The sequence below is a fragment of the Flavobacterium sp. AED genome, assembly GCF_000812945.1.
Lineage (GTDB): Bacteria > Bacteroidota > Bacteroidia > Flavobacteriales > Flavobacteriaceae > Flavobacterium.
Genome location: NZ_JSYM01000005.1, coordinates 57672 through 115342 on the forward strand (window position 1 = coordinate 57672; position 57671 = coordinate 115342).

Annotated in this window: 53 protein-coding genes (1 of these 53 only partly in view); 29 read left to right on the top strand and 24 right to left on the bottom strand. The window is 33.1% G+C overall.

The window, feature by feature from the left end; translation table 11 throughout:
* Window positions 1-35 precede the first annotated feature (35 nt).
* From OA85_RS14595 to OA85_RS14630, 8 genes are all read right to left on the bottom strand, one after another.
* Window positions 36-383 carry a nuclear transport factor 2 family protein gene (locus OA85_RS14595; RefSeq protein ID WP_039110543.1) on the bottom strand — a complete coding sequence of 116 codons (348 nt, stop codon included), beginning with the start codon at window positions 381-383 and terminating at the stop codon, window positions 36-38.
* A 35-nt stretch (window positions 384-418) separates the two neighbouring features.
* Window positions 419-856 carry a thioesterase family protein gene (locus tag OA85_RS14600; RefSeq protein ID WP_039110545.1) on the bottom strand — a complete coding sequence of 146 codons (438 nt, stop codon included), beginning with the start codon at window positions 854-856 and terminating at the stop codon, window positions 419-421.
* Window positions 857-977: 121 nt separating this feature from the next.
* Window positions 978-1667: a 2'-5' RNA ligase family protein gene (locus OA85_RS14605; RefSeq protein ID WP_039110546.1), complete on the bottom strand. Its 690-nt coding sequence runs from the start codon at window positions 1665-1667 to the stop codon at window positions 978-980.
* A 14-nt stretch (window positions 1668-1681) separates the two neighbouring features.
* Window positions 1682-2242 carry a TetR/AcrR family transcriptional regulator gene (locus OA85_RS14610; protein ID WP_039110547.1) on the bottom strand — a complete coding sequence of 187 codons (561 nt, stop codon included), beginning with the start codon at window positions 2240-2242 and terminating at the stop codon, window positions 1682-1684.
* Between the two features lie 67 nt (window positions 2243-2309).
* Complete coding sequence (locus tag OA85_RS14615) at window positions 2310-3371, bottom strand: MBL fold metallo-hydrolase (protein ID WP_052257277.1); 1062 nt, start codon at window positions 3369-3371, stop codon at window positions 2310-2312.
* Between the two features lie 208 nt (window positions 3372-3579).
* On the bottom strand, window positions 3580-5052 hold the full coding sequence (locus tag OA85_RS14620) for a serine hydrolase (protein WP_039110550.1): 1473 nt from the start codon (window positions 5050-5052) through the stop codon (window positions 3580-3582).
* 65 nt (window positions 5053-5117) lie between these two features.
* Window positions 5118-5807: a DUF2461 domain-containing protein gene (locus OA85_RS14625; protein WP_039110551.1), complete on the bottom strand. Its 690-nt coding sequence runs from the start codon at window positions 5805-5807 to the stop codon at window positions 5118-5120.
* Window positions 5808-5919: 112 nt separating this feature from the next.
* Window positions 5920-6675, bottom strand: a complete 756-nt coding sequence (locus OA85_RS14630) for an abortive infection family protein (protein WP_039110552.1) — start codon at window positions 6673-6675, stop codon at window positions 5920-5922.
* Between the two features lie 279 nt (window positions 6676-6954).
* Between OA85_RS14630 and OA85_RS14635 the strand changes: the two genes are divergently transcribed.
* The 4 genes from OA85_RS14635 (at window position 6955) to OA85_RS14650 (ending at window position 11517) form a co-directional block, all read left to right on the top strand.
* Window positions 6955-7413 (top strand): helix-turn-helix domain-containing protein, encoded by a 459-nt coding sequence (locus OA85_RS14635; RefSeq protein ID WP_039110553.1) that lies wholly within the window; start codon window positions 6955-6957, stop codon window positions 7411-7413.
* Between the two features lie 6 nt (window positions 7414-7419).
* On the top strand, window positions 7420-8067 hold the full coding sequence (locus OA85_RS14640; RefSeq protein WP_039110554.1) for a nucleotidyl transferase AbiEii/AbiGii toxin family protein: 648 nt from the start codon (window positions 7420-7422) through the stop codon (window positions 8065-8067).
* Between the two features lie 286 nt (window positions 8068-8353).
* Window positions 8354-10237, top strand: coding sequence for a molecular chaperone DnaK (dnaK, locus tag OA85_RS14645; RefSeq protein WP_039110555.1), 1884 nt, complete (start codon window positions 8354-8356; stop codon window positions 10235-10237).
* Between the two features lie 278 nt (window positions 10238-10515).
* Window positions 10516-11517: an LLM class flavin-dependent oxidoreductase gene (locus tag OA85_RS14650; protein ID WP_039110556.1), complete on the top strand. Its 1002-nt coding sequence runs from the start codon at window positions 10516-10518 to the stop codon at window positions 11515-11517.
* 201 nt (window positions 11518-11718) lie between these two features.
* Here the strand turns inward: OA85_RS14650 and fumC are convergent, their stop codons facing one another.
* Window positions 11719-13116, bottom strand: a complete 1398-nt coding sequence (gene fumC, locus OA85_RS14655) for a class II fumarate hydratase (protein WP_039110557.1) — start codon at window positions 13114-13116, stop codon at window positions 11719-11721.
* Window positions 13117-13382: 266 nt separating this feature from the next.
* On the opposite strand from fumC, the gene OA85_RS14660 reads away from it, so the two are divergent.
* Window positions 13383-13580, top strand: a complete 198-nt coding sequence (locus OA85_RS14660; protein ID WP_156129472.1) for a hypothetical protein — start codon at window positions 13383-13385, stop codon at window positions 13578-13580.
* A gap of 120 nt (window positions 13581-13700) precedes the next feature.
* On the opposite strand, the gene OA85_RS14665 is transcribed toward OA85_RS14660, so the two are convergent.
* Entirely contained in the window at window positions 13701-16145 is a 2445-nt protein-coding gene (locus OA85_RS14665; protein WP_039110558.1) for an outer membrane beta-barrel family protein, read from the bottom strand.
* Between the two features lie 81 nt (window positions 16146-16226).
* Complete coding sequence (gene arsC / locus OA85_RS14670) at window positions 16227-16568, bottom strand: arsenate reductase (glutaredoxin) (RefSeq protein WP_039110559.1); 342 nt, start codon at window positions 16566-16568, stop codon at window positions 16227-16229.
* A gap of 104 nt (window positions 16569-16672) precedes the next feature.
* On the opposite strand from arsC, the gene OA85_RS14675 reads away from it, so the two are divergent.
* Window positions 16673-17620, top strand: coding sequence for a CPBP family intramembrane glutamic endopeptidase (locus tag OA85_RS14675; RefSeq protein WP_039110560.1), 948 nt, complete (start codon window positions 16673-16675; stop codon window positions 17618-17620).
* Between the two features lie 6 nt (window positions 17621-17626).
* Window positions 17627-18673, top strand: coding sequence for an AMP-binding protein (locus OA85_RS14680; protein ID WP_039110561.1), 1047 nt, complete (start codon window positions 17627-17629; stop codon window positions 18671-18673).
* Window positions 18674-18742: 69 nt separating this feature from the next.
* Here OA85_RS14680 and OA85_RS14685 read toward each other — a convergent pair whose 3' ends face one another.
* The 5 genes from OA85_RS14685 to lpxD all read right to left on the bottom strand — a co-directional run bounded on the left by OA85_RS14685 (window position 18743) and on the right by lpxD (window position 24597).
* Window positions 18743-19165 (bottom strand): DoxX family protein, encoded by a 423-nt coding sequence (locus OA85_RS14685; RefSeq protein WP_039110562.1) that lies wholly within the window; start codon window positions 19163-19165, stop codon window positions 18743-18745.
* Window positions 19166-19316: 151 nt separating this feature from the next.
* The gene (locus tag OA85_RS14690) at window positions 19317-19952 is read right to left on the bottom strand and encodes a hypothetical protein (RefSeq protein ID WP_039110563.1); all 636 of its coding nucleotides are present in this window, start codon (window positions 19950-19952) and stop codon (window positions 19317-19319) included.
* Window positions 19953-20131: 179 nt separating this feature from the next.
* The gene (locus OA85_RS14695) at window positions 20132-21733 is read right to left on the bottom strand and encodes a S41 family peptidase (protein ID WP_039110564.1); all 1602 of its coding nucleotides are present in this window, start codon (window positions 21731-21733) and stop codon (window positions 20132-20134) included.
* Between the two features lie 71 nt (window positions 21734-21804).
* Window positions 21805-23433 (bottom strand): acyl-CoA carboxylase subunit beta, encoded by a 1629-nt coding sequence (locus OA85_RS14700; RefSeq protein ID WP_039110566.1) that lies wholly within the window; start codon window positions 23431-23433, stop codon window positions 21805-21807.
* Between the two features lie 162 nt (window positions 23434-23595).
* A complete protein-coding gene (gene lpxD / locus OA85_RS14705; RefSeq protein ID WP_039110568.1) occupies window positions 23596-24597 on the bottom strand; it encodes a UDP-3-O-(3-hydroxymyristoyl)glucosamine N-acyltransferase in 1002 nt (333 codons plus the stop codon).
* A 185-nt stretch (window positions 24598-24782) separates the two neighbouring features.
* On the opposite strand from lpxD, the gene OA85_RS14710 reads away from it, so the two are divergent.
* Together OA85_RS14710 and OA85_RS14715 are read left to right on the top strand one after the other, a co-directional pair.
* On the top strand, window positions 24783-25694 hold the full coding sequence (locus tag OA85_RS14710) for a phospholipase A (protein WP_039110569.1): 912 nt from the start codon (window positions 24783-24785) through the stop codon (window positions 25692-25694).
* 142 nt (window positions 25695-25836) lie between these two features.
* Complete coding sequence (locus OA85_RS14715; protein WP_052257279.1) at window positions 25837-26553, top strand: L,D-transpeptidase; 717 nt, start codon at window positions 25837-25839, stop codon at window positions 26551-26553.
* Window positions 26554-26684: 131 nt separating this feature from the next.
* Here OA85_RS14715 and prfB read toward each other — a convergent pair.
* Window positions 26685-27783 (bottom strand): peptide chain release factor 2 gene (gene prfB / locus OA85_RS14720; RefSeq protein ID WP_156129473.1). Its coding sequence is split into 2 segments (ribosomal slippage): window positions 26685-27719 and window positions 27721-27783, totalling 1098 coding nucleotides; the frame shifts between segments, so codons are not numbered across the junction.
* 191 nt (window positions 27784-27974) lie between these two features.
* On the opposite strand from prfB, the gene OA85_RS14725 reads away from it, so the two are divergent.
* Complete coding sequence (locus tag OA85_RS14725; RefSeq protein ID WP_039110573.1) at window positions 27975-28997, top strand: low specificity L-threonine aldolase; 1023 nt, start codon at window positions 27975-27977, stop codon at window positions 28995-28997.
* A gap of 69 nt (window positions 28998-29066) precedes the next feature.
* Here OA85_RS14725 and OA85_RS14730 read toward each other — a convergent pair whose 3' ends face one another.
* Complete coding sequence (locus OA85_RS14730; protein WP_035671607.1) at window positions 29067-29387, bottom strand: YbaB/EbfC family nucleoid-associated protein; 321 nt, start codon at window positions 29385-29387, stop codon at window positions 29067-29069.
* A gap of 140 nt (window positions 29388-29527) precedes the next feature.
* Between OA85_RS14730 and OA85_RS14735 the strand changes: the two genes are divergently transcribed.
* Window positions 29528-31588: a S9 family peptidase gene (locus tag OA85_RS14735; RefSeq protein WP_039110574.1), complete on the top strand. Its 2061-nt coding sequence runs from the start codon at window positions 29528-29530 to the stop codon at window positions 31586-31588.
* A gap of 71 nt (window positions 31589-31659) precedes the next feature.
* A complete protein-coding gene (locus tag OA85_RS14740; protein WP_039110575.1) occupies window positions 31660-32700 on the top strand; it encodes a PLP-dependent cysteine synthase family protein in 1041 nt (346 codons plus the stop codon).
* A 199-nt stretch (window positions 32701-32899) separates the two neighbouring features.
* Here the strand turns inward: OA85_RS14740 and OA85_RS14745 are convergent, their stop codons facing one another.
* From OA85_RS14745 to gcvT, 3 genes are all read right to left on the bottom strand, one after another.
* Window positions 32900-33613, bottom strand: coding sequence for a YebC/PmpR family DNA-binding transcriptional regulator (locus tag OA85_RS14745; RefSeq protein WP_035671611.1), 714 nt, complete (start codon window positions 33611-33613; stop codon window positions 32900-32902).
* A gap of 101 nt (window positions 33614-33714) precedes the next feature.
* Window positions 33715-35745: a carboxy terminal-processing peptidase gene (locus OA85_RS14750; RefSeq protein ID WP_039110577.1), complete on the bottom strand. Its 2031-nt coding sequence runs from the start codon at window positions 35743-35745 to the stop codon at window positions 33715-33717.
* A gap of 7 nt (window positions 35746-35752) precedes the next feature.
* Window positions 35753-36835, bottom strand: coding sequence for a glycine cleavage system aminomethyltransferase GcvT (gene gcvT / locus OA85_RS14755; protein WP_039110578.1), 1083 nt, complete (start codon window positions 36833-36835; stop codon window positions 35753-35755).
* A gap of 262 nt (window positions 36836-37097) precedes the next feature.
* On the opposite strand from gcvT, the gene OA85_RS14760 reads away from it, so the two are divergent.
* Both OA85_RS14760 and priA read left to right on the top strand, forming a co-directional pair.
* Window positions 37098-37532 (top strand): DUF2147 domain-containing protein, encoded by a 435-nt coding sequence (locus OA85_RS14760; RefSeq protein WP_039110581.1) that lies wholly within the window; start codon window positions 37098-37100, stop codon window positions 37530-37532.
* A gap of 58 nt (window positions 37533-37590) precedes the next feature.
* On the top strand, window positions 37591-40041 hold the full coding sequence (priA, locus tag OA85_RS14765; protein ID WP_039110582.1) for a primosomal protein N': 2451 nt from the start codon (window positions 37591-37593) through the stop codon (window positions 40039-40041).
* Window positions 40042-40049: 8 nt separating this feature from the next.
* Here the strand turns inward: priA and OA85_RS14770 are convergent, their stop codons facing one another.
* Window positions 40050-40745: a LytTR family DNA-binding domain-containing protein gene (locus OA85_RS14770; protein ID WP_039110583.1), complete on the bottom strand. Its 696-nt coding sequence runs from the start codon at window positions 40743-40745 to the stop codon at window positions 40050-40052.
* A gap of 166 nt (window positions 40746-40911) precedes the next feature.
* On the opposite strand from OA85_RS14770, the gene rpsF reads away from it, so the two are divergent.
* The 7 genes from rpsF to OA85_RS17780 all read left to right on the top strand — a co-directional run bounded on the left by rpsF (window position 40912) and on the right by OA85_RS17780 (window position 48659).
* On the top strand, window positions 40912-41253 hold the full coding sequence (gene rpsF / locus OA85_RS14775; protein ID WP_035671622.1) for a 30S ribosomal protein S6: 342 nt from the start codon (window positions 40912-40914) through the stop codon (window positions 41251-41253).
* A gap of 5 nt (window positions 41254-41258) precedes the next feature.
* The gene (gene rpsR, locus OA85_RS14780) at window positions 41259-41555 is read left to right on the top strand and encodes a 30S ribosomal protein S18 (RefSeq protein ID WP_007138295.1); all 297 of its coding nucleotides are present in this window, start codon (window positions 41259-41261) and stop codon (window positions 41553-41555) included.
* Between the two features lie 66 nt (window positions 41556-41621).
* The gene (gene rplI, locus OA85_RS14785; RefSeq protein WP_039110588.1) at window positions 41622-42062 is read left to right on the top strand and encodes a 50S ribosomal protein L9; all 441 of its coding nucleotides are present in this window, start codon (window positions 41622-41624) and stop codon (window positions 42060-42062) included.
* A gap of 96 nt (window positions 42063-42158) precedes the next feature.
* On the top strand, window positions 42159-45314 hold the full coding sequence (locus OA85_RS14790; RefSeq protein WP_039110589.1) for a carboxypeptidase regulatory-like domain-containing protein: 3156 nt from the start codon (window positions 42159-42161) through the stop codon (window positions 45312-45314).
* Between the two features lie 109 nt (window positions 45315-45423).
* Complete coding sequence (locus OA85_RS14795) at window positions 45424-45897, top strand: DUF6495 family protein (RefSeq protein ID WP_039110590.1); 474 nt, start codon at window positions 45424-45426, stop codon at window positions 45895-45897.
* 76 nt (window positions 45898-45973) lie between these two features.
* The gene (ligA, locus tag OA85_RS14800; protein WP_039110592.1) at window positions 45974-47977 is read left to right on the top strand and encodes an NAD-dependent DNA ligase LigA; all 2004 of its coding nucleotides are present in this window, start codon (window positions 45974-45976) and stop codon (window positions 47975-47977) included.
* Window positions 47967-48659, top strand: coding sequence for a lysoplasmalogenase family protein (locus OA85_RS17780; RefSeq protein WP_039110594.1), 693 nt, complete (start codon window positions 47967-47969; stop codon window positions 48657-48659). Before ligA ends, OA85_RS17780 begins: the two co-directional genes overlap by 11 nt.
* On the opposite strand, the gene OA85_RS14810 is transcribed toward OA85_RS17780, so the two are convergent.
* Together OA85_RS14810 and OA85_RS14815 are read right to left on the bottom strand one after the other, a co-directional pair.
* Complete coding sequence (locus tag OA85_RS14810) at window positions 48645-49556, bottom strand: bifunctional UDP-sugar hydrolase/5'-nucleotidase (RefSeq protein ID WP_039110599.1); 912 nt, start codon at window positions 49554-49556, stop codon at window positions 48645-48647. The genes OA85_RS17780 and OA85_RS14810 overlap by 15 nt on opposite strands.
* Window positions 49557-49696: 140 nt before the next feature.
* The gene (locus OA85_RS14815) at window positions 49697-50506 is read right to left on the bottom strand and encodes a 5'-nucleotidase C-terminal domain-containing protein (RefSeq protein ID WP_039110601.1); all 810 of its coding nucleotides are present in this window, start codon (window positions 50504-50506) and stop codon (window positions 49697-49699) included.
* 47 nt (window positions 50507-50553) lie between these two features.
* On the opposite strand from OA85_RS14815, the gene OA85_RS14820 reads away from it, so the two are divergent.
* The 8 genes from OA85_RS14820 to fabV all read left to right on the top strand — a co-directional run.
* The gene (locus OA85_RS14820) at window positions 50554-51072 is read left to right on the top strand and encodes a hypothetical protein (RefSeq protein WP_039110603.1); all 519 of its coding nucleotides are present in this window, start codon (window positions 50554-50556) and stop codon (window positions 51070-51072) included.
* A 6-nt stretch (window positions 51073-51078) separates the two neighbouring features.
* The gene (gene dapA / locus OA85_RS14825; protein ID WP_039110605.1) at window positions 51079-51966 is read left to right on the top strand and encodes a 4-hydroxy-tetrahydrodipicolinate synthase; all 888 of its coding nucleotides are present in this window, start codon (window positions 51079-51081) and stop codon (window positions 51964-51966) included.
* 131 nt (window positions 51967-52097) lie between these two features.
* Window positions 52098-52892, top strand: coding sequence for an outer membrane protein assembly factor BamD (locus OA85_RS14830; protein ID WP_039110607.1), 795 nt, complete (start codon window positions 52098-52100; stop codon window positions 52890-52892).
* Window positions 52893-52900: 8 nt separating this feature from the next.
* Window positions 52901-53218, top strand: a complete 318-nt coding sequence (locus tag OA85_RS14835) for a DNA-directed RNA polymerase subunit omega (protein WP_035671643.1) — start codon at window positions 52901-52903, stop codon at window positions 53216-53218.
* 8 nt (window positions 53219-53226) lie between these two features.
* Window positions 53227-54438 carry a bifunctional phosphopantothenoylcysteine decarboxylase/phosphopantothenate--cysteine ligase CoaBC gene (gene coaBC / locus OA85_RS14840; protein ID WP_039110608.1) on the top strand — a complete coding sequence of 404 codons (1212 nt, stop codon included), beginning with the start codon at window positions 53227-53229 and terminating at the stop codon, window positions 54436-54438.
* Entirely contained in the window at window positions 54431-55315 is an 885-nt protein-coding gene (locus OA85_RS14845; RefSeq protein ID WP_039110609.1) for a DUF4835 family protein, read from the top strand. Before coaBC ends, OA85_RS14845 begins: the two co-directional genes overlap by 8 nt.
* Window positions 55316-55368: 53 nt before the next feature.
* A complete protein-coding gene (recN, locus tag OA85_RS14850) occupies window positions 55369-57021 on the top strand; it encodes a DNA repair protein RecN (protein ID WP_039110610.1) in 1653 nt (550 codons plus the stop codon).
* 91 nt (window positions 57022-57112) lie between these two features.
* Window positions 57113-57671 carry the 5' portion of an enoyl-ACP reductase FabV gene (gene fabV, locus OA85_RS14855; protein ID WP_039110611.1) on the top strand. Its footprint extends 632 nt past the window's final position, so only the first 559 of its 1191 coding nucleotides appear in the window; it begins with the start codon at window positions 57113-57115; its stop codon lies off the right edge, out of view.

A 57671-nucleotide genomic window follows, 5' to 3' on the forward strand; every position in this document is an offset into this window, starting at 1 on the left:
GAGATTGTGGATGATTTATATATTGAAGTTAAGTTTCATTTATTCATTAAATAGGATGTTAAATGTTTTATTTTCTCGCTTTGCATATGGAAAACATCGCAAAATACAGCGTCCAGTAAATCGCCATTTTTCATTTTAGATTGGACCGCACCTTCTACGATTACAATATTATTTTCTTCAATCATTCTAATAATTTGAATGGTTGGACTACCAATAAAATTGTCGTTTTCTATCTCCTTATCAAATGCTTCTTTCCCAGATAAACGAAACATTCCAGGTACTTCCCAGGTAACATCTTCAGTTAAGCAGGATAAAATTTTTTCATGGTCACTAGCCATAAAGGCTTCCATATATTTTTGTACAGTTTGCTTATTTTTTGTCATGGTTTCCAGCGTAATTTAAAAGGATTGTCTTTTATTTAAAGACTTACAAAATCATCACTTTTAGGGAAAATACTCAAGGCTTCAATTGCAATTTCAGGAGTTGGAGAAGCTAATTTGCGAAGTTTGGTATCCATCCAAGCACCATCAACAGTTATGGTTGCACAAAGTTTGTTGTCTTCATTCAAAAACTCATGTACAATAGACCAGCGCGAAGCATCGGCTTTCATTTTGGAGGTTTTGGTATGCATGAAAATTTTGTCCGAAATCTTTATTTCTTTTCTAAAAACACATTCTTCCCTAAAAAGAATTGGGCCAAAACTTTGTGTTTGCATCACCTTCATTGTTAATCCCAGGCTTTCCAGAATTTCGATACGGTGTTGTGCGCCAAAGTCATAATAAGCACTGTGTCTTACATGAAAATTAGGGTCAAGATCAGACCAACGGAAAGATAATTCTTTTATAAATGAAGTCATTTTTATGTTATTTTAGAATACTTTCAGGATTAAATTTTAGTGAAAGCATATCGATTTAGAAAATCGAAAATACTAATAAAAAAGAAAGTTATAACGGTAGACCTTGCTTTTTAAGGCTTTTTTATGATAATCCCGACTGAAATTTGTGCAATTCTTTGACAAATTGTTTTCGTTGGTACCAATCGTTATAAACCAAGAGGTATTTTTCAACTTTGAATTTTCCGAAATCAAAATTCCGATACTTTTCTAAGATTCCAATTAACTTTTCTTTATGGTTGATTTCTTTTCGAAATCGAGCTACAGTTGCATGAGCTGTATTAATGGAATAGCGTTTGTCAATACTTTCTTCTAATCCTGAATTCGTGAAATTTGTTCTTAAGTTGTTTCTCAAAACATCCAAGTAATCAGAATTGGTAAAACCCTGAAGCATTATAGCCGATGAGGAAGCAGTGATACCTTGAAAATTAATTGCTATATCCTGTATTCCAACAAGACTTTTTTCGATAATTGCAACATAATCGGGAATCGAAATTGTTTCCAAATCGAAGCCATCATAACAGGAAATAATTGATAGTACCGTGATATGAATATCCGAACTTGGATAATAATATTGCTCTGGATCTATTTGTTTCAGTTCGTCTAAAAAGCTCTGAATGTTTTTTTTGGTTTCGCTATTAGGTCGAATTAATAAAGTAATGCCAAATCTATTGTCTGAAAGCGAATCGATTTGATTGTCAATTTGATACGTGTTCGTCACAATCTTTTCAATAGATTCGTTGTATAGCGCAGTATAATGCTGTTTTAAATCCATTTATTAGCTTTTCTTTATGTTATCATGTCCCAAAGCAAGTCAAAAGTGTTATTAATAACGGTGTCTTGTTCGGGTTTTGAAAATTCTTTAGTAACTAAATATTGATTGATGCTGAAAGTGTGTCCGCAGATGATTGTAAAAATGAGTTCACAATCCATCGGCTTTATGATTTTGTCCTTTACTCCTTTTTCTAAAAGAGCCATAATTGGTTTAATGTATTTCTGAGTTTCTTCTTCTGCAATTTGTTTTAAGTAAGGCGAAGAGTTGAATTGTTCCATGAAACGGAACTCCGTCTTGTGTTTTAATGCCCAATGAAGTGTTGCAGAATAATAAATTTTCAAAATTCCCTGCAATGATTTTTCGTCTTTAATTATTTCTGAAATGTGTTCATTCAGACGGCTTTTAATGTCAATATACAAAGCCTTGACTAATTCGTCTTTTGTTGGGAAAAAGTAAAACAAGGTACCGCTGGCAATACCTGCTTCCTTTGCTATTTTACTCGTGGGTGTATCGTGAAAGCCAAACTCAACAAATAGTTTGAGCGCCGCCGCCAGTAATTTTTCTCTCTTGTCCATTATTTAGATTTTATTTTCTCTAATCTTAAACCGTTCCGGATTGCTTTATTCAGGAGTAATGATGGGGTTATTTTACACCTTTCCACCATTGTGAAAATTGCTGTGTGTTATCTTTTAAATTTACCTGTTCACCAATCATTGGTGTGATGAGGTTTAGATTTTCTTTTTTGTTATTTTCCACAATAAATTCCAGAGGTTCGTACCAAGGATGATTCCCGAGCGCAAATTTTGAAGAATGGACCGGAAAAATTCGTTTGGCATTTAAGTCTTTTGCTGCTTGCAAAATTTCATCTGGCATCATGTGAATGTATTTCCAACTCTTGTCATACTGACCGTTTTCTAAAATGGCTAAATCAAAAGCACCAAACGTTTTCCCAATTTCGGCAAAGTGTTTGTCATAGCCACTGTCACCACCAAGAAAAATTTGCATGGTTGGCGTTTGCAAAACATAGGAGGTCCAAAGTGCCTTGTTTCTAGTTAGTCCACGGCCTGAAAAATGCCTGGAAGGAACCGTATGTGCCGTAAAACCTTCGTCCAAAACTATTTTCTCGTTCCAGTCTTTTTCAATGATTTTATTGGTGTCAAAACCCCAATATTCAAAGTGTTCGCCGGTGCCAAGTCCACAGATTATTTTTTTGATTTTAGGCTTTAATTTTAAAATAGTTTTGTAATCCAAATGATCCCAATGGTCGTGTGAAATAAAAAGATAATCGATTTCGGGAATGTCATCCGTTGTGTAACGGTCGGTTCCTTTGAAGGCTTTTGTTGAAAATGAAAACGGAGAAGCAACACCACTTAAAACGGGATCAACTAAAATTCGTTTTCCGTCAATTTGTATGTAGTAGGAGGAATGCCCGAACCAAACCAAAATATTTTCGTTTAGGTCTGCATTCAAAAGATCTGTCTTTGTAGATGGAATTTCGTCCACTGGTGTAACATTCTTGTGTTGCCCAAAAAAGAACTCTTTACCAACAGTATAATAGCTTGCTCCTTCCGTCAGGTCAGGCGTGAAGCTTTGGTTTTGAAAAGTACCGTTTTTATAATTTGGTGATTGTTTAATTTTTTCCAATCTTTTGCCTGTAGGCAGTTTGCCAAATTTTACTTGTTTTAAATAGGATAATACACTCATTGCGAATAAGATAATTAAAGAAGTTGAAATAAATACAGATTTATTACTGACTAATCAGTCAGTAAATGTAAATCTATTTTTTCAACTGGCAATAGCTTTTCTAAAAAGTAATTTTTTTCTAAAAAATAGCGGGTTTTATACAATCGTGTTAGTGTCTTATTTTAGCCCTTTGCTTGAGAAAGCAAAGGACTTTATAATGTTCAATGATTTAGGACTTTGAAATTTCTTCCAATACTTTTTTTCCGCTTTCATTTTGAGGATTTAGTTCTACGGATTTTTTATAATTTATAATGGCAAGCTTTTTATCTCCATTTTTCAAATAGGCTTCTCCCAAACTATCGTAGGTATTCCCTGATTTTGGAAACGCTTCCACATTTAGTTTGAAAACTGCTATGGCTTCCTTTACTTTTCCGGTTTGTAATAGTTGGTATCCTGCGCTGTTCATCTCATTTTCGTTGATAGCGTAGGTACTTGAATTTTTATTTTCTTTAAAATAAGTTAATCCAGATTCAATTCCCTTTTCCAGAATAACTTCTACTAAAGCATTCGCCAATGATTTTTTAGGCAAACTGTATGGTTTATTGTAAAGGATATTTCTAATCGCTACATTCATTTCGTTTAAGTTTGTACCTCCTGTATTGTTTAATAATACAACTAGATTTTTGTCAGACGGAATGCGGGAAACCAAAGTGTTAAACCCATTTATTCCACCGCCATGCTCAATGACCGTAATGCTGTCATTCTTTTCTACATTGAAAGCCTTATTGATAAACCATCCGTAACCATAATGTCCCGGTCCAGCAGGGATGTAAGGATTGAATAGTAAATCTCGATATTTTTTAGAAAGTAACTGTTCCGTGTACAGTGCCTGATCCCATAAATACAAATCCTCTACGGTTGAATATAAAGAACCGGCAGCATAGGGGATAGACAAATCAAGATAACTGGCATTATTATAGTTTTTACCGTTTTTCTCATAACCTGAGGCTCTGTTTTTTAGAATCGTTTCATGATGATCGAATCCTGTATTATTCATTTTGAGTGGCGTAAGAATATTATCTTGTAAAAACTGCTCATAAGTTTTGCCGGAAACTTTCTCTATGATGTAACCCAATAAAAAATAACCGGAATTGCTGTACGCAAATTTTTCACCTGGGGTAAATTCAAGCGGCAAGTCAGCGAATACTTTTACAAATGCTTCCGGGCTATACGGATTGATGCTTAATTCTTTTACGAAATTAGGAAACGAAGTATAATTTGGAATTCCGGATGTGTGTGTCAGTAACTGATGAATAGTGATTTTATCGCCCGATGCTTTAGGATAATCAGGAAGATATGTTGCAATGGGAACATCCAACTTTAATTTTCCCTGCTCGACTAATTGGAGTATTAGCATGGAAGTAAACTGTTTGGTAACAGAGCCTAATCGGTGTTTGGTATCCGGTTGATTTGGAATATTCCATTCCAGGTTTGCCATTCCAAATCCTTTTTTATAAATGACTTTTCCTGCATCAGCGACAAGAATGGAGCCGTTAAACTGCCCGTAGTCCGAATATAGATTCATCAATTTATCGATTTGCTCTGTTTTGGTTTGCCCAAAGGAAACTGTTACTGTAATTAGCTGAATGAATAAGCCAATTAGGATTGTCTTTACTGCAAAATGTTTGGAACCTTGTTTCATAATGATTGTTGATTTTTGTGATTGATGTTGTGTGCTATTTTTATTTCTCTAATAAATTTTCAGTTTTAAATTTTAATTTCTCCATTTAAATCAGTCGTAAGAACGAAACTTAAGTAATCAAAAAAGGGACGTACGGATTTGAAAATTTCGTTTACATTATAAACAAATTTCGGATCAATTACTTCTTGATCTGTAAAATTATGTCTCAAGATAAATTGTTTATGGCGAATTAAATCGATGGCTTCATGGTCTTTAGGGAAACCTTTTGGAAAAGTAGGAACCGTGTTACCTGTCAACTCCACGAAATTATCTTTAATTAGTTTTGAGCTTAAAATTTTGAGCCAATCTTTATAGTTCAGCTCAATATCCTTTCTAATTCTTTTCAGGTCATCGGGATTGGGGGAGAAAAAACCGCAAGCTAAATAATTATTGCCGGGTTGTATATTCAAATAATAGCCACCTCTTTTTAATTTAGTAGCTCGTTGTAAACTAAATGCAAATCGAGGTTTGTAAGGAGATTTGTCTTTACTGAAACGAACATCATTATAAATACGAAAAAGGCTTTTTTTTCTAGATTCATTTTCAATAGCGTCATGGGTATTCATTAGTAGTATGAGTTGGTCTATAAAAGCAATAATATTACTTTGTGCCGAAATATAAGTATCCTTATTTTCAGCAAACCATTCTCTATTATTATTTGTTGCCAGGGTTTCCAAAAAAGTAATGCTGCTGGCTAGTATGTGTGAATCTTTCATTTTTAATTTGTATTCTAGTTATTGTCACTTGTGTTAGCGGGCACAGATTGTAAATCCGCTTTATCGAACTGAGTTATATCCGAGCGGTCTGGGTTTACTTGCTGGCCTTTTTTTATAATTTAAATTTACTATTTAAATAGTTTAATACTGTTTGGGCAGCATTTAGAACAAACATTGCTTCATCTTCTTCAAGTAATTCTTCATTTGGATGTGATAAACTTGCTTTATTTCTTATTGGATTTAATTTGTCCAAGGCAATACTGAAAGAATTTATAATGTGATCAATATCGTGTTGTCTCGGTCCAGCTTTTTGTAAAGCAGGATGATTTATTTTAAGTTTTTTAAAAACCTGAGTTAAGGTTTCGTTTTCTTCGACTTCTATTCCGGCCTGTTTGCAAACTTCTTTTAGATAGCCATGTAAAGTTGTATGAATTCTGTCAACGCCACTAGTGGCTCCATTTGTTTCGATTAAAACTTTTGTGTCTTGAATTGCTCTTTCAACAACTTTATTTGTTATTATTAATACATTAACTGAAACACCTTGTCCGCCTTCCAATCTTCGAATAAGTTCTTCTATTGCTAAAAAACTACGTTGCTTGGCTTGTCTTTGGTCTTCTGGAAAAAAATCTACAGGATACTTTTTCAAAACACCGCGTATTATTTTTGCTTGGGTTATAGCATCTGCGTTTTCAAGAATTGTTAAAAATTTTTGTCTTGTTGTTCCTTCGTAAGCCGTAGGAGAAATATCGAGATCGCAGAAATAAGGATAAAATTCTTCATGTGTTCTGTATGAGAAATCACCAAGATAGCCACTGCTTACGCCAATATATCCGTTTGTAATCATAAATATTTCTGGTCTTGTTAACATGGTTTATTCTGGTTTTTATTCGTAGGTGGCTTGCGGGTAACTTATATCTGCGCTAAAAAGTCTCGAATATCCGCCTGAAATAGGAATGCTTTACGCTACAAATAGCATTTTATCGTTCTGCTAATGTAGTTTATTTATTACGAATTAATGATGTTGAAATTCTAAAGCAATCGAATAGAAATAAATAGTTCTAAGGATTCTGATACCCAAGCTCCGATAGCAGTAAACTTTCTTAATTTCAAACTTAAAAATGTAAACAATTTTGTTTACATTTGTATTATGAAAACAATTGACATCATAAAAGGAATTCATCCCGGTAAAATTGTGGAGCGGGAATTGAAGAAAAGGAACATCAACCAAAGGCAATTTGCGCTTTCTATTGGTGAACATCCTCAAACTTTGGGTGCCATAATAAAAGGTAATAGGAGGATGAATGTTGATTTGTCTCTTAAAATGGAGGAGAAACTAGAATTAGAAGAAGGTTTCCTGATGACACTTCAAGTTTTTTATGACATAAAGGAAGCAAAGAAAGATAGTACTTATAAACCCGATCTTTCAAGATTGAGAAAAGTTACCTTTTGGGATACTACTTTTGATAAGATAGATTGGAAACAAAATAGGGTGGCAGTCATTAAACGTGTTTTTTCTAGAGGAACAGAAATGGAGCAGGAGGAAATTATTCGTTTTTATGGAAAAGAAGTGGTTGATAAGGTTAAATTATTAAAACACCAGTTGTAATATAGAATGGAAAAGCTTCATTGGAATACGGTTTCGCCTTTGCTCAAAGAGATTCTTATCGATTTGATGGATGAACCATTATTTTTTCCTTTCAGATTGGTTGGAGGAACTGCTTTAAGTTTACAAATAGGTCATAGAATGTCGATTGATATTGATTTGTTTACAGCGGCTGAATATGGTTCCATTGATTTTAAGGAAATTAGAAGTTTTCTGGAGAATAAATATCCCTTTTGTCTTTCCAGGAATCTTAATAATGTTGCGTTTGGGACTTATTTTGAGATAGGATATTCTGAAAGCGAGTTAGTTAAAGTAGATTTGTATTATACGGATGATTTTATTTTCGAAGAAATTAATAAGGATTCTATTCGTATGGCTTCTGAAAATGAAATTATTGCAATGAAATTAGATGTTGTTCTGAGAGGCGGTAGAAAAAAAGATTTTTGGGATTTACATTATTATCTTGATAAAGTACCTATTGATGAAATGATTTCGTTTTATGAACAGCGTTATCCTTATACTGATTGTTCGACTATTAAAAGCCAATTTGTAAATTTTGAATCAGCTGATTTGGATTTTGACCCATTGTGTTTACGGGTTAAATCTTGGGAGCTTATCAAATTGGATTTTTTTGAAAGTATCAATGGGAATTCTTAATTCCAAGAAAAGACTTTGAACCCCAAATGCCCTAGCCCCGATAGCAGCGGCATCCTTTATGTTCTTTCTTTAAGAACATAAAGATAGAGCGAATAGCGGGAATTAGCTCCTGATTAGAACTTCCGCCAGAATGACAAACCCTCTGAAATGTCATCTTGTCAGATTTTTTTACGCCAATTTTAACATAAACTGACAATTTAAGAAGCTGTATTGCATTGGCACAAAGATTGACTTATCGACTTCGAGCTATTAAAATGAGTATATAATAAAATTAAATATATTAAAAATGGGTAAAATAATCGGAATTGATTTAGGTACAACAAACTCTTGTGTTTCTGTAATGGAAGGTAATGAAGCAGTAGTTATCCCTAATGCTGAAGGAAAAAGAACAACGCCATCTATCATTGCATTTGTAGAAGGTGGAGAAATTAAAGTAGGAGATCCTGCTAAGAGACAAGCGGTAACTAATCCAACTAAGACTATTGCTTCTATCAAACGTTTTATGGGTCATTCTTTTTCAGAAGTTTCTGCTGAAGCAAAAAGAGTTTCTTATTCAGTAGTAAAAGGGGACAACAATACACCACGTGTTGATATTGATGGTCGTTTATACTCTGCACAAGAATTGTCAGCAATGACTCTTCAAAAAATGAAAAAAACTGCTGAAGACTATTTAGGTCAAACAGTTACTGAAGCAGTTATTACTGTTCCTGCTTACTTTAATGATGCACAACGTCAAGCTACGAAAGAAGCGGGTGAAATTGCAGGTCTTAAAGTTATGCGTATTATCAACGAACCTACTGCTGCAGCTTTGGCATACGGTCTTGATAAAAAAGGTAAAGATCAAAAAATTGCTGTTTACGATTTAGGTGGAGGTACATTTGATATTTCTGTTCTTGAATTAGGAGACGGAGTTTTTGAAGTATTGTCTACAAACGGAGATACTCACTTAGGTGGGGATGATTTTGACCACGAAATTATTGACTGGTTAGCTGCTGAATTTTTAACTGAAGAAGGTATTGATTTACGTTTAGATCCAATGTCTTTGCAACGTTTGAAAGAAGCTGCTGAGAAAGCAAAAATTGAATTGTCTTCTTCTACTGAAACTGAAATCAACTTACCTTACGTAACTGCTACAGCTTCAGGACCAAAACACTTAGTTAAAAAATTAACTAGAGCTCAATTTGAAAAATTAACTGACGCTTTAGTAAAACGTTCTATGGCACCAGTTGCTAAAGCGTTGAAAGATGCAGGTTTATCTGTTTCTGATATTGACGAAGTTATTCTTGTAGGAGGTTCTACTCGTATGCCAAGAATTGCTGAAGAAGTTGAAAAATTCTTTGGAAAAAAAGCGTCTAAAGGAGTTAACCCTGATGAGGTTGTTGCTATTGGAGCAGCTATTCAAGGTGGAGTTCTTTCTGGAGATGTAAAAGATGTATTGTTACTTGACGTTACTCCTTTATCTTTAGGTATCGAAACTATGGGTGGTGTTATGACAACTCTTATTGAGTCTAATACAACTATTCCAACTAAAAAATCTCAAGTTTTCTCTACAGCTGCAGATTCTCAACCAACAGTTGAAATCCACGTTTTACAAGGAGCTAGAGCAATGGCTGCTGATAACAAAACTATCGGTCGTTTCCATTTAGATGGTATTCCACCAGCACCAAGAGGTGTTCCACAAATTGAAGTAACTTTTGATATTGATGCTAATGGTATCATCAAAGTTTCTGCAACTGACAAAGGAACTGGTAAATCTCATGATATTCGTATCGAAGCTTCTTCTGGATTAACTGCTGAAGAAATCGAAAGAATGAAAAAAGATGCAGAAGCTAATGCTGATGCTGACAAAATTGCAAGAGAAAGAGCTGAAAAATTGAACGAAGCAGATGGAATGATTTTCCAAACTGAAACTCAATTGAAAGAATTAGGTTCTAAATTATCTGATGAAAACAAAGTTGCTGTAGAATATGCATTAACTGAATTGAGAATGGCACACCAATCTCAAGACATTCCTGCAATTCAAACTGCTCTTGACAACATCAACGCTGCTTGGAAAAAAGCAACTGAAGCGATGTATGCTCAAGGTGAACAAGGTCAAGGTGAAGCACAACCACAAGGTGAGCCTCAAGGAGACAATGTTGAAGACGTTGAATTCGAAGAAGTAAAATAATAATTCCCGTAGAGACGGACTTCTGTCCGTCTTTATTGTTGATTTAAAAAACCGTTCGCCTTTGGTGAACGGTTTTTTTTATGATTTTTTTTAACCCCAACTGTTTTTTTTAATGGTTGGGGTTTGTTTTTATGCAAATTCACAATAGTAGAGATGCATTGCAGTGCGTCTCTACTATTGTGAATTTGTTAGGTTATGAAACATTATAATTCAATTAACACCTAAGAATTTATGTCTCCATAGTAAATGATTATTTTTGTTTAAATAGAAAATTTATAATGTCAAAAAATATTCCAGTCTCCCTATTAGAATTAGCAATAATTATCCAAGATAGCAATGCAAGCGAAACTTTACAAAAAACAGCTGCACTTGCACAACTTGCCGACAGTTTAGGCTACAACCGATTTTGGTTAGCAGAACATCATAATATGGCACACGTCGCCAGTACAGCAACGGTGGTGCTGATTGGTTATATTGCCAGTCAAACTCAAAATATTCGTGTAGGTTCCGGCGGAATCATGCTGCCTAATCATGCCCCGCTAATTATTGCGGAACAATTTGGAACTTTAGAAACACTGTATCCGAATCGGATTGATTTAGGGTTAGGAAGAGCACCGGGAACTGACTCGTTAACCGCGCAAGCCATTCGAAAAGATTTCTTTGAACAATCGCAACGCTTTCCGCAAAATGTGGCTGCGCTTCAGGAATTTTTCTCTGAAGATAATGCTACTGCAAATGTGCGCGCTTTTCCTGCCGAAGGGACTAAAGTTCCCATTTGGATTTTAGGTTCCAGTATGGATAGTGCTGCTTTGGCTGCTGCCAAAGGATTACCGTATGCTTTTGCCGGACATTTTGCTCCCAAACAAATGCATCAGGCGTTTGAATTTTATAGAGATAATTTTCAACCTTCGGAATATTTAGACCAACCAAAAACAATGGCGTGTGTCAATGCAATTGCTGCCGATACAGATGAAGAAGCCCAGATTTTGTCAACCAGTTTGACCCAGATGTTTCTGAATTTGATTCGAAATGATAGAAAACCATTGCAACCACCTGTAGATTCTATGGATGGAATTATGAGTGAAGAAGAGCATTTTCATGTAAACCAAATGACTTCTTGTTCATTTGTAGGTAGCAAAGAAAAATTAGCTGTTGAATTACAGCAGTTTATTGATTATACCCGTATTGATGAATTAATGATTACCAGTCCGATTTTCAATCATCAGGATAAATTGAAAAGCATTCGAATAATGAAAGAAGTAATGGATTCTATGAATTAAACATGAAATTTATTGTAATGCTTTTTAAAACTTAAATGAACTTATATTCCTTATATGTTGAGGAATTTAAACCATATAAGGAGTGTAAGTTCATTTAAGGAAGTCTCAATTATTGAATTTTGCTATTGAAAAATAAATTTAAAATAAGAAAACCTGCAACGTTACATTGCAGGTTTTACTTTATAAATCAAAATTTATTAATTATTTAAGGCTTCCAACCATATCTTCCGGTTTAACCCAAGCATCAAAATCCTCTGAAGTTACATAACCTAAACGAACAGCTTCCTCTTTTAGAGTAGTTCCGTTTTTGTGTGCCGTTTGAGCAATTTCTGCTGATTTGTAATATCCAATTTTAGTATTTAAAGCCGTAACCAACATCAATGAATTGTCTACCAATTCTTTGATTCGTTTGTAGTTTGGCTCGATACCTTGTGCGCAATGTTCGTCAAAAGACATACAAGCGTCACCTAATAATCTTGCAGATTGCAAGAAATTTGCTGCCATCAATGGTTTGAAAACATTCAATTCATAATGTCCTTGCATTCCTCCAACTGAAATAGCCACATCATTCCCCATAACTTGCGCGCAAACCATTGTTAATGCTTCACATTGTGTAGGGTTTACTTTTCCTGGCATGATAGAAGAACCCGGTTCGTTTTCTGGAATAAGGATTTCTCCAATTCCTGAACGTGGTCCAGAAGCCAACATACGTACATCATTGGCAATTTTATTCAATGAAACCGCTAGTTGTTTCAATGCACCATGTGATTCTACAATAGCATCATGTGCTGCTAAAGCTTCAAATTTGTTTTCGGCAGTTACGAATGGATGTCCAGTAAATTCAGCGATATATTCAGCTACTTTTACATCATATCCTTCTGGAGTATTTAATCCAGTTCCAACAGCTGTTCCTCCTAAAGCTACTTCTGATAAGTGAGCTAACGTATTTTTAACCGCTTTTAAACCGTAGTTCAATTGCGCTACATAACCTGAAATTTCTTGTCCTAATGTCAATGGTGTAGCATCCATTAAATGCGTACGACCTATTTTAACTACAGTATTGAATTCAACCGCTTTGGCATGAAGTGTATCTCTTAGTTTTTCAACTCCTGGGATAGTAATTTCAACCACTGCTTTGTAAGCTGCTATATGCATTCCTGTTGGAAATGTATCATTAGAAGATTGTGATTTGTTTACATCATCATTCGCTTTGATGAATTGCTCGCCTTCGCCAATGTTGAATCCTTTTAGTACTTGTGCACGATTAGCAACCACTTCATTTACGTTCATGTTGCTTTGTGTACCAGAACCTGTTTGCCAAATTACCAATGGAAATTCGTCAGCTAGTTTTCCTGCTAGGATTTCGTCACAAACGGCAGCTATAGCGTCACGTTTTTCGACTGGTAAAACACCTAAATCGCAATTAGCGTAAGCAGCTGCTTTTTTTAAGAAAGCAAAACCTTCAATAATTTCTTTTGGCATGGAAGCCGATGGACCTATTTTGAAGTTGTTGCGGGAACGTTCTGTTTGTGCTCCCCAATATTTGTCTGCAGGAACCTGCACTTCACCCATCGTGTCTTTTTCTATTCTAAATTTCATTGTGTTGTTATTTATAAGTATTAAGTAGTTTAGTAGATTTTTTAGCCCCGATTACTTCACTTGATTTCTATTTACATCGGAGTTCAGTGAACTTCGTTTGTAGTGAAAATCCTTTTATGCCGGTGTTCGGCATAAAAGATTGTAACGAATAGCGGGATTAGCTCCAAATTCTGAGCTCAAAAATACGGATAATTCCCTTTTCATAAAAATTGATTGATAGTTTTTGTTACTTTTTATTGGTAAGAAAAGGAATTAAACTTACATTTGTGGCTACATTCAAAATTCCGGAAAACATGTTTGAATTTTCACAGTACTTAGGCTTTTTACTTTTCTTAACCGTTCTTACAATAGGATTTTGGTTAATGTTTTTTCTTGTTGGTTTCGTATCTTATTGGGTAGGAGGAGCAACTTGGGAAGCATTCAAAGAGAAAAGAGCAAAAAAGAAGCAAGAACAATCAGTTTAATCTAATTGTTTTATAAAATAAGGACCCGTGAAAACGAGTCCTTTTTTTTTATGCTTTTATTTTAATTTTTTACAAAAAAAAGACCCGTTTTCACGAGTCCTTTTTGTTTGTTACTTATCCTTATCCAGGAAATTCTCCTCCATTATCATTATTTTCGTTTTTAGGCGCTTGTTTTTCTCTTTCGTTTTTAGCTTTATTGAATCTATATGTAAAAGAAAGATTGAACTGTCGCTTACGAAATTGCATTTCGCTATACGATGTCTGGCCTTCAAGGTGAGTATAAGACTTCATTATTCTAGAATTGAAAATGTCACTTATATTAAATGCTACTGTTGCTTTATCTTTTAGAATGTCTTTGCTAAAAGCTGTATTCATACCAAATTGACCTAAGTTTTTACCTTGTGCTGTATTTTGTGGACCATTATACATTGCTGTTAATTGCCAATCTATTTTATGGGGTAAGGTTAATTTTGAGTTGATTCTTGCAAACCAAGAATTTGCTTGATTATCAAGATTTTGAGTTACAACGACATCATTTGCATCTGTGTAACTATTTTCTCCAGTTGTTTTTACATTGTAAAGATTAAAATTACTATTTAATTTCCACCATTTAAAAGGGGTGTAATTTAGAGTGAATTCGAAACCAAATTTTTGTTCTTTTCCTAAGTTAATTGGTCTGCTCAAAATAACTGGAATTCCGTTTACATCTTCACCTGTAGGAGATCGAACAAAACTAAAGACATCTTTTGTATCTTCAAAATAAGCTGAAGTATTAAAAGTTATTTTATCCCAACGCTTGATATATCCAATGTCGTATTTGTCAGTTAGTGACGGATCTAAATCAGGGTTTCCTTGAAAAATATTAATATTACTTGAGTAATTCGTTGCCGGGTTCATGAAACGCCCTCTTGGTCTTGATAAACGTTTGCTATAACTGGCAGTAAAGTTACTTTGCTTAGATATTTCATAACTAATAAAAGCACTTGGAAACAAGTTGTTGTACTTTTTAGTATTGAATACATTAGTGTCTAATAAATTAACCTGGATATTGGTGTCTTCCCAACGCAACCCGAATAAATAGGAGAATTTATTTACTTTGAAACCATACTGCGTATAAATTGCGTTTATGTTTTCTTTATATTGTAAAGTGTTTGACAAACTCGGAATTGTTGCGCCCTGATCATCAAGAACGTAATATTTATTATTTAAATCCCCAAAACTTCCTTTGTAACCCGCTTCAAACTGACTTCCTTCACCTATTGGAAGAACGTAGTCAGCTTGCAATTGAACTTGTTTTTGAACTTGGTTATTTAAGGTGTTATTAAAATCATTTGTAGCGGTTATTAGACTATTGCTATCATCGGTGTTTCGAGAAATCGATCCATCAACGGTAAGTTTGTGCCCTTTATCGTTGAAGTTTTTTATTAAATTTGAACTATATTCAACGTTTTGACTGCCCGTATTTCCATTATTCAATCGAAATGATGCGTTTGTAAAAGCATGAGCTGCATCAAAACTATTATAATTGATTAAGTCTCTAGTATCACCTGAATTCTTCTGGTAGTTAATGGAATTTGTCCAAAAAGTCGTTGGGGATATCACCCATTCGATACCAGCTTTTCCGTTAAATCCGTCTGAAGTTCTTTTAGTATCACGGTTTTCCTCTAAAAAACTTTTTGGTGTTCCGTCAGTATTAAAGTACTCAGAATTAGTCAAACCGCCGCCTTCATTTGTTCTGTGGTTGTATCCTGCAGTGGTAAAATAGTTTAATTTTTCAGTTTTATAATTCAAATTAGTACTTAATCCGTAGGTTTCAGGAACACCAGTTGAAGCAATAAAAGTTCCATTTAGACCTTGATTTTTTCCTTTTTTAAGGATAATGTTTATTAATCCGGAACCTCCTTCGGCATCATAACGTGCGGATGGGTTTGTGATAACTTCAACTTTATCAATTGCATCAGCAGGGATTTGACGTAATGCTTCGGCAATGTTTATAGCATTTGAAGGTCTTCCGTCGATTAAAATTCTAATATTGTCGCTTCCTCTTAAGCTTACATTTCCTTCGGTATCAACTGAAACCGATGGAACGTTGTCTAAAACGTCGCTAACAGTTCCGCCTTTGACCATCATATCCTGACCAACGTTATATACTTTTTTGTCCAGTTTGATTTCTACTGTAGATTTTTCAGCACGAACGACAACTTCATTCAGTTGGTTGGCATCTTCAACTAAAGCAGTTGTGCCTAAATCAATATTTCCTTGAATACTTTTTTGTTTGATCTCAGTTGGTTTGAAGGAAATGAATTCGATTTTTACATCATAAATTCCTGGTGTTACATCGATACTATATTCTCCTTTTGCATTAGTAATTCCTCCGGCAAGTGCTTTTGGGTTTTTGGCATTTATAAACGTAATTGTGGCATACTCTAATGGCTGTTTGCTCACTTTTTCAATAACTTTTCCACTAACTTTTACTTTTTGGGAAGGAGCGGGTTGCTGTGCAAAATTTATTAAGCTTGTAAATATAAATGCAAGAGCAAGTAGATTTTTTAATTTTTTTGGCATTTTTATAGTTTTAGTTTCTTTTTTAGATTACAAAAACTAAGTTAGGTTTAATGTGTAAATCATAAAAAAGTGTTAATTTAATTATATGAAATCATTTACATTATCTAGCACTCTTCCTATGATTGCTTTATCTCCTTTGATAACAATAGGTCTTTCAATTAAAATAGGATAAGTAACCATTGCTTGAATGATTTCGTCATTAGTCATTGTTTTATTTTTGAAATTTTCTATCCAAATTTTTTCTTTTTGACGCACTAATGTAAGCGGTTCAAAATTTAGTTTTTGAATAATTGTTTTTAATTCTTCGAAAGTGGGAACGTTGTCAAGATAATTAATGACTTCAAATTCTTTTTCAGATTCTTTTATAAAAGCCAAGCAGTTTCTTGATTTTCCGCAACGCGGATTGTGGTATATTTGTATCATAAGTAATTTTTTGATAAAGAAAATGGAGTATTAATCTCGGTTCATAAGTGTAACAAAAGTAAAATTTGTTACTCTAATTTTAATAATATAAAAAACAAAAATCTATGTTTATCGAACAAGGAGTGAAATCTGAGAATAAATTTTGGAAGTATATTGTAGGCTCTTTAGTAATTATTTTCGCTTCTTTTTTAGGTCAGATACCTTTATTATTAGCATTACTTTATGAAACTTTTGTGTATGGGAAAAAGTACCCGTCTTCTAATGAAGATGTTATGACGTTTTTTGAGCCTAATATGACATTGTTTTTGATTCTTGTTTCGTTTGTTTTTGCGATGGTGGGAATTTATTTTGTCATTAAATACATTCACAATCAAACAATGCTTTCTATAACTACATCCAGATCAAAAATGGATTGGAAAAGAGTACTGTTTTCATTTTCTATTTGGTCAATTTTTACAATTGTGTCAACAGTATTGTTCTATTTTTCAGATCCAAGTGATTTTGTAATCAATTTTAAACCCATTCCATTTGCCATTTTAGTTGTTATCGGGACATTATTAATTCCCATTCAAACCAGTACCGAAGAATATATTTTTAGAGGTTATTTGATGCAGGGTTTTGCCAATCTCGCTAAAAATAAATGGTTCCCTTTAGTGATGACTTCTGTTATTTTTGGAGCAATGCACATTTCAAATCCTGAAGTTTCTAAAATGGGAAATATTATTTTAGTCTATTATGTAGGGACTGGATTTTTACTGGGGATAATAACCTTGATGGATGAAGGGATGGAATTAGCTTTAGGTTTTCATGCGGCTAATAATTTAGTAAGTGCTTTACTAGTAACTTCTGATTGGTCAGCATTTCAAACCCATTCCATTTTTAAAGATGTTTCGGAGCCTTCGGCAGGTTTTGATGTTATATTCCCGGTTGTTATCATTTACCCAATCCTTTTATTTATCTTTAGTAAAAAATACAAATGGACAAACTGGAAAGATAAATTGACAGGAAAAATCGAAGAACCAGCAAATTTTAATGATTTAAACTCAATATAATTACCAATGAATACAATTACTTATAAAAACGTAAACAATCATTTTAAACTGAATGGATTTCATCTGAATCGAAAAGATTTATGTAGAGTGGCATACAGTTTTATAAAAGAAGGGGAAGAGCATGAAAAATCGGTTGGAGATTTTATATTGGATTGGTTTGATAAAAAAAGCTACATCGAATTGAACACTTCCGGAACTACAGGTAGCCCAAAAATTATTCAAATGGATAAACAAGCGATGGTGAATTCGGCTTTAGCTACCGGAGATTTTTTTGATTTACGTCCCGGTGATAAAGCATTACATTGTTTGCCAACTAAATATATTGCAGGGAAAATGATGTTTGTCAGAGGCTTTATTTTAGGATTGGATATGGATTTTGTAGCTCCAACTTCGCATCCGATGTTGCTTAATGAAACTAAATATGATTTTGTTTCCATGGTACCTTTGCAAGCTCAAAATTCTTTGACAGAATTAAAAAATGTAAAAAAAATGATTGTTGGTGGCGCTAAAATGGGAAAATCACTTGAAAAAAGTCTTTCTAAATTAAGTACCAAAGGATATGAAACGTATGGTATGACTGAAACAATCACCCATATTGCTGCCAAGAAAATAGGAGAGAAGGCTTTCTCAGTTTTACCGAATATAAAAATTTCTCAAGACGAAAGAAACTGTTTAGTGATTGATGCGCCAAATATTTCAGAAGAAACTATTGTAACCAATGATTTAGTTGAATTAGTAAATGAAAATGAATTTGTTTTCTTGGGTCGTATTGACAATGTGATTAATAGCGGCGGAATTAAACTGATTCCCGAACAAATCGAAGAGAAATTATCAAATAAAATTCATTCAAGATTTTTTGTTACAGGAGTTCAGGACGCTACTTTAGGGGAGAAATTAGTGCTGATTATTGAAGGTGAAAAGCAACCTTTGGAGGAAACTGTTTTTGATGGTTTAGACAAATATGAAAAACCTAAAGAAGTCTTTTATGTTTCAAAATTTATTGAAACACAAAACGGAAAAATAAAAAGGAAAGAAATTCAAGAGAGCCTTTAATTAATTTCAGGATAACCAGACATAAAAAAGCATCCCGTTTGTAGGAACAGGATGCTTTTTTAGTTTTGACTATTGTTGCATCTTGAAAAAATAATCTGCAGAATGTTTGCCACTTCCGTAAAATAAGAAAAAGACACAGATTCCAAGTATTAGGAATGCTAACAATAAGTTTTGAGAATGCATTTCGCCCATAAAATTCACAATAATTGCCCCAATCAGTATGGGTAATTGTGCTATTATTGCCCATCTGGTAAGTAAACCAAAAGCAATCATTATTCCCCCAACCATATGTGCCGGAGCAATATAATGAATCAGAAACATTCCACCGCCAATTTTGTCAATTGGGGATATTAAGTCTTGTAAATATTGGATGTTTGTTATAAAAGAGATTCCTTTCATAAACAAAAAAACACCAAGTGCTATTCGTACCAAATCTAATGATAAATAAGTGTGCGTATTTGCCCACTTATTTAAATTTTTTACGTTGCTCATAATGTATAGTTTAAATATTTAACACTAAGTTACTAATTTTTAAAGATATAAGTGATTTTTTGAGTCTGTAATTTTTTAGTGGTAAAACTATTTTTTTGCTCAGTATCTAAATACTTTCTTTCTATATAGCGGTATAAAATGAATAATCTATTTAATGGATGAAACGGTATTTTAGCTTTAGACCAAGACTATTTTCAGCATGACCATGAGCTAAAAATTGAGTAAAATCCATTGACAAACCTAGTTTGTTTTTAGCATTACCAATGATAAAATACCTGCCTAAGTAGAACGCTGAAGAAAGTCCAAATTGCTGGGCCCCTCCGCCATATTCAGATACAAAACCAAGTCCAAATTTTTTGTCTGCATCCGAAAGGGCGTAACCTGCCCCAGATTCTGCTCCCCAATACCATTTATGGCTAAAGCTATATTGAGTATTAATTTTTATGGAAAATATATTAAAGTTACTGTATAATGTTTTCTCCGTTAATGTACTTTCAGGTGTTATTTTTGGTAAGTTTTGTTTGACGAGCCAATAGTCATAATCGACTTTAATACCCAAATCCCATTTTGGTGAAACTTTTTTCCATGCTCTTATATTTATACCAATTTCAAATCTATGGGAGCGATACATTTCTATGTGTACTGGTATGGATAGGTTAATACCTGATTCGAGATAAATTGTTTTATCTTTTTTGGATGAAACACTATCTTGGATAATTGTCTGCGCAGCAATAAACTGTACAGCCAAAAGCATTACACTTAAGAATACAATCGGAATCTTTTTCATTTTTTCTTGTAATTAAATAATTCAAATCTCAGTGACTATTTTTATTGAATTGAAAAAAATGATATTGTAAAGGTGATTCGTATTTATTGGCTTAAATAAAATTAAAAAAGAGTTAGTAAAGATACAAATAACTATTAATCAATACTATATGATTTAGTTGAAATGTTGTTTATATAATTTTATAAACTCATTTTGTTTTTAAGAATTTCAGAAATATCTTTTTCCCGTATCTTAATGTCATCCAAAATCCAATTCATTTCAGGGTCATTTTCTTTTATACGGTCTTCAATTGTAGGAATTATTTCCATGTCAGGAAATATGCCACGCCCTTCTAAAGTTGTTTTGAAAGGAGCAGCAATATACATTAATCCAATACGGATTTGGATGTCAGTATTTGGTAATTTTACTCTGGGCATAAAACCAGCAACAGTCCCGTTAAATGCGCCACCTGTTTCTTCACCTACAAAATAAGCTCTTTTGGAGCCTTTCAAATTTGAAGAAATAATGCTTGAAGCCGAAAAACTTCTCCCATTTATAAGAACATAAATTTTTCCTTTGAAAGCCTTTTTATTCACTTTATGCGGAGTAGTTTGGGTTGCATAGTAATTTTTACCGTTTTGGTTTTTATGAACAGTCAACAGTAAATAAGTATATATTATTGGAGAAAAAATCGTTTTTAAAGCTTTAAACCCAAAAGAACCTCCATTAAAGTAGGCTCCTTTGAACAAGCTTGATTTTGAAACTACTTCAGATTTATCTAAAAACACAAAAGTAGAGTCTGCTAGATAAGAATATAAATCGGCAATTTCAGTTACTCGTCCGCCTCCATTATTTCTCAAATCGATAATAAGTGTTTTTGACTGATACGCTGCAATTTTACTAAAGCTTTTTTTGTAAAAAGTTTTATAATCGCCAATTTTGAAACTTCTAATTTTCATTACAGCTACACTACTGTCTTTTTCTAAAAAATGTAAGTTCCGATTATAATTTTTTTCAACGGAATAATACCCATTAACCCTTTTCTTTTTTCTGATTTCTTTGGATTTGGTTTTATCTTTCAGCGCTAGCTTTTTTTGAATTTTTTTGAGATGCTCCCCAATAGTATCTTCCGCTTTTCGTTTGATTGTAATCGTTTTTAGGCTGTCGTTATATTTGAAATCAAATTTTAGACTATCCTGAATTCCATTTTCATTAGAGAAAAATGTAGAAAAACGTTTGCCTGAAAAATTAGTTTTGTAAGTGGTATTATAACCGTCGGAACTATAATAATGATTGTATTCTGTAATTAAATCATTTGGTTTTGTCCCATTTACAGCAACAACTTCTGTACCTGGCTGTATGGTTTTGTCGTAGGATTTATTTTTGGTAATATATAATTTTCCATTAAAAAGGTCGAAATCAAATTGCGAAAAGGGACCCGTTCCTCTTTTAATTAGTGCTTTGGTTTCTTTCTTTGTCATTAATTTTGTTGGTGGATAAACTACCAAATGTCCTTGTCGCACCGCAGCTACCACAGAACTTATTTTTTTGTAAAACTCAAATTTTGTTATTGGTTTTGTAAGGGTGGCTTTTAGACTGTCGAATTTATAATCTAAAGCTTCCTTACTGATATACCAGTATAAATTGGGGTGTAATTCCTGTAATTTTCGATAGGTAAAATCAACATCCGATTTTAATTTCTCTTCAGCTATCAAATCATTCAAATGCTTATTGTGCTTTTTTAAAGAGTCACATTGAACAAAGAATAACATTATAAAGCCGAATAGAACTATTTTTCTCATGTTTTAATTACCTAAGTTTTTCCTCAACACTGAAGACTACAATCTAAATTCTGAAATCTGTCATTTGAGATTTAAACCTGTATAACACCTAAATTAAATTTCTTTTCAATAGGCGAGTGGTTAGCAGCTTCAATACCCATAGAAATCCAGGTTCTGGTATCTATTGGATCAATTATGGCATCAGTCCATAATCTGGAGGCCGCATAATATGGTGAAACCTGTTCGTCATATCGCGCTTTTATTTTGTCAAAAAGTTCCTTCTCTTTCGTTTCATCTACCACTTCTCCTTTTGCTTTAAGTGAAGAAGCTTCAATTTGGGCTAATACTTTTGCTGCTTGTGTTCCTCCCATAACGGCTAATTCCGCACTTGGCCAAGCAAAAATTAATCTTGGGTCATACGCTTTTCCACACATGGCATAATTTCCGGCACCATAAGAGTTTCCTACAATAACAGTAAATTTTGGAACAACTGAATTACTCACGGCGTTTACCATTTTAGCACCATCTTTTATAATTCCACCATGTTCTGATTTAGATCCTACCATAAAACCAGTAACATCTTGAACAAATACCAAAGGAATTTTCTTTTGGTTGCAATTAGCGATAAATCGGGTGGCTTTGTCAGCACTATCGGAATAGATAACGCCTCCAAACTGCATTTCACCGTTCTTAGTTTTTACTACTTTTCGTTGATTGGCAACAATTCCCACTGCCCAGCCGTCAATTCGTGCATATCCAGTAATAATAGTTTGTCCATAGCCGTCTTTGTAGGCTTCAAACTCAGAATTATCAACCAAACGATTGATGATTTCCATCATGTCATATTGTTCATTTCGAGCTTTTGGCAAAATGCCATAAATTTCATTTTCGTCTAAAGCTGGTTTTTCCGATTTGATTCTGCTGTAACCAGCCTTATCGAAATCACCTATTTTGTCCACTATATTTTTTATTTTGTCTAATGCGTCTTTGTCGTCTTTGGCTTTATAATCCGTCACACCGGAAATCTCACAATGCGTGGTTGCTCCGCCCAATGTTTCGTTATCAATGCTTTCGCCAATGGCAGCTTTCACCAAATAACTTCCCGCCAGGAAAATACTTCCCGTTTTTTCAACAATTAAAGCTTCATCGCTCATAATTGGTAAATAGGCACCACCAGCAACACAACTTCCCATGACGGCAGCTATTTGGGTGATTCCCATGCTGCTCATTTGAGCATTATTTCTAAAAATCCGACCAAAATGTTCTTTGTCCGGGAAAATTTCATCTTGCAAAGGCAAATAAACGCCTGCACTATCTACTAAATAAATGATTGGCAACCTATTTTCCATCGCAATTTCCTGCGCACGAAGATTTTTCTTTGCAGTAATAGGAAACCAAGCGCCCGCTTTCACGGTAGCATCATTTGCCACAACAATACATTGCTTTCCTTTGATATACCCAATTTTAACCACAACGCCACCCGAAGGGCATCCGCCATGTTCTACATACATTCCTTCACCAACAAAGGCTCCAATTTCTATGCTTTTAGCTTTGGCGTCAAGCAAATAATCGATGCGTTCTCTAGCTGTCATTTTGCCTTCGCCGTGTAGTTTTTGGATGCGTTTTTCACCACCACCCAATTTCACCAGACTCAATTTTTGTCGCAATGCCGAAAGTAAAAGTTTATTGTGGTCTTCGTTTTTGTTGAAGTTCAAATCCATGATGCAATAATGTTAAAAATAGTTTGGGCTAAAATACAAAATCCAATGAAATAAAATTTATTATTTTATGGGTATAGAAAGTAAATCGGATGTAATTTTGGTATAAAAACAAAAAAACAGAAGTTACCTCCTGTTTTTTTATGAATTTAATAAAAAAAATAATTATTTGCTTTTGGATTCATTTACGAGTCTTTTCAAAATAGCCCATTGTTTTAATGCATCACGAGCTTCAACAGCAGGATAACCTAACATGGTTTTCCCTGCAGGAATATCTCCTGTAACACCAGAACCAGCACCTACAATGGCACCATCGCCTATGGTTGTGTGGTCTTTTATAGAAGCGCTTCCGCCAATAATGACTCCGTTTCCTAGCGTTACTGAACCTGCCAACCCGCTATTTCCGGCCATGATACAAAAACGGCCTAATTTACTGTTATGTCCAATTTGGACTAAATTATCAATTTTACAGCCATCACCTAAAACGGTAGAACTGAATTTTCCTCGGTCAACACATGTATTGGCGCCAATTTCAACACTATTTCCTATAATCACATTTCCAATTTGTGGGATTTTTACCAAACCTCTTTCGGGATCAGGGCGAAAACCAAAACCATCTGCTCCAATTGTCGCATTGGGATGTATAATACAATCATTTCCGATGTGACAACGCTCTCGGATTACAGCTCCAGACCAGATTACAGTATTTTTTCCTACGGTACATTCATCCAAAATAGTAACATTTGGATATAGTGTTGTATTGTCTCCAAGCACAACTTTAGGGCCTATATAACAACCGGCACCAATTCTAACACCATTACAAATAATCGCGGTTTGATCTATAACGGCAGTGGGATGAATATCAATATTAAATAATGGAGTTGGAGGTGCAAAAAGAGCTAAAACTTGCGACATGGCTAAATCAGCATTTTTTACCTTAATGAAAGCTCTGTTTTCTCCTGGTTCTATTGAAATATCCTCATTTACAACCGCAACACAAGCTTTAGAAGTTACCCAAAATTTTTCGTATTTTTTGTTTCCAATAAAAGAAATTTCAGATTCATTAGCTGCTTCAAGTTGTTCAGGAGCTGTGATATTTTGGATAGTGCTTCCCACAATAACTCCTTTTAAAATTTCATTTATTTCTTGGATGGAATAGGATTTCATTAAGTGTAGATTGGATTTGGTTTTGTTATAGTCGTCAAATAAAACAAATTGAGATTATAATTCCTAATATTTCGGGATTCTTTAACAGGATTAAAAGTGGGATTTATATAACTAAAATATTTAAATGTATAACTGAAAGCTGTAATAAACAGCTAGTTTTACTAGCTAATGTACTTTTATATATTATGAAATTAATTTCAATAAAATTATTAATTCTTACTTTTTTCTGTTCTTATTTTTCTGGAAATGCGCAGATTCAGGCTTTGTTTAACAATAAAACACAACTTCGAAATCTAACGGAACGTTGGGAATTAGATACGACTTCCGTAAGAGGGACATTTTTAGTCACTCCATATAAGCCCATGTATGTTTTACCTGTTCGCTGGTCAAATAATCCAAATGAACAACCTCATTCAGGAAATATCGATCCTGATTATATTGCACCTCCTGGGGTTGATTACAATAATATTGAAGCTAAATTTCAATTGAGTTTTAAGACTAAAGTTTTGCAGGGTATTTTTTGGGGACGCGGTGATTTATGGGTTGCTTATACACAAATATCGCATTGGCAAATTTATAATAATAACCTTTCACGACCCTTTAGAGAAGTTAATTACGAACCGGAATTGATTTTGAATATTCCCGTAAATTTTAAAATTTTTGGTTTTAAAGCCCGAATGGTTGGTGTCGCATTCAACCATGAGTCCAATGGGAAAAGTGATCCCTTCTCCAGAAGTTGGAATAGGGTTATTTTTCATGCAGGATTTGAACGTAATAATTGGACTGTTTATGTTAGACCTTGGTTACGAATGCCTGCTGCAAAAGATGATAATCCGGATATTTCTGAATATGTAGGTCGGGGAGATTTGAATGTCATTTATGCTAAAAACGGGAATATATTTTCGTTTATTGGTAGTCATAATTTAAATTTTGGTTCAAAAGCAAGGGGTAATTCCTCTTTTTCCTGGTCGTATCCCATCAAAAATAATTTGAAAGGGTATTTGTTAGTTTCTCATGGTTATGGTGAAACACTAATCGATTATAATAATCTGCAAACTACTGTTGGCGTTGGGGTTTCATTGATAGAATGGTTGTAGATTTTAGAATTTACACATTCAAAAAACGGGACTCAAATAGGGTTAACGATAAATTTGTTATGTTTGTAAGTGAGAGTAAAATATAGTTTAGAGTGTCACAGAACTTTCCTTACTGACTATTAAATAATATACCCACAATAAAATGAATTTTTCAAACCGTTTCTTGTTTTTGGCTGCAGTATTATTTTTTGGTATTAACCTGCAGGCTCAAACAAATAACACTACAATCAAAAATGCATTATTAATTGCTGCCCATAATAAAAGTAAGTTAGAAAATAGCGGACAATTGTTGGTGGTTTACAATTATCAATCAGAAAGTCATACTGCTTTTTTTGTCGCCTTAGAAAAAAAAGATAATCGTTGGATTGTAAAACAGGAGCCTGTAAAAGTGGGTATTGGTAAAAATGGTTTTGCAATGCCACTGAATAAACGCGAAGGCGATGGCAAGTCTCCAACAGGAATATTTCGTTTAGGAAAATTATATACCTATGAAAAACAACTAAACACACTATTGGAAAACCAACAAATCACTGCGGATGATAAATGGATAGATGATCCAAATTCGGATGACTACAATACATATGTGAAAGGCACTACGAATGCAAAATCGTATGAAAATTTATTATTAAAGAATGATGCGTACAAGTATTGTATGGTTATAGAATACAATATGAACCCAATTATAAAAGGAAAAGGGAGTGCTATATTTTTTCATTTGGCTGTCAAAAAATCTTCTTTTACCGCTGGTTGTGTTGCTATTGATGAAGAAAATATGAAACTGTTAGTAAATTGGCTAGATTCTAAACGAAACCCAACAATTATTATGGGGAATTTTAATGTTTTGAAAAGCGGTTTGTGAATATTACAACATTAAACGTCTAAAAAAACAAGCTGTTAAAATTAAAAAATCCCCTCAGACATTTCGATAAACGAATGTAAAGAGGATTTTTGTTATTATTTGGCTTATAATGGCTCACTGAATACTGGAAACTATTCGTCTTCCTTTTGTCCCATCATCATTAAATAGGCTTTCAAGAATTCATCAATTTCTCCATTCATAACGCCGTCAACATTACTGGTTTCATAACCGGTACGAACATCTTTGACTAATTTATAAGGTTGCATCACATAATTTCTGATTTGTGAACCCCATTCTATTTTCATTTTCCCAGCTTCGATGTCAGCGCGTTGTGCCTGTTTCTTTTTTAACTCAATTTCGTATAATTGAGATCGTAACATTTGCATCGCACGTTGTCTGTTATCTTGTTGCGAACGTGTTTCTGAACATTGTATTTGAATTCCTGTTGGTTTATGAAACAATTGTACTTTGGTTTCTACCTTATTTACATTTTGTCCTCCCGCACCACTGGATCTTGAAGTTGTAATTTCAATATCTGCAGGATTAATATCAATTTCGATACTGTCATCTACAAGCGGATAAACATAAACGGAAGCAAATGAAGTGTGACGCTTGGCATTGCTGTCAAAAGGCGAAATTCGAACCAATCGGTGTACGCCGTTTTCTCCTTTTAAATAGCCAAAAGAATAATCCCCTTCAAATTCGAGTGTTACGGTTTTAATACCCGCAGATTCTCCTTTTTGGAAATTCAGTTCTTTTATTTTATAACCGTATTTTTCACCCCACATCATGTACATACGCATGAGCATTTCGGCCCAATCGCAACTTTCAGTTCCACCGGCACCAGCGGTTATTTGCACAACTGCACTCAAAGTATCACCTTCGTCCGAAAGCATATTTTTGAATTCAATCGCTTCAATATGATTGGCTGTTAGCGAATATTGTTCTTCTAACTCTTCAGCTGTAAGTTCACCTTCTTTATAAAAATCATAGGCCAATTGCAACTCGTCAGTCATTTCGATAGCTTTGTTGTAATCTTCAATCCACTTTTTCTTGTTTCTAAGGTTTTTTACAATGACTTCAGCTTCTTTTGCATTGTTCCAAAAGTCTGGAGCAAAAGTTTTCTCTTCTTCGTTTGAGATTTCAATTAGTTTGGCATCAACGTCAAAGATACCTCCTCAACGCACCAAGGCGCTCCACAATACCCTTTATTTGTTCGGTAGTTGTCATAAATTATATTAAATTAAATAGGTCGGTTTTCCAATATTTATAAAAAATGCCGTTATATTATTCATTTAGATTAGTTTTAACTGAACTAGCTTGAATTAACAAACGGTATTATGTAATTTTGTGGCACAAAAATAGAAAAATTTTACGAAGGGACAATTCGAGAATTGTCTGTACTGAAAATAAAAATATATATGGAAATAAATTTAGTTAGCGATACGATTACCAAACCTTCTCGCGAAATGTTAGTGCATATGTTGAATGCCAAAGTAGGTGATGACGTATACAAACAAGACCCGACTGTTATTGAACTGGAAGCTAAAGTTGCCGAAATGTTCGGGATGGAAGCAGGGCTTTTTTTTCCATCAGGAACTATGGCAAACCAAACGGCGATAAAATTACACACACAACCAGGCGAGCAATTAATTGCTGATAAATATGCGCACGTGTATCATTACGAAGGCGGTGGCGTTTCTTTTAACAGTGGTGTTTCCTGCTGTTTATTAGATGGAAATCGCGGAATGATAACTGCGGAACAAGTGGCTGGAGCAATTAATGATCCTGAGTTTTATCACAGTCCTTTAACGAGTTTGGTTTGTGTGGAAAATACAACCAATAAAGGGGGTGGTGCTTGTTATGAATTAGAAGATTTGCAAAAAATAAAACAGGTTTGTGATGCCAATAATTTGAAATTTCACATGGATGGCGCCCGAATCTGGAATGCATTGGTAGTCAAAAAGCAAGATCCAAAAGCATTTGGGAAACTATTCGATACGATTTCGGTTTGTTTGTCCAAAGGTTTGGGAGCTCCAATTGGTTCAGTTTTATTGGGTGATAAAGCGACTATTCACAGAGCGTTGCGAATCCGAAAAATACTAGGTGGCGGAATGCGTCAGGTAGGCTATTTGGCGGCAGCCGGAATTTACGCCTTAGATAATAATATTGAGCGTCTTGCCGAAGACCATAGAAGAGCTAAAGAAATTGCCGAAGTATTAAAAAAGGTAAGTTGGGTAGCTTCAGTAGAGCCTGTTGAGACTAATATCTTGATTTTTTCATTAGTTCCAAATTGTATTGAAAAGAATTTAATTGAATTATTAAAACAAAAAAATATTTCAATCAGTTCTATGGGACATGGAAAATTGAGAATTGTAACGCATCTTGATTATCGGGAAGTGATGCATACGTATGTTATGGAAACACTACAAAAATTGGTATAGTAGTTCAAAAATAATTATTTCACGTTTAAGGTTTTTAGTATTATTAAAAACCTTAAACGTGATTTTTTTTTATTTAAAAAGATTGTCCATTCCTGGAATCATTGGCATATCCATTTTGGCAACAGCATCAAGTTCCGCTTCATTTGTTTTAGTCGCTTTTTCGATCGCTTTATTCAGGACTAAAATCATATAATCTTCCAGTTGTTCTTTGTCCTCTAATAAAGAATCGTCAATTGTGATTGATTTTATTTTTCTATTGGCAGTCAAAGTAACTTTCAATAAACCATCAGTACTTTGTTCATCAATAAGAACAGTGTCTAAACGTTTTTTAGTGTCTTCTATTTTTTGTTGGGTTTCTTTTAGTTTACCCATCATTCCCATTAAATCCATTTTGATAAATTTTAAATATTGAACTACGAAATTACTACATTCAGTGTAATAAGCAATGTTAAATTAGATAGAAAATAGAATCGTTTTAAAATGTGTTTGTGCTATTTTTGTAACTTCACTTAAATATAAAAGCGCAAACAATGCCAGAAAATATACAACCACCAGTTGCCAAAATAATCCCTGAAAAATTAGAGAAGTTTGATGACGTGAGAATCGATAATTACTTCTGGTTGAATGATAGAGAAAATCCTGAGGTTATTGATTACCTGAATAAAGAGAATGAGTATTACCATAAAATGACTGATCATACTAAGGGTTTTCAAAAGGAATTATTCGAAGAAATGAAGACTAGAATCAAGGAAGATGATGAATCGGTTCCTTATTTATACAATGGATATTACTACATCACCCGTTTTGAAACAGGAAAAGATTATCCTATTTATTCCCGAAAAAAGGAAAGCCTTTCGGCAAAAGAAGAAATCATGTTTGATTGTAATGAGTTGGCTAAAGGTCAATCGTATTTTCAATTAGGCGGTTTGAGTATTAGTCCTGATAATAAATTAGCTGTTTTTAGTACCGATACAATTGGAAGAAGAATTTATAATATTCAAGTTAAAAGTTTAGAAACCAATGAAATTTTAGAAGATAAAATAGAAAAAGTTACCGGAACTGCTGTTTGGGCAAATGACAATCACACCATTTTTTATTCTTCGCAAGATGAAGTTACACTGCGTTCTGATAAAGTTTTCAAACATAAATTAGGCTCAAAACAAGCGGATGATGTTTTAGTTTATTTTGAAAAAGACGATACCTATAATGTTGAAGTTGCAAAATCTAAATCTAGAAAATACTTAGCAATTGAGTCTGGAAGTACACTTACAACAGAATATCGAATATTAAATGCAGATACTCCGGACGGAAAATTTGAAATCTTTCAGAAACGAATCAGAGGAGTTGAATATAGCATTAATCACTACAAGGACAGTTTTTATATTTTGACCAATAAAGATAAAGCGGAAAATTTCAAATTGATGAAAACGCTGGAAACCGCTACATCACATGAAAATTGGATAGAAGTTATTGCGCATCGCGAAGATGTTTTATTAGAAGATATCGAAATTTTTGCTAATTATTTGGTAGTTGAAGAACGTTCGAATGGTTTGAACAAAATCAGAATTATGCCTTGGGGTGGGGAAGGGGAATATTATTTGCCTTTCGAAAGCGAAACCTATACTGCTTACAGCACAACCAATGTAGATTTTGAAACAGAAATTTTGCGTTATGGCTACCAATCCATGACAACTCCCTCTTCTATTATTGATTTCAATATGCGAACCCAAGCAAAAGAGATTAAAAAGGAGCAACAGGTTCTTGGCGGCAAATTCGATAAAAATAATTATAAAGAAGAACGCGTTTGGGCTGCAGCCAAAGATGGTACCAAAATTCCAATTTCGATGGTGTACAGAAAAGAGTTGAAAAAAGACGGGAATAATCCATTATTGCAATATGCTTATGGTTCTTATGGACATTCTATGGATGCCACTTTCTCTTCGACACGATTAACGTTATTGGATAGAGGATTTATATTTGCGATAGCGCACATTCGTGGTGGTGAAGATTTAGGAAGACAATGGTATGAAGATGGAAAATTATTAAAAAAGAAAAATACGTTTACTGATTTTATCGATTGTTCTAAGTTTCTAATTGACCAGAAATACACTTCGCCAGAACATTTATATGCCGAAGGAGGTTCTGCCGGAGGATTGCTAATGGGAGTTGTGGTGAATTTAGCACCTGAATTGTATCATGGTATAATTGCTCAAGTGCCTTTTGTTGATGTGATTACAACAATGCTGGATGATAGTATTCCGCTTACCACTGGTGAGTATGACGAATGGGGAAATCCAAATAAAAAGAAATATTACCAATATATGTTGTCTTATTCTCCTTACGATAATGTAAAAAAGCAAAATTACCCTAATATGTATGTATCTACCGGACTCCATGACTCACAAGTTCAATATTGGGAGCCTGCAAAATGGGTTGCGAAATTGAGAGACATGAAAACGGATAAAAATGTCTTATATCTTGATACTAACATGGATGCAGGTCACGGAGGAGCATCTGGGAGGTTTGAAGCCTTAAAGGAATTAGCAAAAGAATTTAGTTTTTTATTAGATTTAGAGAAAATTAAAAAGTAATTAGATTTTTTTTGTTAAATTTGCAACGTTCGGGGTTAAATTAAAAATTCTCCTCGACTAACTATTTTTTTATGAAAGAAGAAATAAACGCTTATAATAATGTTTTAGAATTAATAGGTAACACTCCACTTATTAAGCTAAATAAAGTCACCGAAGAATTAGATGGTAATTTTTACGCAAAGGTAGAAGCTTTTAATCCAGGACATTCTTCTAAAGATAGAATAGCATTATATATAATCGAAGAAGCTGAAAAAAGAGGGATTTTATCTCCTGGTGACACCATCATCGAAACTACATCCGGGAATACTGGTTTTAGTTTAGCCATGGTAAGCATCATTAAAGGCTACAACTGTATTCTTGCCGTAAGTTCTAAATCATCTAAAGACAAAATAGACATGCTACGCAGTTTAGGAGCAAAAGTTTATGTTTGTCCGGCACATGTCTCCGCTGATGATGAACGTTCATATTATAATGTTGCTAAACGTTTGCATGAAGAAACGAAAGGTTCTGTTTATATCAATCAATATTTCAATCAATTGAATATTGATGCACATTATAAATCTACAGGTCCTGAAATTTGGAAACAAACAAATGGTAAAATTACTCATCTTATCGCTTGTAGCGGAACAGGAGGAACCATTTCCGGAACAGCAAAATACTTAAAAGAACAAAATCCTAACATTAGAATTCTTGGAGTTGATGCTTTTGGTTCGGTATTAAAAAAATACCATGAGACCAGAGAATTCGATAACGATGAAATTTATCCCTATAGAATTGAAGGTTTAGGTAAAAACTTAATTCCATCTGCAACTGATTTTGATCTTATTGATAAATTCATGAAAGTTACTGATGAAGAAAGTGCGCATTCTGCCAGAGAGATTACCAGAAAAGAAGGTTTATTTGTAGGATATACATCCGGAGCAGTTTTACAAGCAATAAAACAATATGCTGACGAAGGTGAATTTGATGAAAATAGTAATGTAATTGCAATATTCCCAGATCATGGTTCTCGTTACATGAGTAAAGTGTTTAGCGATGACTGGATGAATGAACAAGGTTTCTTTGACAGTATTAATGAAGAAGAAGCCCAAAAAATTGAATTTATAAAATAAGTACTGAGATTTTAGAATCAAGTATTAAGATTGAAAACTCCATCAGCTTTAAGTTGATGGAGTTTTTGGTTTTAATGAGCTTGTTTAAACATATAGTTTTATTTCTTTTTTATCTGATAAACTGTAGGTATTAAAAACAAAAAAACTCTGGATTTCTCCAGAGTTTAAAAACTGCAATCTTAAAACTGCAATTTGATAGCTATTCTTCTTCCATAGTATGATACACGTTCATCACGTCATCATCTTCTTCTAGTTTTTCAATTAGTTTTTCTACATCGGCTACTTCAGCTTCAGATAGTTTTTTAGTTATTTGAGGGATTCTTTCAAACCCAGAAGAAAGAATTTCTAATCCTCTGTTTTCTAATTCTTTTTGAATGGTTCCAAAACTTCCAAACGGCGCATAAATTAAAATACCGTCTTCATCTTCAAAAACTTCTTCTGCGCCAAAATCGATTAATTCTAATTCTAATTCTTCAGGGTCAATTCCGTTTGCTGGAATTCTAAAGTTACAGGTATGGTCAAACATAAATTCAACAGAACCTTGTGTTCCCATTGCACCGTTACATTTGTTAAAATAACTTCTAACATTAGCGACAGTTCTGTTATTATTATCTGTAGCCGTTTCAACTAGGATTGCAATTCCATGAGGTGCATACCCTTCAAATAAAACTTCTTTATAGTTAGCGGTGTCTTTATCTGTTGCTTTTTTGATAGCACGTTCTACATTTTCTTTTGGCATATTGACTGCCTTGGAATTCTGGATAACTGCTCTTAATCTTGAGTTGGCATCAGGATTTGGGCCACCTTCCTTTACAGCCATTACAATATCTTTACCAATTCTGGTAAATGCTTTGGCCATTGCTGACCAACGTTTCATTTTTCTTCCTTTTCTGAACTCAAACGCTCTTCCCATTGCTAGTTTATTATTTTGAACTGCAAAAATACAGTTATTCCTTATTTTACCAAAATCAAATTAAATTCTTTTATCGAATTAAATAAATTAGTAGTATTATTTTATTTTAAAGTATTAAAATCTTCAATTATTGTGATTGCTTCATTCAAATAGTGGTTCTTTTTTAACGCATTCAACTGAAATTGATTGTTGGTTTCTTCTGATGGATGAATGGCTAGAAGTAATTTATTTAAATTCGAATTATAGACATTCAAATTAATACTTCCAGAATCAAATGAATTGATTTCTTCCCATAAATTGGTAATTTCATTCTGCTCTTCAAAAACGGTATCAATTGTCAATGGTATTGCTTTCTTCGGTTGGTTTACCAAATCATCAATCCTTTTATTTATTTTTTTTATATCATTAAAATAGGGATTATTAATGATTCTGAGTTTGCTTTTTTCTGATACTTTTTGAATCAATTTATTTTTTACATAAGGTTTGAATTTAATAAAAGTATCAATACTTTCATTCTTAAAAGCTGTTGGATAGCTGCTTTCCTTTTGTAAAATTGTTTCATAGATTTCGGGTGTTTGTACATTTGGTGAAACTCCTATACTTTGATGGCTTTTGCCTGTTATTCTGAAAAATTTATTGATAGTTACTTTTACAAAATTTTCATTATCATTTTCTTCTAATGGAACGATGGTTTGCATGGTCGCTTTACCTAAAGTAGTACTGCCTATCAATAACGCACGATTGTAATCTTGAAGGATGGATGCGAAAAATTCACTTGCAGACGCTGAATTTCCATTGACCAAAATAACAATTGGATCTTTATAAATCATTCCTTTATAAGGATCGTTAATGATTGTTTTTGTTTTTTTGTTATCAATGACTATTGATATTGGACCGTTATCGATAAACATTCCAGCTAATTTTACAGCTTCTTCCATTGATCCACCGCCATTATCGACTAAATCAATAACTAATCCTTTGATATTGTCTTTTTGTAATTTGGCGACTTCTTTGGCAACATCCTGTGCGCAACCTTTACCACTGTTGCCTTCTAAATCAGCATAAAAACTAGGAATTTTTATATATCCTATTTTGATGTCTTTCTCAACAATAAAACTGTAAACAGTGTTTTCTTCGTCTTTTATTACTTCTTTTTTTACAAGTACTTCAAAGCTTTTTCCGGAATTGCGTCGAAGTGTTAATATGATATTTTTGTTGGTTTCTGAGAGAATCATGTTGGAAATGGATTCCAGTGAAGCACAAGAAACCAGTAAAGTTTCCTTTAGGTTTGAAATCGAAACAATCTGATCTCCTTTTTTTATTTTTCCCGTTAGGAATGCGGGACCATTTGGATCTAATTCATCTACAATAATTTCACTTTTTTCATTTAGACTTACATTCAGTCCTAATGATAAATGTTCTTTTGATAATGAAGCTACAAAACTGGATTTGGAATCATCACTAAAATAAGCGGTATGTGGGTCGAAATAACTGCAAAAATGATTGTATAGACTTTCGGCTAAGTTGGATTCATTTTGTAATATGCTATTTATTCTGCAAAGTTCATTTTGAATTATAGTGTTTTTCGAATGCATGGCCAATGCATTAAAATTGATTTTAATAGAATCTAGATTTTTACTTACCTGAGCGATATCATCCAAAATTTCATATCGAATTTTTTTTCTCCAAACTTTCTCAACTTGTTTTTCTACTAAATAGATTGGGAATGCTTTTTTATAAAACCGAATCGTGTCTTTCCCTTCGTAGTCGATTGTTTCTTTATCGATTTTTTCTAAAATATTCTTATTTCTTAAAAGATCCTTTTTGTAAACGGAAGAGATATCGGTTAGAAAAGTACAATCTTTATCTTTGATGAGATTGTCAATATTCAAACGGTATTTTTGAGATAAAATATCATATTCTGATTTCAGAAAAATATTTCTTGAAGGATCAAGTTGGTCAATAAAGCTATCAAAAACAAAAACCGATAAACTGTCGTCTACCGGTTTTGGATTAATATGTTCGCGCTGAATTAACGCATTTATTTTAGAAAGTATTTCACAAGTTTTGACATCATTTTGACCAAATAGTGAAAATGTAGTCAAGAATAATACGAATGAAATTTTTTTCATTTATTTTTTATTTCTTATAAAAAGGTAATTTTACCACTTTGGCAGGAACATCATTTTTACGTATTCTAATGAATATATCACTGTCTAAAGCACTATTCTCAGTGGTAACGTAGCCTAAACCAATTCCTTTATTCATTGATGGTGACATGGTACCCGAAGTTACAATTCCTATTGGAGTTCCTGATGCATCAACGATTTCATAGTCATGTCTTGGTACGGCACGTTCCTGCATTTCAAAAGCGACTAATTTTTTAGAAACTCCTGCTTCTTTTTGTTTTTTAAGGTTTTCCGAATTCGTGAATTCTTTTGTGAATTTAGTGATCCATCCCAAACCAGCTTCAAGTGGAGAAGTGGTATCGTTAATGTCATTTCCGTACAAACAAAATCCCATTTCTAATCGTAACGTATCACGAGCGGCAAGACCAATTGGTTTAATTCCAAAAGGAGCTCCAGCTTCAAAAACTTTATTCCAAATTTGTTCTACTTCTGAATTTTTGCAATAAATCTCAAATCCTCCAGAACCAGTATATCCTGTAGCTGAAATAATTACGTTATCAATTCCTGCAAAATCACCCACTTCAAAATGATAATAAGGAATAGCTGATAAATCCTTAGAAGTCAGTGATTGCATTGCTTCAACAGCTTTAGGACCTTGAATAGCCAATAATGAATAATCATCAGATAAGTTTTTCATTTCGACTCCTAAATCATTATGAGTAGAAATCCAATCCCAATCTTTATCAATATTTGAAGCATTTACGACTAATAAATACTGCTCCTCTTTCATTTTGTAAACAATTAAATCATCTACAATTCCGCCATCATTGTTTGGTAAACAAGAGTATTGTGCTCTTCCAATGGTCAAAGTTGATGCGTCATTAGAAGTTACTTTTTGAATTAAAGCTAATGCATCTGGTCCGGTAAGCAAGAATTCACCCATGTGAGAAACATCAAAAACACCCACGGCATTTCGAACCGTTTCATGTTCAGCATTCACACCTTCATATAAAATAGGCATATTGTATCCGGCAAACGGAAGCATTTTCGCTCCCAAACTCTCGTGTATGTGCGTAAGCGCAGTGTTTTTCATTGTTGTTTTGTATAGAATTTCAAGTGGCTAATTTATTGATTTTATTTCGGGTGACAAAGGCGTAAAGAAGCAAAATTTAAAGTTTCAAACGTTTTCGAAATAACAAGCTGAACAATTTTTTTAAAATAATTTTTAGGATTTAATCCAATGAAGTTAGGAAGCTATTTCCTGTTATTCATTACAGTCTTTTCCTTTTTAATGTTTAATTTTACAATTAATTAATTTGAGGTCTCTAATTTGCGAAAGCAAAAAATCAAGCATCATGAAAAAAAAGATATTAGTTATTATAACACTATTTTTTGTTACCATTTTCTATGGTCAAAATCAAACGGTTATTGGCAAATGGAAAACGATTGATGACGAAACCGGGAAAGCCAAATCAATAGTGGAAATCTATGAGAAATCTGGAAAGATTTATGGTAAAGTAATTGAAATTCTCGAAGAAGAACATAGAAAAAAAGTTTGTAGCAATTGTTCAGGTGAGGATAAAAACAAGCCTATTCTTGGAATGATAGTAATAAAAGGATTAACAAAAGATGGAAATGAATATACAAGAGGTAAAATCTTAGATCCTAAAAACGGGAAACTTTATAAATGTTACATCACTTTAGAATCAAAAGACAAACTTAAAGTCCGTGGTTTTATTGGGATTTCATTGTTTGGGCGAACACAATATTGGTACAGAGTAAAAAGTTAATTCACATTGAATGAATTTAATATCCGTCCAAATAATAATAAACACCTAAAATCTAAAAATGCATTTCGTCGAAGTAATTTTACCCCTTTCTCTTGCCAAAACCTTTACCTATAGCGTTTCTGAAGCCGAATTTAATTATATCAAGAAAGGAATGCGTGTTGCGGTGCCTTTTGGTAAAAGTAAAATTTACACGGCGCTAGTTATTGAAATTCATCAAAATGAACCCACTTTATACGAAGCCAAAGAAATTCATCAAATTCTGGATGAAAAACCCATAGTTACTGAAATCCAAATTGCACATTGGCAATGGATTGCTTCTTATTATATGTGTGCTATTGGGGATGTGTATCGTGGCGCTATGCCAAGCGCACTTTTGCTGGAAAGCGAAACCATAATTTCTCAAAAGCAAGATTTATTTGTGGATGAAAGTCTGCTTTCGGATGATGAATACCTGGTTTATCAAGCCTTACAACAGCAAAGTTCGCTAAAAGTTCAAGACATTATAGCTATTTTAAACAAGAAAAATATATTTCCTGTTATTCAAAAATTGATTGACAAAAATATATTAGTGCTTGAGGAAGAAATTTCAGAAAGTTACAAACCAAAGTTAGTTCGTTACGTGCGTTTGCATTCTAAATATGATTCGAATGCAGGTTTGGGTGAATTGTTAGAAACTTTGAAAAGTGCTAATAAACAAAAGGAAATTGTCCTGAGTTATTTTCAATTGAGCGCTACCGAAAAAAAGCCTATAACCGTTAAAAAATTGGTTGAAGCTGCTAATTCCTCTTCGGCAATTATAAAAGCATTAATTGAAAAAGAAATATTTGAGGATTATTTTCTTCAGGAAGACCGAGTAAATTTTAATGGAAAAATAAGAGAAGATCAATTGCAATTAAGTCAAGCGCAGCAAACTGCTTTTGAAGAAATTAAAGATTGTTTTACTCAAAAAGAAGTCTGTTTGCTACATGGTGTAACTTCCAGTGGAAAAACTGAAATTTATATTAAACTTATCGAAGAATATCTGCAAACGGGAAAACAAGTATTGTATTTATTGCCCGAAATAGCTTTGACGACACAATTGGTGGGAAGATTGAGAACTTATTTTGGAAATAAAGTAGCGGTTTTTCATTCGAAATATAACAATAATGAACGTATCGAGGTTTGGAATCAAGTTTTGGCAAATTCTGAGAAAGCACAAGTAGTAATAGGAGCGCGATCCGCTTTGTTTTTGCCCTTTCATAATTTAGGATTTATAATTGTAGATGAGGAGCACGAGCAAACTTTCAAACAAGTAGATCCTGCGCCTCGTTATCATGCACGTGATGCTGCGGTGGTTTTGGCTCATTCGCATAAAGCAAAAGTTTTATTAGGTTCGGCTACACCAAGTATTGAAACATATTTTAATGCAAAATCAGAAAAATATGGTTTAGTCGAAATTTGGAAGCGATTTGGAAATGTAATGATGCCAAACATTGAATTGGTGGATTTAAAAGACAAATACTTTCGCAAAAAAATGACAGGGCATTTCAGTGATGTTTTAATTGAAGAAATCAATATCGCACTTTCATTAGGCGAACAAGTGATTTTATTTCAAAACAGAAGAGGGTATTCTCCTATTATAGAATGTATCACTTGTGGTAATGTTCCTCAATGTCAGCAATGCGATGTGAGTTTGACCTATCATAAACATAAAAACCAGTTGCGTTGCCATTATTGTGGGTATACAATGGCAAAACCTACGCATTGTCATTCGTGTTCCAGTGTTGATTTGACTACAAAAGGCTTTGGAACCGAACAAATAGAGCAAGAACTGATTTCTATTTTTCCAAATTCAAAAATAGGAAGAATGGATCAAGACACTACGCGGGGAAAATTTGGTTTTGAGAAAATTATCGATAGTTTCAAGAATAGAGAAATTGATATTTTAGTTGGAACGCAAATGCTTGCCAAAGGATTGGATTTTGACAATGTAAGTTTGGTAGGAATCATGAATGCGGATAATATGTTGTATCATCCTGATTTTAGGGCATTCGAAAGAAGTTTTCAAATGATGACTCAAGTTGCAGGTCGCGCGGGGCGTTCAGAGAAACAAGGGAAAGTTATTATTCAAACGTACAATCCCAATCACAATACAATACAACAGGTAACCAATAATGATTATCTGGGAATGTATAAGGAGCAATTGTATGACAGGCAAATCTATAAATATCCTCCTTATTTCAGAATCATAAAACTGACATTGAAACAACGCGATTTTGATAAACTAAAGGAAGGTGCCATGTGGTTGTATCAAGTTATGAGTCAGAATCTTGCTATGCCGGTATTAGGTCCTGAGGAGCCAGCTATAAATAGAATTAGAAATGAATACATACGAACGATTGTAATTAAAATTCCACAAAACACGTCAATAGTAAACACAAAAAAAACTATCCAAAAGATATTGAATAGTTTTGAGGCTGTTGCTCAATACAGAGCTATAAAAGTTACGCTAAACGTCGATTTTTATTAAAAGTAATTTTAGGCAAATGATAAGGCTTTAACTAAATCTTCTTTTTTGTTTCTACTCAAAGGTATTTTGGTAATTCCAATTTCTGCAAACTTGCTGTTGAAACGCTCTACTTTGTCTATATTTATAATATAGGACTTATGAACTCGGATGAATTTTTCTTTAGACAAATCATTTTCAAAAGATTTCATTGTAGAGAGCACTAAGTTGCTGTCTTCTTCAGTAACAACTCTAACATAGTCGCCAAAAGCTTCAATCCATTTAATTTTAGAAGTGAAGATTTTTAATTTTTTAAGATTACTCTTAATGAAAATATGTTCTCCTTCTTCTTCTTTATTTTCTTTTTTAAGAGAATATAAATCGATTGCTCTTCTTACTGATGCATTGAAACGATCTATTGCAATAGGTTTTTGCAGATAGTCGGTAGCATCATAATCAAATGCCTTCATGGCATACTCCGCTTTAGAAGTAATGAAGATTATTTGTGGTTTAATTTTTAAACCATCTAAAAAATCAAAACCGCTTATAACAGGCATTTCAATGTCTAGAAATATTAAGTCCACATTATGCACGGACATACAACTTCTAGCTTCAATTGCATTAGAAAAATCACCAATTAAATGCAGATTTGGGTGATTATTCACTAACTTTGCGATGATCATTCTTTGAATGGAACTATCATCAACTACTACACAATTAAGTTTCATAATTTTTGTATTTTAAGATTTGGAATAGTAAATTTAACAAAGATTTATTTTAAAAACTAATCTTTATCGGTTTTTTTTGCCATACAACGAATAAAGTGAAATTTTGATTGTTTATTTAAAATAATTAATTACTTTTGCACCCAAATTAACAAATAAATACATATTTATGAATCATTATGAAACTGTTTTCATTTTAAATCCCGTTTTATCTGAAGTTCAGGTAAAGGAAACAGTAAGCAAATTTGAAGATTTTCTTACTAGTAGAGGAGCAGAGATGGTATCGAAAGAAGACTGGGGTCTTAAAAAAATGGCTTACGAAATTCAAAACAAAAAAAGTGGTTTTTACCATTTATTCGAATTCAAAGTAGCAGGAGAAGTTCTTATTGCTTTTGAAACTGAATTTAGACGTGACGAAAGAGTAATGCGTTTCTTGACTGTAAGTTTAGATAAACATGCGATATCTTGGGCTGAAAGAAGAAGAACTAAATTAAAATCTACAAAAGCTTAATTATCATGGCAACATTACAACAATCGGCTTCAGGAAAAAAAGATGGAGATATCAGATATCTTACTCCTTTAAACATAGAAACAAACAAAACTAAAAAGTATTGTCGTTTCAAAAAATCAGGTATCAAATATATTGATTATAAAGATGCTGATTTCTTATTGAAATTTGTAAACGAACAAGGAAAAATTCTTCCACGTCGTTTAACAGGAACTTCATTAAAATACCAAAGAAAAGTGTCAGTTGCAGTTAAGAGAGCACGTCACTTAGCATTAATGCCATATGTGGCTGATTTATTAAAATAATTAAAAATTAACAGTTGTTGGTTTTCTGAAATATGAAACCTAACTTCTCAAATAAAGGACAACAACATGGAACTTATTTTAAGAAAAGATGTTCAAAATTTAGGATTTAAAGATGACGTAGTAAATGTGAAAAACGGATACGGTCGTAACTTTTTAATCCCACAAGGTCACGCACATTTAGCTACTTCTTCTGCAAAGAAAGTGTTAGCTGAAAACCTAAAACAAAGAGCTCACAAAGAAGAAAAAGTAGTAAACGATGCAAAAGCATTGGCCGAAGCTTTGAAAGCTATTGAAATTAAAATTTTCGCAAAAGCAGGTGGTGAAAAATTATTCGGTTCAATCACGAATATTGATATCGCTGAAGCATTAGCAAAAGGTGGTCAAGTAATTGACAGAAAATTTATTACTAGTGGAATCGTTAAACGTACAGGAAAATATGCTGCTAACGTTAGATTGCACAGAGAAGTAATTATTGAATTACCTTATGAAATTGTTGCTGAAAAATAACATTTAGTTAACAATTTGTTAATAAAATATAAAAATCACTCTTAGGAGTGATTTTTTTTTGGCTAATTTTGACCAAAATAACTAACACTCAAATAAATGAAAAAAATTATTACTTTATTGTTTTTTGTGTTTGGTCTTCATATAATGGTAGGCCAAACTACAACATCGAGTATTAAGGGAATAGTGAAAAGTCCTAGTAATGAGTTGCTTCCAGGTGCAACGGTACTTGCAATTCATACTCCTTCAGGAACTAAATATTCTGCATTATCGAATGCTGATGGAAGATTTAACATGTTGAACATGAGAATTGGCGGGCCATACAAAATTGTAGTTTCATTTGTAGGTTTTAAAAATCAAGAATTCAATGATGTCTACCTTGAATTAGGTAAAGCATTTGGTTTAGATATTATTTTGCAAGATGAAAGCCAAAAGTTAGAAGAAGTAAAAGTTGTTGGAACTAAAAATAAAGTTTTTCAAAGTGGAAGAACTGGTGCCGAAACCACTATAGGTAGAAGAGAATTAGCAGTATTGCCATCAATCTCTAGATCAGCTGAGGATTTTACACGTTTAGAGCCTTCTGCTAGTGGAGGATCTTTTGGAGGTAGAAATGATCAATATAATAATTATTCGTTGAATGGGGCTGTATTTAATAATCCTTTTGGATTAGATGCCGCGACTCCTGGCGGACAAACGAGTTCTCAACCAATTTCATTAGATGCTATTGATCAAATTCAGGTTGCCACTGCTCCTTATGATGTGACTTTATCAGGTTTTACGGGAGCTTCTGTAAATGCAGTAACTAAATCAGGTACAAATGAATTTCATGGTACTGCTTACTCTTTTTACAGAAACCAAGATTTAACGGGTAATAAAGTGCATGGAGAGAAAATATTTGTTCCTTCTTTAGAGCAAACACAAGCAGGTTTGAGTATTGGAGGTCCAATAGTTAAAAACAAATTATTTTTCTTTGCCAATTATGAAATTGACAAAAGAAGCGATTTAGGTTCAAATGTTGTAGCTAACGATGGAAATGGTACCACAGGTGTAAATGAATCCAGAGTTTTAGCTACTGATTTAATGCATGTGTCTACTGAATTAGGGAAGTTAGGTTACAATACTGGAGCTTATCAAGGATTTACACACAATTCAGATTCTAATAAAGGAATTATTAAATTTGACTGGAATATTAATGATAATCACAAATTAGCTTTTATTTATAATTTCTTGGATGCATCCAAAGATAAACCTGCGCATCCTACAGCGATTCTTAGAAGAGGACCTGATGTTAATACTATGCAGTTTCAAAACTCTGGATACCAAATAAACAATCAAATTAGCTCTTTCTTAGTGGAGTTGAACTCTAAATTTAGTGAGATGGTTACTAATAAACTACAAGCTGGTTATACCCATTTTAATGATTTTAGAAGACCATTTTCTGCTCCTGCACCAGTTATTAGTATAACTAAGGATGGTTCTCCATATATTATTGCTGGACATGAACCATTTTCAATCAACAATAAATTAGATCAAAAAGTAATTCAAATTACAGATAATTTGAATATTGTAAAAGGAAATCATACTTACACAGCAGGTTTCTCATTCGAAAAATTCATTTTCAAAAACTCATTCAATCTAAAAGGATATGGATTTGATGTTTTTGGAACTACAGATATGGCTGGTTTTGATGCTAATATTGCAAGTGGATATTATGCTTCTGCGATTGCAGCAGCTCAAACGACATTTGATACAAAAAACGCGCTTCAGGACGGAGCGAATGGCGGTTGGAATTTAGCTGAAACTACTGTCGGTCAATTAGCATTTTATGTTCAGGACGAATGGAATATCAATGATAATTTTAAATTAATATATGGATTAAGAGCTGATAAGCCATTGTATTTTAATACCTCAAAATTAATACAGAAATTTATTGATACGGATAATTCAGAAGGGTATGTTCCAACTATCAATTATTATAATCCAAAAGATGGTAGTACTGTAAACTTCGATTCTACAAAACTACCTGGAAATGCATTGTTATGGTCACCTAGAGTAGGTTTCAATTGGGATGTAAATGGAAATAAAGTAACACAATTGCGTGGTGGAACAGGTATTTTTACTGGAAAACTACCATTTGTATGGATTGGTAATCAAGTAGGTGGTACAGATCCATTTTTCTATGAAGTCGTTAATAATAATTTTAAATTCCCTCAAGTTTGGAGAACAAGTTTAGGTATCGACCATAAATTTGAAAATAATTATATTTTGACAGTTGATATGTCTTATAATAAAGATATCAATGCAGTTCATGTTCAGGATTGGGGATTAAAAACACCTACAAGTCAATTGAATGGTGTTGATAACAGACTAATTTATGGTTCTAATGATTATGGTACTTGGAATGAATATGGTTTTCCAGCAAGAGCGCATGCGTATGTGTTGACTAATTCAAAAAAAGGAAGTGCATTTAATACTTCTGTTAAAGTGCAAAAAACTTTTGATAATGGATTGTTTGCTAGTTTAGCCTACAATTATCTGAAATCGCAAGATGTGAATTCTATTGAAGCAGAAATTACTGGTGATGCATTTAATTTTAACCCAGCTTTAGGAAATGTTAATAATGATGTTCTTTCTAATTCTAAATATGGAGATACACACCGTTTTATTGGTGTAGCTTCAAAAAAATGGAAATATGGAAATGATAAGTGGGCAACTACAGTTTCTACTTTCTTTGAATATGCTCAAGGAGGTCGTTTCAATTATACTTACGGAGGCGATATTAATAATGATGGAGCGTCAGGAAATGATTTGATTTATATTCCGACTACAGCTGAAATCAGTACCATGATTTTCTCGGGTGCAGGTCAAGGTGCAGCATTTGATAATTTTATCAAACAAGATGATTATTTGAATGGAAGAAGAGGTCAGTACGCAGAACGTTACGGTGCTTTATCTCCATGGAGAGGAAAATGGGATCTTAAATTAATGCAAGATTATAATTTTAAAATTTCGTCAGCTTCTGAAAAGAAAAATACAATCCAATTTAGTGTTGATGTTTTGAATATAGGGAATTTATTGAACTCAGATTGGGGATTAATTCAGCAACCAATCAGTGTGCAACCAATAGGTGTATCTGTTAATGCTGCAAACATTCCTACTTATACATTCAATGGTACACAAACTAAAACCTTTAGTTATGATGCTAGTTTGGCTTCAAGATGGCAAGCACAATTTGGTATTAGATATATTTTCTAGAAAAGACAAAAAATGTATTAAATTTGCCCTCTCCTTTGAGAGGGCTTTTTTATGAGCTATTGAATCAAAATGAGAACAAAATATCAAAAGTTAAAATCAAAATACAATAATGAAATACTCAAGATTAACAAAGGAACAATTTGAAGAATTGACACCTGAATTCACTAATTTTTTAGCTACTCAGGCAATTGATAAAGCAGAGTGGGATAAAATTAAAATTGAAAAACCGGAAGTGGCAGAGCAAGAACTTGATGTTTTTTCTGATTTAATTTGGGAAGGCGTTCTAACAAAAGCAGAATATTTAGAACATTTTTCTAAAAATCATATTTTTCTTTTTCATTGTTTTGATACCTATGTTCAATCGATTGTTTTGAAATCATTGGTTCCAGAAACTGATTTTCTGACCAAAGAAGGATTGCAATGGCTTAGCGATAACATGTTTACCGATACGATTGAAATGAAAGTAGGAAAAAAAGAGTTTACCGATGAGCGGAATACCTCCATTTTTGCTTTAGTACAACAAGGTTCTTTTTTAAGTGATGGCCTTTTATACAAACAAATAAATACAATTATAGAGTCATAATTGTATTGCAGTTTCTTTTAATTTGGTTATTTTAGTACACTTTTTCAAAAACTAAAATAGCCAATTTTTATTTTCTATGGATATTCAAAATACAATTCAAACTTTAAGAGAGGAATTAAATCAGCACAATTATAATTATTACGTGTTGGATAAACCAATAATTTCTGATTATGAATTTGATTTAAAATTAAAGCAACTCCAAGATTTAGAAAATAAATATCCAGAATATTTTGATGAAAATTCCCCTACGCAACGAGTAGGTGGTACAATTACCAAAAATTTCCAGACTGTTCCTCACGAACACCGAATGTATTCTCTTGATAATTCCTATTCTAAAGAAGAATTAGTTGATTGGGAAAAACGGATTCAAAAAGTTCTCGGAGAAGTTCCATTAGAATATACTTGCGAATTAAAATATGATGGGGCATCAATCAGTATAACTTACGAAAACGGAAAATTAAAACGCGCAGTTACTCGTGGTGATGGTTTTCAAGGAGATGATGTTACTAATAATATTAAAACCATAAAATCAATTCCGCTTAAGCTAAAAGGAAATTTTCCTGATACATTTGATGTACGTGGTGAAATCATTTTACCTTTTGCCGGTTTCGAAAAAATGAATCAGGATTTAATAGAAATTGGTGAATTACCGTATTCAAATCCTAGAAACACAGCTTCGGGAAGTTTGAAATTACAGGACAGCGCCGAGGTTGCAAAAAGACCGTTGGATTGTTTGTTGTATTTTTTAATTGGAAATAATCTGCCTTTTAAAACACAATATGAAGGATTAGAAACGGCTAGGGAATGGGGATTTAAAGCGCCTAAAGAAGCAAAACTGGCTCATAATCTAGAAGAAGTTTTCGAATTTATAGATTATTGGGACACACATAGACATAATCTTCCGTATGAAACGGATGGTGTTGTAGTAAAAGTAAATTCTTTTAATTACCAGGATGAATTGGGCTTTACAGCCAAATCTCCGCGTTGGGCAATTGCCTATAAATTCAAATCAGAACAAGTTTCAACAAAATTAAATTCTATTTCTTATCAAGTAGGAAGAACTGGAGCAATTACACCAGTAGCTAATTTAGAGCCAGTGCAATTGGCAGGAACCATAGTAAAACGCGCTTCTTTACACAACGCTGATCAAATTGAGAAATTAGATATTCGTGTAGGAGATACTGTTTTTGTAGAAAAAGGAGGGGAAATAATCCCTAAAATTATTGCGGTTGATTTAAGTAAACGTCCAGATAATACAGAACCAACAAAATACATCACCCATTGTCCGGAATGCCATACAGAATTAGTGCGAAGCGAAGGTGAAGCAAATCATTATTGCCCTAATTTTTATGGTTGTCCTCCACAGATTATTGGAAGAATTCAGCATTTTATTTCAAGAAAAGCAATGGATATTGAAGGTCTTGGCGGAGAAACGGTAGCGTTGCTTTTTAATAATGGACTGGTTCATAATTATGCCGATTTATATGAATTGACGGTTGAACAAATTCTTCCTTTAGAAAGAATGGCTCAAAAATCTGCTGAAAATTTAGTGAAAGGTGTAGAAAATTCTAAAAACATTCCCTTCGAAAGCGTTTTGTTTGCTCTTGGAATCCGATTTGTCGGTGAAACGGTGGCTAAGAAATTAGCGAAGCATTATAAAAATATTGATGCATTAAGTCAGGCTACATTGATGGATTTGATTTTGGTGGATGAAATAGGGGACCGTATTGCGCAAAGTGTAATTGACTTTTTCGAAAACCAAGAAAATAGAATTATCATTGAAAGATTAAAAAAACATGGCGTACAATTTGAAATTGTTGAGAAAATAAACCCAAATGCCACGGAAAAACTTTCTGGAAAAACTTTTGTGGTTTCAGGCGTTTTTGAGAAATTTTCAAGAGATGATTTGAAAAAAGCCATTGAAGATAACGGAGGCAAAGTGGGAAGTTCTATTTCTGCGAAAACCGATTATGTTGTTGCGGGAGATAATATGGGGCCAGCTAAATTGGAAAAAGCCAATAAGCTAAATATCCTTATAATTTCTGAAGATGATTTTATGAAACTGATTAATGAAAGCTAGTACACCTTCACTCATACTTTATTTTTTAGCTTGTATATTGACTATTTTATTTGATTTGCTAGGTCAGGAATCATTGGTACTTTATGCAAAATCTATTGTTGTCCCCTCAATTTTTATTTATTATTTAACCACAAATAATTACAAAATTGATATAATTAAAGCGGGGATTTTTCTTTTTTCTTTTATTGGAGATGTTTTTATTTTGATGAACTATAATGATTCAGAAATCGGTTCTGTACTGAGTTTTTTGATTGTCTATGTGCTATTGATCTTTCATCTTTTTAAAGGCTTAAAAAAAACAAAGTTTGATAGAATAGCTATTTTATCATTGATAATTGTAATAATTACATTGGTTATTTTATCGACTACAATTTTGAGTTTACAATTTGAGAAAATGAAAACTGATTTTTCAATTATTGTAATTTATAGTATTGTATTAAGTACGTTGATTTGTATATCTGTTGTTAATTACATTGTAAAAGGTACTTTTGCTTTTCTAAATTTACTTCTAATGTCAGTTTTTTTTATGTTCTCTGATATTTTTTATGTTCTAAATGGATTTTATCTAAAGCTTTCCGTTTTTAGTCTAATCGAAATGGCAACTCAGGTATTTTCTTATTTTTTTATGGTAAATTACTTTATTGCAAATGACAAATCTGTCAATAAATTAAACAATAATTGATGTTCCTCTAGATGTATTCTGTTTGTTATTGTCCAAATAAAAATCAATTCGACCTAAATTAATTCCATAACAACCCACTTGGTTTACCAAAACTTCTTTACCCACAAGATTTTTTGCAATAGTTGGTTTATCAAGAAAAGTATGGGTGTGACCGCCTATTATTAAGTCAATATCTTGCGTCAGTTCCGCTAGTTTTAAATCACAAATTTTATTGGGCTCGTCTTTGTATTTATATCCTAAATGCGATAGACAAATCACTAAATCACATTGTTGTTCTTTTTTTAAAATTCGAACCATATCTTGTGCCGTCTCAACAGGATTGTTGTAAACAGTTTCTTTGTACATTGCTTTATCCACTAATCCGTCGAGTTCAACTCCAAGACCAAAAACCCCAACTTTGATTCCATTTTTATTGAATATCTTATACGGTTTTACAAAACCATCCATCACCGTGTTTTTAAAGTCGTAGTTTGCTGATAAGAATTCAAACTTAGCGTGAGGCATTTGTGCATACAAACCTTCAACGCCATTATCAAAATCATGATTCCCTATCGTGGAAGCATCATATTGCATCATGCTCATCAATTTAAATTCTAATTCTCCTCCATAATAATTGAAATACGGCGTTCCCTGAAAAATATCACCGGCATCAAGCAACAGCACATTTGGATTTTCTTTTCTGATTGATTCTATAAGAGACGCTCTTCGTACAACACCTCCCATATTTGGATTTTTGGGATGATCTGCCGGAAAAGGATCAATATAACTGTGAACATCATTTGTATGTAGAATCGTCAAGTGTTTCGTTTCCGAAGTTGTAAAGCTGGTCAAAGGCAATCCCAAACTCAATAAAGCGGTACTTGCAGCTGTTTTTTCGATAAAATCTCTTCTTTTCATTTTTGTTTTTTTTGAAGCTATTTCCTGCTGTCCGCTATATCTTTATGTTTTTAAAGAAAAAACATAAAGGATGTTGCTTTCATCAGGGCTAGGGCTATATGTTTATGGAACTATTTTCTTTTTTAAAACAGAATGTTTTTTTATTCAACAGTAATTCTGACATCATTTACAACAGGAATGGTATCCACTTCTTTAAAATAATCAATCAGAATATTTCGTAATTTATAATCTAAAACATATTTCTGAACGCCTTTTTTGAAGAAATTCATATTGTCACCACCATTGGATAAATAATCATTGGTACCCACATAATAAATTTTGTCTTTTTCAATTGGTTTTCCTTGCACTAAGATGTTTTTGGCTGCATTATTTTTGTCAATTGTAAAAGTCATTCCAGATAAAGGATGTGGTTTTTTTTCGGCTATAAAATAATCAACTAATTCAAAAATTTGGGCTCCTTTTAAAGCAATGACAACCATGCTGTTTTCAAAAGGCATAATTTCAAAAGCGGTTCTGCTGGTTACATTTCCTTTTGGAAGAATAGAACGAATACCGCCATGATTCAGTAAACAGATATCAATATTCTTTTTTTCTCTGGCATTAAAAACTAAGTTGCCTCGCATCAAAGTAACATCAGCCAGTAAATTTCCAATAGTAGTCTGCCATTTGCCGGAACTTTTATCTAAAGTGACCGGACAATACGCCAGAACGCTGTCTAAATCTTTATTAATGTGTTCGCGGTAGGGTTTGATAAAGTTTTCAATTAACTTTGTTTGTTCGCTATCTAGTTTCGGGTCAGTAGCTTGGTTTTCCTTTTCAGCAATTGGGATTCTTTTGCCTTCTATCTTTGTTACGTAATAATTTTGTTTACTACAGGAAGTAATAAAAACAAATGTTAAGAATATAACAAAAAGTTTTAAAACATCGTTATACTTTTTTAGATTTACCATTTCAAATGCGACTTAATTAATTAATTTTGTAAACAAGTAAAAGTAATATGTTTTTAAATTACATAAAGGATTTTTCTGTAAAAAAAATATTAAAAAACAGCTTGCATAATGTTAAAAGCAGTTCGCTTTCAACTTCGATACAAACTGTAGGTTTACTTATAGATGCTAGTTATTTTTCGGAAAAAGAAGCCTTGATAAATGAGTTAATTGCAAACGGAATTGCAGCAGACAATATTAAAGTTATTGTTTACAAAGACAAATTTAAAAAAAGCGATGCGCATCCGTATCCTGCTTTTGGAGCAAAACATCTCAATTGGAAAGGGGAGATAACTGATTCACAGGTAAATGATTTTGTAAACGAAAATTTTGATTTGCTAATCAATTATTATGATGTTGAAAAAGCAATTTTAATGGTTGCTACTCACAATTCAAAAGCATTATTTAAAGTTGGGTTTTCATCAATAGACAAAAGATTGAATCATTTGATGATTAATACCAATGCCGAAAATTATAAAGTTTTCATTCATGAATTATTTAGATATTTAAAAATATTAAACAAATTATAATCCAATATGCAATCATTAATAGGAACAGGTGTTGCCCTTGTAACGCCATTTAACGAAGATTTTTCAATTGATACTGAAGCATTAAAAAGAATTGTTAATTTTTCCATTGATAATGGAATTGAATACCTTGTCGTACTTGGTACAACTGCTGAAAATGCAACATTGTCCCAAGACGAAAAAGAATTAGTTATCAAGACGGTAATAGAAACTAATAATGGAAGATTGCCATTGGTATTAGGCGTTGGAGGTAATAATACAATGAAAGTCGTAGACGAGCTTAAAACTAGAGATTTATCAGATTTTGTTGCTATACTTTCGGTTTCTCCGTATTATAATAAACCAACCCAAGAAGGGATTTACCAACACTTTAAAGCTGTTGCTGAAGCTTCTCCGATTCCTGTAATCCTGTATAATGTTCCAGGAAGAACAGCAAGTAATATGTTGCCATCAACTGTTTTGCGTTTAGCAAATGATTTTAAAAATGTAGTTGCTATCAAGGAAGCGGCTGGTGATATTGTTCAAGCAATGCAAATATTGAAAAATAAACCAAAGGATTTTCTTGTAATTTCTGGCGATGATATGATAGCTTTACCTATTGTTTTAGCAGGAGGATCTGGCGTTATATCCGTAATTGGACAAGGTTTTCCAAAAGAATTTTCTGAAATGATTCGATTGGGTTTAAATAGAAAAGTAGATGAAGCGTTCAAAACGCAATACCTTTTATCAGATTGTATCGATATGATTTTTGAGCAGGGAAATCCTGCAGGAATCAAACAAGTGTTTCTATCACTGGGAATCGCTGAAAATACAGTTCGTCTACCATTGGTAAATGTTGATGAATCGTTGGCTAATAGAATTGGTCAATTTGTTGAAAAAATGAATAAACAAGCGTAAAAAGCAGTGTCTTTTTTTATGCAAAAATATATTTTGTAGTAGCTAAATTAATAACTAAATTTGCCACCGAAACTTCGGTATGATTTTCTGTAGGTTGAATACAACTATGGAATCGTAAAAAAAGTAAAAAAATGAAAAAAATAATATCTCTATTGCTTCTTGTTGCACTTTTTAGTTCTTGTAACGAATATCAAAAAGCACTAAAAACCGAAGATGTTGCTGTAAAATTTGATATAGCTACTAAATTGTATGATGCTGGTAAATATTCAAAAGCAATTCGTCTTTTTGAGCAAATTGCTCCGGCATACAGAGGGAAACCTCAAGCAGAAAAATTGTTTTATATGTTTTCTCAGTCCTATTATAAAACCAAACAATATTATTTAGCGGGATATCAATTTGAAAGTTTTGTTTCTGGTTACCCAAAAAGTGAAAAAATTCAGGAAGCTGCCTATTTAGGTGCTAAGAGTTATTCTAAGTTATCACCGGCTTACAGCTTAGATCAGGCAGATACTGTGAAAGCGATAGATAAATTACAATCTTTTATTGATTCTTATCCTAATTCAGAATATTTAGCTGAAGCAAATGCAACTTTAAAAGTGCTAAGTGATAAAATAGAGAAGAAAGTTTATGAAAATGCAAAAGGATATAATACTATTTCAGATTATAAATCAGCGATAGTTGCTTTTGATAATTTTATAGCGGATTATCCTGGAACAAAATTCAAGGAAGATGCCTTGTTTTACAAATATGATTCAGCTTATCAACTGGCAATCAATAGTATTCCAGCAAAAATGGAAGAGCGATTAAATGTTGCAAAAGTGGCACATTCAAATTTAGTAAAATTTGATGCCAATACAAAGTACAAAAAGAAAGCAGACGAAATGTTCGCTAGGATTGATAAAGATTTACAAAAATTTACTAAATAAATAAAGTCATGGATTTAAAAAAGACGAATGCTCCAGTAAATACAATAACATACAACAAGAATGTTATTGAAGAACCTACTGGTAACGTGTATGAAGCGATAACCATTATGGCTAAAAGAGCAAACCAAATCAATTCTGAAATCAAAAAAGAATTGACTGAGAAATTAGAAGAATTTGCTACATATAATGACAGTCTTGAAGAAGTTTTTGAAAACAAAGAACAAATTGAGGTTTCAAAATTTTACGAAAAATTGCCTAAGCCTCACGCTTTAGCAGTTCAAGAATGGTTAGATGGTAAAATCTACCACAGAGATTCAAATAAGTAATAGTAGTAATGTCAGTTTTAAACGGTAAGAAAATTTTACTAGGTATTTCTGGTGGAATTGCAGCCTATAAAACAGCTTCGTTAGTACGACTTTTCATAAAAGCAGGTGCACATGTCCAAGTGATAATGACACCTGCTTCTAAGGATTTTATAACTCCATTAACGTTATCTACGTTATCTAAAAATCCTGTATTTTCTAGCTTTTACAATCAAGACGACGAGAATGAAAAATGGAATAATCATGTTGAATTGGCACTTTGGGCTGATTTGATGGTTATTGCTCCAGCTACTGCAAATACTTTGTCAAAAATGGCAAATGGTACTTGTGATAATCTTTTGATTGCAGCGTATTTATCGGCAAAATGCCCTGTTTATTATGCACCGGCAATGGACTTGGATATGTACAAACATCCATCCACCGTTGCTAATTTTTTCTCACTTACTGAATTTGGAGACACTATAATTCCTGCTGAAAGTGGAGAATTAGCCAGTGGACTTTCAGGAGAAGGAAGAATGGCAGAACCGGAACATATTGTTGCATTTATAGAAGCTGATATAGAAAGCGGATTGCCCTTAAAAGGAAAAAAAATATTAATTACTGCCGGTCCTACATACGAAGCAATAGATCCTGTACGTTTTATAGGAAATCATTCTTCAGGAAAAATGGGTTTTGATATTGCCTTAAGTGCTGCAAATCTGGGAGCTTCAGTAGTATTAGTTACAGGTCCTACACATTGTAAAGTTGCGAATCCATTAATAAAAGTGATTCCAGTGGTTTCTGCTCAGGAAATGTATGATGCCTGTCATCAATATTATGCTGATGTGGATGTTGCTATTGCTGCTGCTGCAGTAGCGGATTATAAGCCTAAAAATGTAGCTTCGCAAAAGATAAAAAAGAATGCAGATGATTTCACTATTGAGCTGGAGAAAACAAAAGATATCTTAGCTTCATTAGGACAAAGTAAAAAAAATCAGTTTTTAATTGGTTTTGCTTTGGAAACAGAAAATGAAATTGAAAATGCTAAGTTGAAAATTCAGAAAAAAAACTTAGATTTGATAGTTCTAAATTCATTGCAAGATAAAGGAGCCGGTTTTGGAAAGGCAACAAATAAAGTTACTTTCATAGACAAGTCTTTTTCGATTGAAGCAATGGAATTAAAATCAAAAGAAGCAGTTGCGGATGATATATTAAACAAAGTAATAGCACACTTTTATGCATAAAATAATTACTTTTCTTTTACTACTGACTTTTGGGCTATCTCAAGCGCAACAGTTAAATTGTACTGTGACAGTAAATGCACAAAAATTAACTAATGCAAATCAGCAAGTTTTTAAGACGCTGGAAACATCAATAAGTGAATTTGTAAATAAAACGGATTGGACAGGGCAGACTTTCAAACAAAACGAAAAGATTAATTGCTCGATGTATATTACCGTTTCATCCAATAGTTCAGATCAATTTACTGCCACTATTCAGGTACAATCATCAAGACCTATTTTTAATTCTTCCTACGCATCTCCAGTACTAAATTTTAATGATAAAGACTTTAGTTTTAGATATACGGAGTTCGAAAATTTAATTTTTAATCCAACAACTTTCGATTCTAATTTAGTTTCTGTAATTGCTTTTTATAGTTATGTAATTTTAGGAATGGATTCGGATACTTTTGTTTTGGAATCTGGAAATCCAAATTTTGAAATAGCTCAAAATATTTCAAATGTGGCACAACAAGGAGGGTCTAAAGGATGGGGGCAAACGGATGGAAATCAAAATCGATATTTTTTGATAAACGATATTTTATCACCTGCATTTAAACAAGTCAGACAAACCGTGTATGACTATCATACCGGATTAGACTTGATGAGTCAAGATTTAAAAGCTTCGAAAGAAAAAATAAAAGTATCTTTAATTAATCTGTCAAAATTAAATGCTTCAAGACCTAATGCGTTTTTAACACGTGTCTTTTTTGATGCTAAATCTGATGAAATAGTTTCTATATTTTCTGGTGGACCAAGTATTACTATATCAGATTTAGTCGATAATCTGAATAAAATTTCTCCTCTGAATTCAAGTAAATGGGGGCTTATAAAATATTAATTGTTTTTCAATTTCTAGTTTAATTCCAACTCCTCATAACAAATAACATATAAATGATAACGTCACTTTCGATAAAAAACTATGCTTTAATAGAAAAATTGACTATCGATTTTTCAAAAGGTTTCTCAACAATTACTGGAGAAACGGGTGCTGGTAAATCAATAATTTTAGGAGCATTAGGACTGGTTTTAGGAAAAAGAGCCGACTTAACTTCTTTGAAAAATAAGGAAGAAAAGTGCATCATTGAAGCTCATTTTGAAATTTCAAAGTATAATTTGTTGCCATTTTTTGATGCCAATGATTTGGACTATGAAAATGAAACTATAATTAGACGGGAAATCCTGCCTTCAGGTAAATCCAGGGCTTTTATCAATGACAGTCCAGTAAATCTTCAGGAACTTCAGGAATTGAGTTTGTTCTTAATTGATATTCATTCGCAACAGCAAACTCAAGAGCTTTCGGATGAAAATGTTCAGTTCGATATTATTGATGCCATTGCCAATAATAAAGAAACGATTTTGGATTACCAATCGCTTTTGAAAAGCTATAAATCAGACAAATCCAAATTGAATTCGCTACTGAAAAAACAAACAGAATCTAAGAAAGAACAGGAATACAATACTTTTTTATTGGATGAATTGGTTGCTGCTCAATTAAAATCTGGAGAACAAGAAACTCTTGAAGCTGATTTTGAGAAGTTGAATAATGTGGAGATTATTAAAGAGTCTATCGATAAAGCTTTGGCTATTGCCAATGAAGAACAAATAGGAGTCTTGAATAATTTGAAAGAAATTAAAATTGCATTACAGAAAATAGCTCCTTTTTCAACAGATTATCATTCTTTGCTGGAAAGAATTGCAAGCGTAACGATTGAGTTTGATGATATTTCAGAGGAGATGAATCGCTGTTCGGAAAAACTGGTTAATGATCCGGAGCAATTGGACTTAATTAGCCAAAAGCTGCAGGTTATTTTTAATTTGCAAAAGAAGCATCAGGTTACTACGGTAGATGAATTGCTTGAAATTCAAACTAACTTAGAAAATTCAGTTTTAGAATTAGGTAATATTGAAGAAGAAATTATAGCATTAACGCATTCGATTGAACAAAAAACAACGACATTAGATGCCATGTCGACTATAATTCATGATAATAGATTAGAATCTATTCCGGTTTTATCTCAAAAGTTGATTTTGATTTTAGAAACGTTAGGAATGCCTAATGTCCGTTTCAATATCGATATTAATGCTGGTGAAACGTATTTTCAAAATGGAAAAGATGAACTTCAGTTTTTATTTTCGGCAAATAAAGGAACTGATTTTGGTTTATTGAAAAAAGTGGCTTCCGGTGGAGAAATGTCTAGAATTATGCTGGCTGTTAAAGCAATATTAGCGCAATATTCAAAATTGCCAACACTAATTTTTGATGAAATTGATACGGGTGTTTCCGGAGAGATTGCCATCAGAATGGGAGAAATCATGAAGGAAATGAGTCAGGAGATGCAAATTTTTGCCATCACGCATTTACCTCAAATCGCTGCAAAAGGAAATGCGCATTTCAAAGTGTTTAAATCGACTGTTGGGGATGATACACAATCGGAATTAAAGTTGTTGAACGAGGAAGATAGAGTTGTAGAAATTGCACAAATGTTATCAGGAACAATCGTTTCTGAATCAGCCTTAAATCACGCAAAAGCCTTGTTGAACTAATATTTTGCTTTATATTTGTTCCCTTTTAGGAAGCATTTTGCGAAAGCTTACAAACAATTATACAAAAAATTAAATTAAAGAATAACCAAATATGATTATAGAACCTAGAATGAGAGGATTTATTTGTACGACATCTCACCCAAAAGGATGCGAACAAAATGTTAAAAATCAGATAGAATATATACAATCAAAAGGAAATATTAATGGGGCTAAAAAAGTCTTAGTAATTGGAGCTTCAACTGGTTTTGGGTTGGCTTCCAGAATTACAAGTGCTTTTGGTTCTAATGCAGCAACGATTGGTGTATTTTTTGAAAAAGCACCTTCTGAAGGCAAAACGGCTTCACCAGGTTGGTATAATTCTGCAGCTTTCGAAAATGAAGCTCATAAAGCAGGATTATATGCAAAAAGTATCAATGGAGATGCATTTTCTAATGAAATAAAAAAACAAACATTAGATCTTATCAAAGCTGATTTAGGTCAAATTGATTTAATTATTTATAGTTTAGCTTCCCCTGTTCGTGTTCATCCGGTTACTGGTGTTATGCATCGTTCTGTTTTGAAACCAATTGGAAGTACTTTTACAAACAAAACTGTTGATTTTCATTCGGGAAAAGTTTCCGAAATTTCTATTGAGCCATGTAGTGGAGATG

Excerpts from the sequence above, each read along its gene's own strand:
- OA85_RS14690 (WP_039110563.1), bottom strand. The coding sequence starts at position 19,952 with ATGAAAAAGATTCCGATTGTATTCTTAAGTGTAATGCTTTTGGCTGTA.
- OA85_RS14830 (WP_039110607.1), top strand. The coding sequence starts at position 52,098 with ATGAAAAAAATAATATCTCTATTGCTTCTTGTTGCACTTTTTAGTTCT.
- OA85_RS14760 (WP_039110581.1), top strand. The coding sequence starts at position 37,098 with ATGAAAAAAAAGATATTAGTTATTATAACACTATTTTTTGTTACCATT.
- rpsR (WP_007138295.1), top strand. The coding sequence starts at position 41,259 with ATGGCAACATTACAACAATCGGCTTCAGGAAAAAAAGATGGAGATATC.
- OA85_RS14795 (WP_039110590.1), top strand. The coding sequence starts at position 45,424 with ATGAAATACTCAAGATTAACAAAGGAACAATTTGAAGAATTGACACCT.
- dapA (WP_039110605.1), top strand. The coding sequence starts at position 51,079 with ATGCAATCATTAATAGGAACAGGTGTTGCCCTTGTAACGCCATTTAAC.
- OA85_RS14675 (WP_039110560.1), top strand. The coding sequence starts at position 16,673 with ATGTTTATCGAACAAGGAGTGAAATCTGAGAATAAATTTTGGAAGTAT.
- OA85_RS14600 (WP_039110545.1), bottom strand. The coding sequence starts at position 856 with ATGACTTCATTTATAAAAGAATTATCTTTCCGTTGGTCTGATCTTGAC.
- OA85_RS14680 (WP_039110561.1), top strand. The coding sequence starts at position 17,627 with ATGAATACAATTACTTATAAAAACGTAAACAATCATTTTAAACTGAAT.
- arsC (WP_039110559.1), bottom strand. The coding sequence starts at position 16,568 with ATGATACAAATATACCACAATCCGCGTTGCGGAAAATCAAGAAACTGC.
- OA85_RS14650 (WP_039110556.1), top strand. The coding sequence starts at position 10,516 with ATGTCAAAAAATATTCCAGTCTCCCTATTAGAATTAGCAATAATTATC.
- OA85_RS14725 (WP_039110573.1), top strand. The coding sequence starts at position 27,975 with ATGGAAATAAATTTAGTTAGCGATACGATTACCAAACCTTCTCGCGAA.
- OA85_RS14605 (WP_039110546.1), bottom strand. The coding sequence starts at position 1,667 with ATGGATTTAAAACAGCATTATACTGCGCTATACAACGAATCTATTGAA.
- OA85_RS14595 (WP_039110543.1), bottom strand. The coding sequence starts at position 383 with ATGACAAAAAATAAGCAAACTGTACAAAAATATATGGAAGCCTTTATG.
- fumC (WP_039110557.1), bottom strand. The coding sequence starts at position 13,116 with ATGAAATTTAGAATAGAAAAAGACACGATGGGTGAAGTGCAGGTTCCT.
- OA85_RS14820 (WP_039110603.1), top strand. The coding sequence starts at position 50,554 with ATGTTTTTAAATTACATAAAGGATTTTTCTGTAAAAAAAATATTAAAA.
- OA85_RS14735 (WP_039110574.1), top strand. The coding sequence starts at position 29,528 with ATGCCAGAAAATATACAACCACCAGTTGCCAAAATAATCCCTGAAAAA.
- priA (WP_039110582.1), top strand. The coding sequence starts at position 37,591 with ATGCATTTCGTCGAAGTAATTTTACCCCTTTCTCTTGCCAAAACCTTT.
- OA85_RS14745 (WP_035671611.1), bottom strand. The coding sequence starts at position 33,613 with ATGGGAAGAGCGTTTGAGTTCAGAAAAGGAAGAAAAATGAAACGTTGG.
- OA85_RS14790 (WP_039110589.1), top strand. The coding sequence starts at position 42,159 with ATGAAAAAAATTATTACTTTATTGTTTTTTGTGTTTGGTCTTCATATA.
- recN (WP_039110610.1), top strand. The coding sequence starts at position 55,369 with ATGATAACGTCACTTTCGATAAAAAACTATGCTTTAATAGAAAAATTG.
- OA85_RS14685 (WP_039110562.1), bottom strand. The coding sequence starts at position 19,165 with ATGAGCAACGTAAAAAATTTAAATAAGTGGGCAAATACGCACACTTAT.
- OA85_RS14810 (WP_039110599.1), bottom strand. The coding sequence starts at position 49,556 with ATGAAAAGAAGAGATTTTATCGAAAAAACAGCTGCAAGTACCGCTTTA.
- OA85_RS14625 (WP_039110551.1), bottom strand. The coding sequence starts at position 5,807 with ATGAAAGATTCACACATACTAGCCAGCAGCATTACTTTTTTGGAAACC.
- OA85_RS14715 (WP_052257279.1), top strand. The coding sequence starts at position 25,837 with ATGAATTTTTCAAACCGTTTCTTGTTTTTGGCTGCAGTATTATTTTTT.
- dnaK (WP_039110555.1), top strand. The coding sequence starts at position 8,354 with ATGGGTAAAATAATCGGAATTGATTTAGGTACAACAAACTCTTGTGTT.
- gcvT (WP_039110578.1), bottom strand. The coding sequence starts at position 36,835 with ATGAAAAACACTGCGCTTACGCACATACACGAGAGTTTGGGAGCGAAA.
- ligA (WP_039110592.1), top strand. The coding sequence starts at position 45,974 with ATGGATATTCAAAATACAATTCAAACTTTAAGAGAGGAATTAAATCAG.
- OA85_RS14815 (WP_039110601.1), bottom strand. The coding sequence starts at position 50,506 with ATGGTAAATCTAAAAAAGTATAACGATGTTTTAAAACTTTTTGTTATA.
- OA85_RS14845 (WP_039110609.1), top strand. The coding sequence starts at position 54,431 with ATGCATAAAATAATTACTTTTCTTTTACTACTGACTTTTGGGCTATCT.
- OA85_RS14740 (WP_039110575.1), top strand. The coding sequence starts at position 31,660 with ATGAAAGAAGAAATAAACGCTTATAATAATGTTTTAGAATTAATAGGT.
- coaBC (WP_039110608.1), top strand. The coding sequence starts at position 53,227 with ATGTCAGTTTTAAACGGTAAGAAAATTTTACTAGGTATTTCTGGTGGA.
- OA85_RS14770 (WP_039110583.1), bottom strand. The coding sequence starts at position 40,745 with ATGAAACTTAATTGTGTAGTAGTTGATGATAGTTCCATTCAAAGAATG.
- OA85_RS17780 (WP_039110594.1), top strand. The coding sequence starts at position 47,967 with ATGAAAGCTAGTACACCTTCACTCATACTTTATTTTTTAGCTTGTATA.
- rpsF (WP_035671622.1), top strand. The coding sequence starts at position 40,912 with ATGAATCATTATGAAACTGTTTTCATTTTAAATCCCGTTTTATCTGAA.
- rplI (WP_039110588.1), top strand. The coding sequence starts at position 41,622 with ATGGAACTTATTTTAAGAAAAGATGTTCAAAATTTAGGATTTAAAGAT.
- OA85_RS14710 (WP_039110569.1), top strand. The coding sequence starts at position 24,783 with ATGAAATTAATTTCAATAAAATTATTAATTCTTACTTTTTTCTGTTCT.
- OA85_RS14665 (WP_039110558.1), bottom strand. The coding sequence starts at position 16,145 with ATGCCAAAAAAATTAAAAAATCTACTTGCTCTTGCATTTATATTTACA.
- OA85_RS14835 (WP_035671643.1), top strand. The coding sequence starts at position 52,901 with ATGGATTTAAAAAAGACGAATGCTCCAGTAAATACAATAACATACAAC.
- OA85_RS14640 (WP_039110554.1), top strand. The coding sequence starts at position 7,420 with ATGGAAAAGCTTCATTGGAATACGGTTTCGCCTTTGCTCAAAGAGATT.
- OA85_RS14620 (WP_039110550.1), bottom strand. The coding sequence starts at position 5,052 with ATGAAACAAGGTTCCAAACATTTTGCAGTAAAGACAATCCTAATTGGC.
- OA85_RS14700 (WP_039110566.1), bottom strand. The coding sequence starts at position 23,433 with ATGGATTTGAACTTCAACAAAAACGAAGACCACAATAAACTTTTACTT.
- OA85_RS14610 (WP_039110547.1), bottom strand. The coding sequence starts at position 2,242 with ATGGACAAGAGAGAAAAATTACTGGCGGCGGCGCTCAAACTATTTGTT.
- OA85_RS14730 (WP_035671607.1), bottom strand. The coding sequence starts at position 29,387 with ATGGATTTAATGGGAATGATGGGTAAACTAAAAGAAACCCAACAAAAA.
- OA85_RS14695 (WP_039110564.1), bottom strand. The coding sequence starts at position 21,733 with ATGAGAAAAATAGTTCTATTCGGCTTTATAATGTTATTCTTTGTTCAA.
- OA85_RS14630 (WP_039110552.1), bottom strand. The coding sequence starts at position 6,675 with ATGTTAACAAGACCAGAAATATTTATGATTACAAACGGATATATTGGC.
- lpxD (WP_039110568.1), bottom strand. The coding sequence starts at position 24,597 with ATGAAATCCTATTCCATCCAAGAAATAAATGAAATTTTAAAAGGAGTT.
- OA85_RS14615 (WP_052257277.1), bottom strand. The coding sequence starts at position 3,371 with ATGAGTGTATTATCCTATTTAAAACAAGTAAAATTTGGCAAACTGCCT.
- OA85_RS14750 (WP_039110577.1), bottom strand. The coding sequence starts at position 35,745 with ATGAAAAAAATTTCATTCGTATTATTCTTGACTACATTTTCACTATTT.
- OA85_RS14635 (WP_039110553.1), top strand. The coding sequence starts at position 6,955 with ATGAAAACAATTGACATCATAAAAGGAATTCATCCCGGTAAAATTGTG.